This is a genomic window from Isoptericola sp. NPDC060185 (assembly GCF_042728595.1).
Taxonomy (GTDB): Bacteria; Actinomycetota; Actinomycetes; order Actinomycetales; family Cellulomonadaceae; genus Isoptericola.
The window spans coordinates 1-49,288 of sequence record NZ_JBHWYY010000030.1; the positions used below are offsets into that span (position 1 = coordinate 1).

Below are 49,288 nucleotides of genomic sequence, written 5' to 3' on the forward strand. Positions count from 1 at the left end.
TGCCGAGGTAGTGGCCTGGACCACTACCTCGGCAGGATCGGGACTACCTCGCGGAGTGCGGCCGGTCAGGCGGAGAAGCCGGTGCTCCGCGCGCCCGCGCGCGCCGCGCGGAGCTTGTCGCCCTTGGCCCGGGCGACGTCGCCGAGCTCGGCCTGGAACGCGACCATCCGCTCGCGCAGGGCGAGGGACTCGTCGTCGGTCCCGGCCGCGAGGATGCGCGCGGCCAGCAGGCCGGCGTTGCGGGCCCCGCCGATCGACACCGTCGCCACCGGGACGCCCGCGGGCATCTGCACGATGGACAGCAGCGAGTCCATGCCGTCCAGGTAGCGCAGCGGCACGGGGACGCCGATGACCGGCAGCGGCGTGACGGCGGCCAGCATGCCGGGCAGGTGGGCGGCGCCGCCCGCGCCCGCGATGATCGCGCGCAGCCCGCGCTCGGACGCGCTCCGCCCGTAGTCGATCATCTCCGTCGGCATGCGGTGCGCGGAGACGACGTCGACCTCGACCTCGACGCCCAGCTCGGCGAGCGCGTCGGCCGCAGCCTCCATCACCGGCCAGTCCGAGTCCGACCCCATGACGATCCCGACGACGGGCTGCGTGCTCATGCGTGCTCCTTGCTCGTGGTGTCCTGCGTCTGGTCCGTGTGCTGGTCCCGTGTGCCGGTCCCGTGTGCCGGTCCCGTGTGCCGGTCTAGTCCGCGGGGCGCTCGCCCCGCAGCAGCGCGGCCGCGCCGAGGGCGCGCCGGCGCACGTCGTCGAGGTCGGTGCCGCTGACGTTGACGTGGCCGAGCTTGCGGCCCGGGCGGATGCCCTTGCCGTACAGGTTGACGCGCGCCTCGGGGAAGCGCGCGAGCACCTCGGGCAGCGCGTCCGTGAGGGCGTCGAGGGTGGAGCCCAGCACGTTGGCCATGACGGTCCACGGCGCGCGGGCGGCGGTCTCGCCGAGCGGCAGGTCGAGCACGGCCCGCAGGTGCTGCTCGAACTGGCTCGTCACCGCCCCGTCGATGGTCCAGTGGCCGGAGTTGTGCGGGCGCATCGCGAGCTCGTTGACCCACACCGCGGTGCTGCCGTCGGCCTCCCGGGTCTCGAACAGCTCGACGGCGAGGACGCCGGTGACGTCCAGCCCCTCGGCGACCGCGACCGCGATCCGGCGGGCCTCCGCGTCGACGGCCGGGTCCAGGTCGGGCGCGGGGGCCACGACCTCCGCGCACACGCCGTCGCGCTGGACGGACTCGACGACCGGCCACGTGCGCACCTCGCCCGACGGCCGGCGCGCCACCAGCGCCGCCAGCTCGCGCACGAACGGCACCTTGCGCTCCACGAGCAGGGCGGGGCCGCCGTCGGCGACGGCCTGCAGCCAGTCCGCGACGTCGTCCGGCGACGACACGACGCGCACGCCCTTGCCGTCGTACCCGCCGCGGGAGGTCTTCACGACCGCCTCGTGGCCGTCCTCGTCGGCCAGGAAGGCGGCGAGCGCGTCGCGCGCCTCCGCGGGGTCGGTCGGCAGCGCCGCCCACCGCGGGCACGGCAGGCCGAGGTCGGTGAGCCGGCGCCGCATGACGATCTTGTCCTGCGCCTGCACCAGCGCGTCCGGGCCGGGCCGTACGGGCGTGCCGTGGTCGATGAGGTCCTGCAGCAGCGCGTTGGGCACGTGCTCGTGCTCGAAGGTGAGGACGGCGGCAGAGGCCCGCCCGTCTCGGGGGGCGATGAGGTCGCGGATCGCCCTGTCGTCGCTCGCCACGCCCACCGGGGTGTCCGTGACCACCTGGGCGGCGGACGACGCAGGGTCCTCCACGAGGACGCGCAGGCCCACGCCCAGCTCGGCGGCCGCGGGGGCCATCATCCGGGCGAGCTGCCCCCCTCCGACGACGGCGACGACAGGGGCGGAGGCAGAGGGTCCGGTCACGGGCATCGAGGATACCGGCCGCCCGCCCCTCGCCGAACAGGCGGTTGCTCCCGGAACGCGGCCGGGTCCGGGCTCATACCGGGAGCAACCGCCTGGTCGGCGCCCGCAGGAGGTGCTGGGTCAGTCGCCGTGGTGGTGGAGCCAGCCGCGCCGGCGGCCGCGCGACGAGATGGTCGTGCCGGGCGGGAGCACCAGGTGCGGGTCCAGGGTGCGCGGAACGCCGGCCAGGAACAGCGCGAAGACCGGGGGGCGCCGCTGGACCAGGTCGAGCCGGCCGCCGTCGGCCGCCGCGAGGTCGCGCGCCAGGGCGAGCCCGAGCCCGGTGCTGCCGCCTGTCGTCGTGCCGCGCTCGAAGATGCGGGTCGCGACGTCGTCCGCCACGCCCTCGCCCTCGTCGGCGACCTCGACGGCCACGGCCCCGGTCGTGCCCGACGGGCGGGAGCGCACCGTCGTCGTGCCGGCGCCGTACTTGAGCGAGTTCTCCAGCAGGGTCGCGATGATCTGCGCCAGCGCGCCCGGCGTGGCGAGCACCTGCATCGCCTCCGGCACCTCGACGACCAGCCGGCGCCCCGCCCGCTCGAACGTGGGCGCCCACTCCTCCTCCTGCTGGTGCACGACGTCGGCCAGGACCACGGCCTCGGTCGTGCCGCCCTGCGACCGGCGCGACGCCGCGAGCAGGTCGTCGACCACGGTCACCAGCCGCTCCACCTGCTCGAGCGAGATGCGGGCCTCCTCGACGATCTCGGGGTCGTCGGAGGCGAGCGTGATCTCCTCCAGGCGCATCGTCAGCGCCGTCAGCGGCGTGCGGAGCTGGTGCGAGGCGTCCTGCGTGAACTGCCGCTCGGCCGCGAGCCGGCCCGCGAGCCGGTCGGCGGAGCGCGCCAGCTCGGCCGCGACCAGGTCGATCTCCTCGACCCCCGACGGCTCCAGGCGCGGGCGCACCTGTCCCGAGCCGAGCTGCTCGGCGGACGCCGCGAGGTACACCAGCGGCGCGGAGAGCCGGTTCGCCTGCCAGACCGCCACCGCGATGCCCGCCGCGATCGCGACGATGCCGGCGATGATCACCAGGACCACGGTCTGCGCGGACTTCACGTACGCGCCGACGGCGGACACCGTCATCGACACGGACACGTTCTGGTCCGTGAGCTTGGCCTTGTCGATGGTGGGCGCGGAGACCGGGTCCCCCGCCGTCAGCTGCGTGCCGTCGGGCAGCGTCACGACGACGTAGGCCGGAAGGTCTCCCTCGCTGCCCTCGGCGGCCCGCTCCACCATCGCCTCGGTGACGATGTCGCCGCGCTCGAGCGTGTTGTCGATGCTTCGCGCGAGCGTGTCGACGCGGCTGGTGATGCGCTGCTCCTCGATCGCGAGGACGTACCGGGCACCGAAGATGCCCAGGGGCACGCCGAGCAGGAGCACGGCGACGGCGACCGCCGAGATGGTCGCCAGCAGGACGCGGCGACGCACGAGGTCAGCCCTGGCCCGTCGGCGTCAGCTCGCGCCGAGCTCGAAGCGGAAGCCGAGCCCTCGCACGGTGGAGACGTAGCGCGGCGCGTTCGCGTCGTCGCCGAGCTTGCGGCGCAGCCACGACACGTGCATGTCGAGCGTCTTGGTGGAGCCGACCGGGTCGGAGCCCCAGACGTCGCGCATCAGGGTGTCGCGCACCACGACCGAGCCGGCGTTCGCGACCAGCACCTTCAGCAGGTCGAACTCCTTGGTGGTCAGGTGCAGCTCGCGGTCGCCCTGGAAGGCCCGGTGCGCGGACACGTCGACACGCACGTCCTGCGCGCGCAGCTCCTCGTCCTCGCCGGTCTCGCCGTGCGTGCGACGCAGGAGCGCCCGGACGCGGGCGAGCAGCTCCGCGAGGCGGAACGGCTTCGTCACGTAGTCGTCCGCGCCCGCGTCGAGGCCGACCACCAGGTCCACCTCGTCGGCGCGGGCCGTGAGCACCAGCACCGGGACCGTCAGGCCGGAACCGCGGATCTCGCGCGCCACGTCCAGGCCGTCCATGTCGGGCAGGCCCAGGTCGAGGACGACGATGTCCGCGTTTCCGGCGTTGTCAACGGCTCCTTGACCAGTTCCTTGCACGATGACGTCGTAACCCTCACGCGTGAGAGCCCGCGCCAAAGGCTCGGCAATAGCCGGGTCGTCCTCGGCCAGCAGTACGTGGGTCATTCCCTCATGCTAGCGGCATCATCGCTGGTCCTGGGACGTGAGAGCCGCCACGGTTTCCCGAGTCGCGCGCCCGGCCGCCGTCCACCCCAGGGCCGAGGTCGGCCGGCCGCCCGTCCGCCCCCGGACGGACGCGACCCCGGCGCCGCCCACCTACCCTGGCGGTCATGAGCTGGATCGAGAGAATGGGGCGCTGGTTCGAGGCGCACCGCTTCGGCGTCGACCTCACGACGACCGTGCTGCTCGCCGCGCTCGTGCTCAGCTCGGCCACCGACCTGTACTCCGCGGAGCCCTATCTCTCGCGCAACGCGTCGATCGCCTGGAGCTTCGCCCTCCTCGCCCCGCTCCCCTGGCGGCGCACGCGGCCCGTGCCCTCGGCCGTGGCCGTCTACGCCGTCGCGCTCGCGCACATCCTCGCCGGGTACCCGATGATCATGCCCGGCGACCTGCTGATCCTCGTCGCCCTCTGGTCCGTCACCGTCTACGGGCCCACCTGGTCGCACGTCACCGCGATCTGCTCGACGGCGGTCGGCAGCCTGCTCGTGCTGCCCGTCGCCGTCGCGATGCTCGGGGGCACCGGCACGTCCGGCCTCGCCGAGATGGTGCCCGTCGGCATCTTCTGCTTCGTCACCGCGCTCGCCGTCTGGGCCTTCGCCCTCGTGCGCCGCTCCCGCCGCGTCACCATGGACGCCCTGCGGGACCGGGCCCACCGGCTCGAGGTCGAACGCGACCAGCAGGCGCGGATCAGCGCCGCCGCCGAGCGCGCCCGCATCGCCCGCGAGATGCACGACATCGTCGCGCACTCCCTGTCCATCGTCGTGGCGCAGGCCGACGGCGGCCGGTACGCCGCCGCGTCCGACCCCGAGGCCGCCGTCCGCGCGCTCGGCACCATCAGCGACACCGGGCGCACCGCCCTCACCGACATGCGGCGCCTGCTCGGCGTGCTGCGCTCGCAGGACGACGAGGAGGCGCCCTCGGACGACGCCACCGGCCCCCGCACGCCGCCGCCCGGCACGGCCTCCGCTCCTCCCCCGGCCCCCGCCACGGGGCCCGCCCGCGACGACCGCGGGTCCCGGCCCGCACCGCAGCCCGGCGTGGAGGAGATCGAGGACCTCGTGGCGCAGGCCCGCGACGGCGGGCTGCGCGTGTCCCACGTGCGGGTCGGCGAGCCGCGGCCGCTCACCGCCGGCATGGGGCTCACCCTGTACCGCGTGTGCCAGGAGTCGCTCACCAACGTCCGCAAGCACGCCGGGCCCGACCCTGCCGTCACCGTCGCGGTGCGCTGGACGCCGTCGACCGTCGAGCTCGAGGTGCTCGACGACGGCCGCGGCGCCGCCGCCACCGGCGACGACCCCGGGTTCGGGCTGCGCGGCATGCGCGAGCGGACCAACCTGTACGGCGGCACCCTCGAGACCGGCCCCCGCCGCGGCGGCGGGTTCCGCGTGCACCTCGAGCTGCCCCTGCCCGGCGCGCCCGTGCCCGTCGCGCGCCCCGCCCCGGTCTCGGCCCCTGCCCCGACAGGCCCGCCGTCGACGACCGCCCCGACGACCCCCCAGGAGGACGCATGACCCCGCCCGCCACCGACGCCCCGCTCCCGGCCGGCCCGGCCGGCCCCCCCGGGGGCGGGCAGGCCGGCGTCGTGCGCGTGGCACTCGTCGACGACCAGCAGCTCGTGCGCGCGGGCTTCCGCATGGTCATCGACTCGCAGCCCGACCTGGAGGTCTCGCTCGAGGCCGGCGACGGCGCCCAGGCGCTGCGGCTGCTGGCCGACCACCGCGTCGACGTCGTCCTCATGGACGTGCGCATGCCCCACCTGGACGGGCTCACCGCGACCGCCCGGCTCACCGCGTCGCCGGACGCGCCGCGCGTCATCGTGCTCACCACCTTCGACCTCGACGAGTACGTCCTCGAGGCCATCCGCGCCGGGGCGTCCGGTTTCCTCCTCAAGGACGCGCCCCCGGAGGAGATGCTCGCGGCCATCCGCACCGTGCACGCCGGGGACGCCGTCATCGCGCCGTCGTCCACCCGCCGGCTGCTGGAGCACCTCGTCACCGCGCTGCCCGCCGACCAGGCCGCGCCGCAGCACGACGCGCTCGCCGCCCTCACCGACCGCGAGCGCGAGGTCCTGGTGCTCATGGCCCGCGGCCGCTCCAACACGGAGATCGCCGCCGACCTGTTCGTCGCCGAGGCCACGGTGAAGACCCACGTCGGGCGCATCCTCGCCAAGCTCGACGCCCGCGACCGCGTGCAGGCCGTCGTCACGGCCTACGAGACCGGGCTGGTCCGCCCCGGCTCCTGACAGGTCACCAGCCGAGGTGACGTCGGACGACGGCGAGCACGCGCTCCGGCTCGTGGCGCGCGGCCATCGCCGGCAGGCGGACCCGCACGGTGGCGGCGTCGGCCCCGATCTCGGCGTCGCGCAGCGCCGCCCACGATGTCCGCGAGCGCCAGCCGCATCGTCCTGCGGTGCCGCACCTTGCCGACGGCCGGCGCACCGAGCACAGCTGCCCAGCGGCGGGCGGCACGGGTCAGCGGACCGCGATGTGTGACGAGCACCTGCTCGCTCAGCGCCCACCACCGCAGCGCGGTCAGGTGGCAGGCGACCTCGGGGGCCCCACACCGAGCGTGATGAGCTGCGCACGGGTGACGACGCCGTGCTGCCGTCGCACGACCTCCGTCAGTCCCGCGACCCTGGCGTACACCTCTCGCGATCCGGTCATGTCGGTGATCGTCAGGCGGCGCGATGCCGGGTCGTGCTACGCGTCGGCCCGCTGTGGACGCCATGGCATCTGCGCGGCCTGTGGGCAGGCTCGCCGTCCCGAGTTGTCAGGACCACGACCACAGAAACCTGCGCGTGGTCCTGACAAGTCCGCGGGGGCGCAGGTCAGGGGGCGTTCAGGGTGCCGGTCAGGGTCGGTGTCATACCTGGGGATGACCTGGACGCCCGGCAGGACCCACCCTCGGGCCGATGTTCACGGCGACCGCGCTCCGTAGCGTCGGTGGTGTCCTGGTCGGCGGGCTCCTCGAGCTCGCGGGCCACCACCCCCGACACTCCGGAGAGCTCCCGTGGACACCACCGTGTACGTCCCGATCCCCGACGAGGGCACCGCCGCCCGCCCGACCGTCACCCCTGCGGTGCGCGCCCGCGCCCTGACCAAGACGTACGGTCGCGGCGAGGCGCAGGTGCGCGCCCTGGACGGGGTCGACGTCGACTTCGCGGCCGGCCGCTTCACGGCGATCATGGGCCCGTCCGGCTAGGGCAAGTCGACCCTCATGCACCTGCTGGCCGGCCTCGACAGCGCGACCGGCGGCCAGGCGTTCATCGGCTCCACCGAGGTGACCGGCCTGAACGACAAGGCCCTGACGGCCCTGCGCCGCACCCGCGTCGGCTTCGTGTTCCAGCAGTTCAACCTGCTGCCCATGTTCACGGCGGAGCAGAACATCACGCTCCCGGTGGAGCTCGCCGGCGGCACCGTCGACAAGGCGTGGTTCGGCACCCTCGTCGAGACGCTCGGCCTCAGCAAGCGCCTCACGCACCGCCCCAGCGAGCTGTCCGGCGGCCAGCAGCAGCGCGTCGCCATCGCGCGCGCCCTCATCGCCCAGCCCGACGTCGTGTTCGCGGACGAGCCGACGGGCAACCTCGACTCCCGCTCCGGCGCGGAGGTGCTGAGCTTCCTGCGCCGCTCGGTGCGCGAGCTCGGCCGCACGATCATCATGGTCACCCACGACCCGGCGGCCGCCGCCTACGCGGACCGCGTGGTCCTCATCGCCGACGGGAAGATCGCCGGCGACATCTCCGACCCGACCCCCGAGTCCGCCCTCGCCGGCCTCGACGCGCTGCGGACGGTGGCCACGCGATGATCCGCCTCACCCTGTCGCAGATGCGACGCAGCGCCGGGCGCCTCGCCGCCGCCGGCCTCGCGATCGTCATCGGCACCGCGTTCGTCGCGATCACCCTGCTCGCCGGGAACGTCATCACCCGCACCACCTACGACTCGATCGCCGCGCAGTACACGGGCGCCGACCTCGTGGTCCGCGGCGTCGTCGCCGACGACGCCACCCTGGACGCGGTGCGCGACGCCGACGGCGTCGCCACGGCCGACCAGCAGCTCATGTCGTTCCAGCAGCTCGAGGGCGGCGGGCGCACCATCTACCAGGGCGTCCTGGCCGAGCCCACCGACTCCGGCGTGCTGCCCCTCGAGGTGGTCGACGGCGCGCTGCCCGAGGCATCGGGCGAGATCGCACTGCCGACCGACGTCGCGGAACGGCTCAAGGCCACCACCGGTGACCAGGTCACCCTGGTGCGCAACGTCCTCGACGACCCGCAGGAGGGCACCTGGAAGGAGGTCCGGGAGCGGCTCACCGTCAGCGGCACCCTGAGCGACCCCTACGGGGCGTACTCGATGATGGGCGGCGCCGCCGTGGCGCCGGCCGCCGACGTCACCGCCTGGGAGGCCGACCAGCACGCCCCCGGCGAGGCGTCGACCGACCCCGCCACCGTGCTCGTCACGCTCGACGACGGCACCGACGTCGAGCAGGCCCGCACCGCCATCACCGGCGCCGTGACCAACGCCGCCACGGCCGAGGGCGCGGACACCGCGAACCTCAAGGTCGTGACGCCCGAGGAGCACGCCGAGGCCGTCGCCAACGAGATGACCGGCGGCGACAACGTCATCTTCACCGCGTTCGTGCTGGTCTTCGCGGCCGTCGCGCTGCTGGTCGCCGCGCTCGTCATCGCCAACACCTTCCAGGTGCTGGTGGCCCAGCGCACCCGCACCCTCGCCCTGCTGCGCTGCGTGGGCGCCGACAAGGGCCAGCTGCGCCGGTCGGTGCTGTTCGAGGCCGCGTTCCTCGGCCTGCTCTCCTCGATCGTGGGCCTCGCCGCGGGCATCGGGCTGGCGCAGGCGGCGCTGACGATCGGCGGGAACATGGACCTGGGCGTCCCCCTGCCCTCCACCGTGAGCATCACCGCCGCCGTCATCCTCATCCCGCTCGTCGTGGGCACCGTCGTGACGCTCGTCGCCGCGCTCGCCCCGGCCCGCGCCGCGACCCGCGTCGCCCCGTTGGAGGCGCTCCGCCCCTCGGACGCGCCGTCGGCCGCCCGGGGCGCCGGGCGCGTGCGCCTCGTCCTGTCGATCATCGTCTCGGTCATCGGCTTCGCCCTGCTCGGCGGCGGCGTCGCGCTGAGCACGGCAGGCGGCGAGCCCAGCATGGGTCTCCTCGTCGGTGTCGCCGGTGGCGCGATGTCGTTCGTCGGCGTCCTGGTGGGCTCGGTGTTCTGGCTGCCCCGCGCGGTGGCCCTCGCCGGCCGCCTGGTGGGCATGTCCGGCCCGACGGCGCGCCTCGCGGCCGCGAACACGCTGCGCAACCCGCGCCGCACCGCCGCCACGTCCACCGCGCTGCTCATCGGCGTCACGCTCGTCGGCATGATGTCGACCGGCGCCGCGAGCGCCCGGGTGACCATGGACACCGAGCTGGACTCCCGCTACCCCGTGGACGTCACCGTCTCGACCGACCTGTCGAGCGACCCCACGGCCGTCGCCGCCGGCGACAGCACGGTGACGCCCGTCCCGCCGGCGCTCGCGGACACCGTCCGCGACGTCGCCGGCGTCTCCGGCGTCGTCGAGACGCCCGCCACGGCGGCCACCGTCACGGGCGACGGCGTGGACGAGGGCCTCGCCCTCACGGTCCGCGGCGTGACGCCGGAGGACGCGGCGTCGGCGATGCGCAGCACGGAGACGGTCGACCCGCTCGCGAAGGGCACGGCCGTCGTGCCGGAGGACGTCGCCGACGTCTGGGGCATCACCGACGGGCAGGAGCTCACGCTCACCGGCCCGGACGGGACGCTGGCGGTCAAGGCGGCGATCACCGAGCTCGCCGACTCCTCCCTCGTGGTGGTCCCCGACGACCTCGCCGCCCTCGACGCCGACGCCCCGGTGACCAGCCTCTGGGTGGCGCTCGAGGACCCGAGCGACGCGGCCTCCGTGGTCCCGACGATCCAGGACGCGGTGGCCGACACCGAGGCGCCCGCGGACGTCGTTGGCGCGGCGGTGGAGCGCGCCGGCTTCCAGCAGGTGATCGACACCGCTCTGGGCATCGTCATCGGCCTGCTCGCGGCGGCCGTCGTGATCGCACTGATCGGCGTGGCGAACACCCTGTCGCTGTCCGTCATCGAGCGGCGGCGGGAGTCCGCGACCCTGCGGGCGATCGGCCTCTCGAAGGGCCAGCTGCGCGGGATGCTCGCGGTCGAGGGCCTGCTGATCGCGCTGGTCGGCGCGGTGCTCGGCGTGCTGCTGGGGCTGGTCTACGGCTGGGCGGGCGCCGCGGCGGCGCTCGGCTGGGCCGGCACCCCCGCGATCGTGGTCCCGTGGCGCGACGTGCTGGTGATGCTCGTCGTGGCCGCCGTCGCCGGGCTCGTGGCGTCCGTCGCCCCCGCCCGCACCGCGGTGAAGACCTCGCCGGTGGAGGCCCTCGCGAGCGAGTAGCGCGAGTTGTCCACAGGCCGTCCGTGACGGCCGCCCGGGGCGGGCACCCTGGAGGTCATGTCGGCCTCCGCGGTGCCCGCCCTCGTCGTTCCCGTGCGCGACGACGGTCCCGGCGACGGGGTGCGGCTCACGGTGCAGCCCGGCGAGGACGTGCTGCTGCCCGCGGGCGCCCCGCTCGGCGAGTGCCGGGCCGAGCTCGCGGCCCTGCTGCGCCGTCCCGAGCTGCGGCACGCGCCTCTGGCCGCCGACGGCGTCCGCGTGGGCGACGGCGACCTCGTCGGCGAACGGCCGCTGCTGCCCGGGGCGCGCCTGGTGGTGCCCGGTCGGGAGCACGGTGGGGAGCGCGGTCGGGAGCACGGCATCTCGGTCCTCGACGGCCCCTGGCTCGTCGCGCGGGCCGACGGCGCCGCCGCGGGGGACGTCCGCGCGGTCGCGCCGGGCGTTCGCACCTTGCTGCCGGAGGGCGGCCTTCCGCCCGACGACGGCGCGGAGCGCGGGGGTCGGTCCGCCGTCGGGGGCGGGGTGGACGACGGGGACCACGGCGCCCCCGGACGGGCGGGTGCCGCGCGGGCGCGGCGGGTGGTCGTGGGCGTGGTCGTGCGCGTGGACCCGCGCCGGCCCGACCGCGTCACCGTCCGGTCGACGTGGCGTGGCGGACCCGCCGGTCGGGCGGGTGCCGCGCGGCTGGTCCCGGAGGCATCGGCCCGGTCCGCGCCCGCGGGGGCCCAGCCGTCCGGCCGCCGACCGCGGCACCGCCGGGTGGGTCTGATGCCGCGCCGCTGGCCCCCGGGCACCCGCCTCGAGGTGCCCGGGGGCGCGGGCCCGTCAGCGTGGACGCTGCACCGCTCGGGGAGCGTCTCGGCGTGGCTGGGCGCGGACGCCCCGGGCCCGAGCAGCGCCGCGGCCCCCTCCGGGCCCGGCGCGGGCGCGCTCGCCGCCGCCGCGCTCCCCGTGATCGGCTCCCTGGTGCTCGCGGCCGTGCTGCGCCAACCGGCCTACGCGCTGTTCTCGCTGCTCGGGCTGGGCACGCTGGTGCCCCAGCTCGTCGCGGCCCGCCGGCGGCGGCGCGCCGCGGACTCGTCGGCGGGTCCCCCGGGCGCGGCGGTGCGGGCAGGCGCCGAGCTGCGGGACGCCGGGGGCCGCTCCCCGGTGGGCAGCTCCCCCGGCCCCCTGCTCGCGCGGCTCGTCGCCGCGCACCAGGCGTCCGACGGCGCATGGCTGGAGGCCGTCGAGCGGGCTGCGCGGCGCACCGCCAGGTCCCGGCCACCGGGTCTCCCCGGCTCCGGGCGCGGCCTGTCGGACCCGGCCCGGGGTGCGGGCGGTGTCGTCGCGGACCGGGTCCCGGACGGCGCGCTCGCGCTCGTGGGTCCGCGGCACGACGTGCTCGCCGCCGCGCGGTCGGTGGTCGTGGAGCTCGCCGCGGCCGGGGCCCGCGTGGACGTGCACGGCGACGCCGCCGACTGGTCCTGGTGCCGGTGGTTGCCGCGAGCCGGGCCGCCGGTGCTGGTGGTCGACCCGCACGACGGCGCGCTCCCGAGCACGCACGCCGCGGCCCGCGACGACGTCCTCGCCCGCGGCGGGGCCGTCGTCCTGTGCCTGCCCGACGACGTCCCCGTCCCGGCCTGGTGCCGCACGGTCTGGCGGGTGCGGGGCGGGCGCGTGCGGCGGACGGCGCCGGACGGCTCGGCGACGACCGGCCCCTTGGTCGGCGTCGACGACGCCTGGGCGGAGCGGGCCGCGCGCCTTGTGGCGGGGCTCGCCGGCCTGCGCCGCTCGCTCGGCGCCCTCGAGACCGGTGACCCCGGCGGTGCTGGAGCCACCGGAGGCTCCGGCGACGACGACCCGACCGACCCGCGCCTCCCCGGCGCGGTGCCCCTCGTGTCGCTGCTCGACGACGCCACCGACCCCGGCGCCACCGACCCCGGCGCCACCGATCCCGGGGCCGCCTGGGACGCGCCCCGCGGGTGGGCGGTGCCGCTCGGTCGCGACGGCCGCGGGCGCCCGGTGACGTTCGACCTGGTGGCCGACGGGCCGCACCTGCTCGTCGCCGGCACCACGGGGTCGGGCAAGTCCGAGCTGCTGCAGTCCCTCGTGCTCGGGCTCGCGCTCCGCCGGTCCCCGCGCGACCTCGCGCTCGCCCTCGTCGACTTCAAGGGCGGTGCGTCGTTCGGCCGGTGCGGGCGGCTGCCGCACGTCGTCGGCCAGGTGACCGACCTCGACCCCGGCCTCGCCGGACGGGCGCTCGCCGGTCTGCGGGCCGAGCTCCACCGGCGCGAGCGGGTGCTCGCGCGCCACGGCGTCGCCGACCTCACGGCCCTGCCTCCTGGGCAGGCCGACGCACCGCCCCGGCTGATCGTCGTCGTGGACGAGTTCCGCGCCCTCGCCGACGACCTCCCCGACTTCCTGCCCGCGCTGCTGCGCATCGCCGCGCAGGGGCGGTCGCTGGGCGTGCACCTCGTGCTCGCCACGCAGCGCCCCGCCGGTGCGGTGAGCGCCGACCTGCGGGCCAACGTCTCCGCCCGGCTCGCCCTGCGAGTGGTGGACACCGCCGACTCGCTCGACGTCGTGGAGACGCCGGCCGCCGCCCGGATCCTCCCCGGCACCCCCGGGCGCGCGGTGCTGCGGTGCGGGGCCGAGCCGCCCGTCGCGCTGCAGTGCGCCCATGCCTCCGGGCGCCCCGCCGCGGCGAGGTCCGTCCGGCGCGCCCCGGCATGGGACACCGCCCCCGCGCCCGCCCGGCCCACCGCGCCGGACCCGGAGCCGCCCAGCCCCGTCGCGGGCCTCCTGGCGGGCGTCGTCGGGGGCGTCGTCGGGGGCGTCGTCGGGGACCTCGTCGGGGACCTCGTCGACGCCTGCGTGTCGGCTGCGGCGGCGCGTGGCCTGCGTCCCGGCCGGGCCCCCTGGCTGCCCCCGCTGCCGGAGCGGGTCGGGCCCGACGAGGCCGCCGCACTCGCCGCGGACGGCGCCGACGGGGCCGACGAGGCCGACGCCGCGGGCGGTGCCGACGGAGCTGACGGCGCCGACGATCCCGCCGACGCGCACGGTGTCGGCGACGCTTCTCCCGGCCTGCCCGTCGCCCTCGGCGACGACCCCGCGCGCCAGCACCGCGCCCTGCTGCGCTGGGACCCGGCCGCAGGGCACCTGGGCGTCGTGGGGCACGCCCGCTCCGGCCGGACCACCACGCTCCTGGCCCTCGCGGTCGCGGCCCTCGACCGGGGCTGGCACGTGCACGCGCTCGCGCCCGCCGGCGCGCTGCCGCGGTTCGCCGGGCTCGGGGGCCGGTCGGGGTTCGGCACCCTCGCCGGCCCCGGGTCCCCGCGGCGCGCGGGGCGGTTGCTACGGCTGCTCGCCGCGGCGCCTCCGACCGCACCCACGCTGGTGGTGGTGGACGGCGTCGAGGAGCTGCGCGCGGCGCTGGCGTCGCCCGACCCGTGGGACCCGCTGGTGCGGGCGCTCGCCGTCCCGGGCCTCGCGTTCGCCGTCACGTCCGACGGCGCGATGCTCGGCGGGCTCGGAGCCACGGTGGGGCCGCGCGTGGTGCTCCTCGGGCGCGAGCCGCACGCCGACGTGCTCCTCGGCGCCCCGTCGGACCTCGCCGGGCGGGGCGGGCCGCCCGGTCGCGCGGCCTGGGTGGGGCGCGAGCAGCTCCTGTGCCAGGTGCTCCTGCCCGCCGACGGCCCCGCCACCGACGCCAGCACCAGCACCAGCACCAACCCCGCCCGCGACCGCGCCACCGACCGCGCCACCGACCGACCTTCCCCGGTGCACCCGGGCGGGCGGCCCCACGTCGTGCGCGAGCTCCCCGCCGCCGTCGACGAGCGCGATCTCGCGCCCGCCGGTCGTCACCGCGAGCCGGTCGGGCGGGACCCTGGCGTGAGCGACGGGCTCGACGTCCCGATCGGCGTGGGCGGCGACGCCGCAGTCCCGGTCGCCCTGGACGTCGCGCGGGGTGCGCTGGTCACCGGTCCGCGCGGGAGCGGCCGCACCACGGTGCTGCGACTGGTCGCCCGGCGGCTCGCGGCCACGGGGCGGCTCGCGGGCGTGGTGTCGCGCGACGCGGCCCTGCGCGGCGACGCGGGGGCGGCCCCCGCCGTGGCCCCGTCGGCGGCCACCCTGGGCCCGCTCCTCGACGACCTGGGCCCAGGGGTCCTCGTCGTCGACGACCTGGACGCGCTCGCCCAGCAGCACCCGCTGGAGGCGGACCGGCTCGCGTCGTGGATGGAGACCGGCGAGCACGCGCTCGTCGCGGCGGCGACGACGGCCGCGGCCACCCTGGCGCACCGCGGCGCGCTGGCCGAGCTGCGGGCCCGGCGCACCGCCGTCGTCCTGCACCCGGGCGAGCGCGGGGCCGACGAGGTGCTCGGCGTGCCGCTGGCCGACGCCGTCGACCCGGGCCCCGCGCGGCCCGGCCGCGGGGCGCTCGTGGTGCCCGGCGGCGTGGTCGCGGTGCAGGTCGCGCGGCCGGGCGACCGTCTGGCCGCGCGGTCCGCGGCCGGACCCGCGGGGCGACGTCCGGGATCAGCGGGTGGTCGCCTCGACCACGCGGCGCGTCATCACGGCGACGAGCACGGCGGCGGCCACCAGCAGCAGCCCGACCCCCGCGAGCACGGCCCAGGCGACCCCTGCCGTGAACAGGCTGACGCCGACGAGACCCTGCATGATCTGCCACACCACGACGGGCGCGCGGCCGCTGCGCCGGCCGGCCCACAGCGCGCGGCACGACCCGACGAGCAGCCACCCGAGGCCCACGAAGAACAGCACGAGGAACACGCTCACGGCTACGCTGTCGGAGGCACCTCGCACCAGCTCGACGCCGATCATCACGGCGGCGGAGGCGAGCAGCAGCACCTCGATCCCGACCCCGGCAGCGACCACCCGCAGCCCCGGCGGGCGAGACCCCTCGGGAGCGCCGTCGGTACCGGGCGAGGGGGTGACAGGAGGGCGCATGACACGTCAGAATACGTGCGACCTGCGGTTTCACGACAGTGTGATCAAGCACTCACGCTTCATGCCCGAGAAACTTCTCCGTAACCCCTTGTGCGGCGCTTCACGAGGTGTGACGCTGGACAGCAGATCAACCCCCACCCATCGGACCCGGTTTCGCGCGCCCTCACGCGCCCGCTGAAGGACCGGGCCCCCCTGCACCGAGGAGATGACATGGACTGGCGCCACAAGGCCGCCTGCCTCGACGAGGACCCTGAGCTCTTCTTCCCCATCGGCAACACCGGCCCCGCCCTCCTGCAGATCGAGGAGGCGAAGGCCGTCTGCCGTCGCTGCGACGTCGTGGACACGTGCCTCAAGTGGGCCATCGAGTCCGGTCAGGACGCCGGCGTCTGGGGCGGCATGAGCGAGGACGAGCGCCGGGCGCTCAAGCGCCGCACCGCGCGCGCCCGCCGCGCCGGCTGACGCCAGCCGACCGACGCCAGCAGGACCAGCAGGACACGGCGCGCCGGCGCCGAGACGACGAGGGACGGACCGCACACCGTGCGGGTCCGTCCCTCGTCTTTCTGCGTGCGTCTTTCCTGCGTACGCCTTTCCGGCGTGCGTTGTCCTGTGCGGACGCCGGGACCCCGCGACGGAGCTACCGGGGCGCCTGTGCGTCCCGCAGCACCATCTCCAGCACCACCTGCGTCCCGCCGCCCTCGCGCACCTGCCAGTCGATGGTGCCCCGCAGCTCGTTGGTGACCAGCGTCTGCACGATCTGCGACCCGAGCCCGCTGCGCGACGCGCGGCCGAGGGTCGCGATGCCCTCCGGCATCCCCACTCCGTCGTCGGCCACCACGACGCGCATCGACGCACCGTCCCGCTGCACGTCGATCTCGACGTTGCCCGACTCCCGCCCCGGGAACCCGTGCTCGACGGCGTTGGTCACCAGCTCGGTGAGGACCAGCGCGAGCGGGGTCGCGTCCTGGGCGGGCACCATCCCGAACGAGCCCGTCTGGCGGGTGCGCACCTGCGTGCGCGTCGAGGCGACGTCGGCGGCGAGCCGTAGCGCGCGGCTCAGCATGTCGTCGAGCTCGACGTGCTCGTCGAGGGTCTGCGAGAGCGACTCGTGCACCATCGAGATGGTCGCCACCCGGCGCATCGCCTCCTCCAGGGCCGCGCGCGCCTCCGGCACGTCCATGCGGCGGGCCTGCAGGCGCAGCAACGCGGCGACCGTGGCGAGGTTGTTCTTCACGCGGTGGTGGATCTCGCGGATCGTCGCGTCCTTGGTCATGAGCTCGCGCTCACGACGGCGCAGCTCGGACACGTCGCGGCACAGCAGGACGGCGCCGATGCGCTGGCCGCGGTCGGTGAGCGGCAGGGCGCGCAGGGACAACGCCACGCCCTTGGCCTCGATGTCGGTGCGCCAGGGCGCGCGCCCCATCACGACCAGCGGCAGGGACTCGTCGACCGTGTCCTGGTGCTGCACGATGTCCGCGGTCACCTCGACCAGCGACTGCCCGACCAGCGGGCCGATGACGCCCAGCCGGTGGAAGCAGGACAGCGCGTTCGGGCTGGCGTACAGCACCTCGCCCTCGGAGTTCAGGCGGATCAGCCCGTCGCCGACGCGCGGGGCGCCGCGACGCGGGCCGGTGGCCGCGTTGGGCGCGGGGTACTCGCCGCGCGCGATCATCGCGAGGATGTCGTCCGCCGACTCCACGTAGTTGAGCTCGAGGCGGCTGGGCGTGCGCCCCGACCCGAGGTTCGTCTGCCGGGCGACGACGGCGATGGCCCGCCCGTCGTGCACCACCGGCACGGCCTCCTCCCGGACGGCGTACGCGCCGAACCAGCGCGGCTCGCGGGATCGCTGCGCCCGCCCCTCGGTCATCGCCGCCGCGAGCTGCGGCCGCTGCCCGTCCGGCGCGAGCGACCCGACGATGTCGTCGTAGTGCACGGTGGCGCCCGTCGACGGGCGGCACTGGGCGAGGGCGACGAACCCGCCGTCGGCGGTCGGCAGCCACAGCACCAGGTCGGCGAACGCGAGGTCTGACACGAGCTGCCAGTCGCCGACGAGCAGGTGCAACCACTCGACGTCCCCTTCGGAGAGGTCGGTGTTCTGGGCGATGAGGTCACTCATGGCGGACACGCCCACCAGGGTACGGGCGCCGCCGCGCTCCGCCGTCGTCGGTAGGGTGACCTCGTGCACCTGACCGTGGAGCTCACGTACGCGGCGCCCGTCGACGACGTCGTCGCGATGCTCGCCGACGAGGCGTTCGTGCGCTGGCGCGCGGGCCGGGGCCTCGGGGGCAGCGTCGAGCAGACCGACGTGACCGGGAGCCCGGCCGACGGCTTCACCATCGCCGTGCGCCGCACGCTGCCCACCGACCAGATCCCCGCGCAGGTCCGCCCCTTCGTCGGCGACCGCCTGGAGGTCCGGCAGGCGGAGGTCTGGGAGGCGCGCAGAGGCGACCTGCGCACGGGAACGATCGCCGTCGAGATCGCGGGCGCACCCGTGCGCGTGACGGGCACCGTCCGACTCGAGCCGCTCCCCGACGGCGGCACCCGCCAGGTCTACGACGGCGAGGTCCGGGCCACCGTGCCGCTCTTCGGGGCGGCCGTGGCCGAGGCCGCCGCGCGGGCGGTCCGCACGACCCTCGAGGCCGAGGGCTCGGCCGGCCGGGAGTGGCTCGCCGAGCGTGCCGCACCGGGTGAAGACCGGTAACGATCCGGACAAGGCCGCCGCTCTGAGCGGCGGCTGACCTGGGGCGACGCCAGCGCCGACGTCACGATGCGGTATCGGCGCCGACCCGAGGCTTGACTTCCGCACCTCGCGGCGGCCAGCATCTTCCCTGGCTGTGGGAGCGCTACCACCATGGAGGTGGGAGCGCTACCATCCTCCATCTCGCAAGCCCGAACCAGACAAGGGAGTCACCGTGCTGAACAGCACCCGACCCACCCGCCGAGCCCGCCGCGCCGTCGCGGCGACGGCCGGCGTCGCGACCCTCGCCCTCGCCCTGACCGCCTGCGGCAGCTCGGACGACGGCGGCGACAAGACCGCCTCCGGTGACGAGAAGATCACGCTCACCGTCGCCACCTTCAACGAGTTCGGGTACACGGACGAGCTCCTCGCCTCCTACACCGACAGCCACCCGAACGTGACCGTCGAGCAGGTCAAGGCCGCGACCTCCGAGGACGCGCACACGAACATGAGCACCAAGCTCGCCGCGGGCGGCGAGGGCCTGGCCGACGTCGAGGCCATCGAGGTCGACTGGCTGCCCGAGCTGGTGCAGTTCCCCGACCTGTTCACCGACCTGAACAGCGACGAGATCAAGGGCCGCTGGGCCGACTGGCGGACCGAGCAGGCGTCGACGCCGGACGGGAAGCTCATCGGCTACGCCACGGACACGGGCCCCGAGGCCATCTGCTACCGCTCCGACCTGTTCGAGAAGGCCGGCCTGCCGACCGACCGCGAGAAGGTCGCCGAGCTGCTCGGCGGCAAGGACGCCACGTGGGAGGACTACTTCGAGGCGGGCAAGAAGTTCGTGGAGAAGTCCGACTCCGCCTGGTTCGACAGCGCCGGCGCCACGTACCAGGGCATGGTCAACCAGCTCCCCGCCGCGTACGAGGACGCCTCGTCGGGCGAGCCGAAGGACCTGGCGACCAACACGGAGATCAAGGACCTGTACGACCAGGTCCTCGCGGCCGCCGACACGGACGGCCTCTCGGCCCACCTCAAGCAGTGGGAGGAGGACTGGCAGGCGGGCTTCCAGAAGGACGCCTTCGCCACCATGCTGTGCCCGCCGTGGATGACCGGCTCGATCAAGCAGTACGCCGGTGGCGTCGACGGCTGGGACGTCGCCGACGTCTTCCCCGGTGGCGGCGGCAACTGGGGCGGTTCGTTCCTCACCGTCCCGGCGTCGGGCAAGAACACCGAGGCGGCCAAGGAGCTCGCGGCCTGGCTGACCTCGCCCGAGACCCAGACCAAGGCGTTCGAGAACACGGGGAACTTCCCCTCGCAGATCGACGCGCAGAAGTCGGAGCAGGTCCAGTCGTTCACCAACGACTTCTTCAACGACGCGCCGGTCGGGAAGATCTTCACGGCCCGGGCCGACGCGATCACGAGCGCCCCGTTCAAGGGCAAGAACTACTTCTCCATCCACACCACCGTGCAGAACGCGATCGACCGCGTGGACCTCAACGGTGACGACGCGGAGAAGAGCTGGCAGGGCGCTCTCACCGAGTACAAGGCCCTGGGTCTCTGACCCCCGCTCCCCGAGCACACCGGGCCGGGTCGTGGCTTCGCCACGGCCCGGCCCGGCCCCCGACCGGCGACGCACAGGAAGTTCCCATGGCTGTCTTGTCCCCCACGAAGTCCCCGCACCGCGGCGGCGCCACCGACGCCCGCTCGGCCCGGCGGGTCGGGTTCTCCCAACGCCTCGGCCGTTGGGACCTGAAGCTCTCCCCCTACCTGTACGTCTCCCCGTTCTTCATCCTCTTCGCGATCACGGGCCTCTTCCCGCTCGCCTACACGGCGTTCGTGTCGCTGCACGACTGGAACCTGCTCGGCGGCCAGGGAGACTACGTCGGCCTCAAGAACTTCGCCGACGTCCTCGCCCAGCCGTTGTTCTGGAAGTCCCTGGTCAACACCTTCTCGATCTTCGTCCTGTCGAGCGTCCCGCAGGTGGTCCTCGCGATCACCATCGCCGCGCTCCTCGACCAGAACCTGCGCGCCGCCACCTTCTGGCGGATGGGCGTGCTGGTGCCGTACGTCGTGGCGCCGGTCGCGGTCTCCATGATCTTCGGCCGCCTGTTCGCCGACCAGTACGGCCTCATCAACGACATCCTCGGCGTCGTGGGGATCGACCCGGTCGCCTGGCACGGAGACCGCCTCGCCAGCCACGTCGCGATCGCGACGATGGTCAACTTCCGCTGGACCGGGTACAACGCCCTCATCTTCCTTGCGGCCATGCAGGCCGTGCCGCGCGAGCTCTACGAGGCCGCCGTCATCGACGGCGCCGGGCGTGCCCGCCAGTTCTTCTCCATCACGATCCCGCAGATCCGCGCGACCATCATCTTCGTCGTCATCACGTCGACGATCGGTGGGCTGCAGATCTTCGACGAGGTCCGCATGTTCGACAGCCAGGGCATCGGCGGGCCCAACAAGGACTGGATGACCACCGTCGTCTACCTGTACGACACGGCGTGGGGCAACCAGAAGAACCTCGGTCGAGGCGCCGCGGTCGCGTGGCTGCTGTTCCTCATCATCATCGTCCTCGGCATGATCAACTTCCTCATCACCCAGCGGATCGCGCGCTCCGACGCCCCGAAGGCCAAGATCAGCCGTCGGCAGACCAGGGCCGTGATCGCGGCCCGGCGCCGGTCGGCCGCCGCCGCGCAGCCCCACCCGACCACCACCGAGCCGGCGGCGACGCCCTGGCACCGCACGACCACGGGAGAGGACCGATGAGCTCCGTCGCCGTCACCGCCCAGACCGCCGGCCCCCGTGCCGCGGCCGCCGCCGCGAAGCGCCGCGACCGCAGGTCCGCGAAGGCCACCCGCACCGCCCAGCGTCGCCCCGGCAGGCTCACGTACGTCCTGCTGACGCTCGCACTCCTGATCTCGGTCTTCCCGCTGTACTACACGCTCCTGCTCGGGTCCTCCGACCCGGTCGCGATCGCCAAGAGCGCCGTGCCGCAGTGGCTGCCCGACGCCAGCCTGTTCACCCAGTTCCGCCACGTGATCGAGGCGACCCAGATCAACTTCTGGACCGCCTTGGTCAACTCGCTGATCATCTCGGTCGTGTGCTCGCTGTCCGTGGTGCTCTTCTCGACACTGGCCGGGTACTCGTTCGCCAAGCTGCGGTTCCGCGGCCGGGGCCCGCTGCTCGTCTTCGTCATCGCCACCATGGCGGTCCCCGTGCAGCTCGGCGTCATCCCGCTGTACATCCTCATGACCGACATCGGCTGGATCGGCAAGATCCAGGCGGTGATCCTGCCCAGCCTCGTGGCCGCGTTCGGCGTGTTCTGGATGACCCAGTACCTGTCCGAGTCCCTGCCGTACGAGCTCATCGAGGCCGCGCGCGTCGACGGCGCCTCCATGTTCCGCACGTTCTGGTCGATCGCCCTGCCGGCGGCCCGACCGGCCGCCTTCATGCTGGGCCTGTTCACGTTCGTGCAGATGTGGACGATGTACTTCTGGCCGTCGATCGTGCTCAACAACACGAACCCGACGCTGACGTTGGTCGTGCAGTCGCTGCAGGCCAACTTCTTCGTCGACCTCTCCCTGGTGATGGGCGGCATCTTCCTGGTGACCCTCCCCCTGCTCATCCTCTTCGTCGTCGTGGGCAAGCAGCTGGTCGCGGGCATCATGTCCGGCGCCGTCAAGGGCTGACGCCGCCCGTCCGAGTACCTGTCGTCCCGCCCACGCAGCCGCGCCGTCGTGCGGCTGCGTGGGCCCACCACCGATGGAAAGATCCGAATCCATGACCCTCCCCACCCCTGGCGCGCGCCTGGCGGCCCCCGGCACCGCCGTGCCGTTCACCCCCACCGCACCGCTGTCGACCTCCCCGCACGCCACCGGGGCGGTCACGTTCCCGGACGGCTTCCTCTGGGGCACCGCCACCGCCGCGTTCCAGATCGAGGGCGCGTCGACGGAGGGCGGCCGCGAGGACTCCGTCTGGGACGCCTTCTGCCGCATCCCCGGCGCCGTGAAGAACGGCGACGACGGATCCGTCGCCGACGACCACTACCACCGCTACCGCGAGGACGTCGCGCTCATGCGGCGCCTCAACCTCGACACGTACCGGTTCTCGACGTCGTGGGCGCGGGTCGTGCCGGACGGCAAGACCGTCAACCGCGAGGGCCTGGACTTCTACTCGCGCCTCGTCGACGAGCTGCTCGGCGCCGACCTGCTCCCCTGGCTGACCCTGTACCACTGGGACCTGCCGCAGGCCCTCGAGGAGCTCGGCGGCTGGCCGAACCGCGACACCGCGTCCCGCTTCGTCGACTACGCCGTGACCATGCACGAGGCCCTCGGCGACCGGGTGAAGGTCTGGACCACGCTCAACGAGCCGTGGTGCTCCGCCTTCCTCGGCTACACGTCCGGCGCGCACGCGCCCGGCAAGAAGTCCCCGGAGCTCGGCCTCGCCGCGGCCCACCACCTCATGCTCGCCCACGGCGGCGCCACCCAGGCGCTGCGCGAGCGGGACCCGGAGGCCGTGCTCGGGCTCACGCTCAACTTCACCGTCTCCGACCCCGTCGACCCGTCGGACCCGGCGGACGTGGACGCCGCCCGCCGCGACGACGGCATGTTCAACCGCTTCTTCCTCGACCCGATCCTGCGCGGCGCCTACCCGCAGGACCTGCTCGACGACGTCGCGCACCTCGGGTTCGCCGACGTCGTGCGCGCGGGCGACCTCGACGTGATCTCCACCCCGATCGACGTGCTCGGCGTCAACTACTACAACGGCGGCGCCGTCTCGGCCACGCCCCAGGTGCCCGCGGGCGAGACCCCGGAGGGCACCGCCGGCCCCGACGGCGCGCGCGAGACCACCGAGGGCGCCCCCGTGTGGGAGACCCGGTCGCCGAACCCCGTCCCGGACGGCATCCACCACCACAGCCGCGGCCTGCCCGTCACCGACATGGGCTGGGAGGTGCAGCCCGAGGGCCTCACGCGCCTGCTCACACGCCTGCAGCAGGACTACACCGGGCCGCGCGGCACGTCGATGTTCGTCACGGAGAACGGCGCCGCGTACCCCGACGTCGTGCAGGCCGACGGCAGCGTGGACGACCCCGAGCGCCTCGCGTTCATCGACGCGCACCTGCGCGCCGTCCGCGACGCGATCGACGCCGGCGCCGATGTGCGCGGCTACTTCGCCTGGTCGCTGATGGACAACTTCGAGTGGGCGCTCGGCTACTCCAAGCGCTTCGGGCTGGTCCACGTGGACTACGAGACGCAGCAGCGCACGGTGAAGTCGTCGGGCCGCTGGTACGCCGAGGTCGCCCGCACCGGCGTCGTGCCCGCACCCGCCGTGACCGGCACGGACGCGGAGTAGTCTCCGCACGTGGTCATCGAGCATCCCAGCCCCACGCTGGACGACGTCGCCCGGACCGCGGGCGTCTCGCGGTCCACGGCGTCGCGCGCCATCAACGGCGGGGACCGGGTGTCGCCGGAGGCCCAGTCCGCCGTCGACGACGCGGTCGCCCGGCTCGGGTACGCCCCGAACCGGGCGGCCCGCTCGCTGGTCACCCGCCGCACCGACTCCATCGCGCTGGTCGTGCCCGAGCCCGACGCCCGCATCCTCACCGACCCGTTCCTCGCGGGCGTGCTGCGCGGCGTCAGCGAGGGGCTGACGGGCACGGAGCTGCAGCTGGTGCTGCTGCTCGCCCGCCCCGGCGAGCCGCCGGGCCACATCGCGCGCTACCTGCGATCCGGGCACGTGGACGGCGTGATCGTGGCGTCGCACCACAAGGAGGACCAGCTCGAGCCGGAGCTCGCGCGATCGCGGCTGCCCGCCGTCTTCGTGGGCCGCCCCTTCGACACGGACTCGTTGCACTTCGTCGACGTCGACAACGCCTCCGGCGGGCGCACGGCCACGCAGCGGCTCGTGGACCGCGGCTGCCGGCACATCGCCACCATCACCGGCCCGCTCGACATGACCGCGGCCGTCGACCGGCACGACGCCTGGCGGCACACGCTCGAGGACGCCGGTCTGCCGGCGGACGCCGTCGAGAACGGCGACTTCACCGTCTCGGGCGGCGCCGCCGCGATGCAGCGCCTCCTGGCCGCGCACCCGGACGTCGACGGCGTCTTCGCCGCCTCGGACCTCATGGCCACCGGCGCGCTGCAGGTGCTGCGCGAGTCCGGCCGGTCCGTGCCCGACGACGTCGCCCTGGTCGGGTTCGACGCCCTCGGCGCCGAGCGGACCACGCCGCGGCTCACCACGGTGCTGCAGCCCGTCGTCGAGATGGTCACGGCCGCGACGTCGACGCTGCTCGACATGCTCGGCGGGGAGGGCGCTCCCCCGCAGCCGCAGATCTTCGTCCCCCGGCTGATCGAGGGCGAGTCGGCATAGCGGTCGCTACGGTGGCGGCATGAGCGAGGCGGCCACCGTCCAGACGTTCACCACGACCCTGCTCGCCACGGGCGGCAACAACGTGGGCCTGCCCGTGCCCGACGACGTCGTCGCCGCCTTCGACCGGGGCCGGCGCGTACCCGTCGTCGTGACGGTCGACGACGACTACACCTACCGCACCACCGTCTCGGTGATGGACGGCCGCTTCCTCGTCTCGTTCAACGCCGAGACCCGCCGCGCCACGGGCCGCGGCGCCGGCGACGAGGTGGCCGTGCGGCTCGAGGTCGACGACGCACCCCGCACCGTGGACGTGCCGCCCGCCCTGGCCGCGGCCCTCGCCGACCGGCCCGGCGCGGCCGCCGCCTGGGCGGCGCTGTCCCCGAGCAAGCAGAAGGCCCATGCGCTCAGCGTCGAGGGCGCCAGGACCGACGAGACCCGCGACCGCCGCGTCGCCAAGGTCCTGGACGCCCTGACCGCCTGACCTCAGCCCTGCGGCGCCACCGGGTCCGGGGGCGCGGTGGCCACCCGGGTCACCAGGGTCGAGGTCAGGGTGTGGGCGGCGCCCCCGCGCTCCTCGCGGACGGATGCCGTCGACGCGTCGCTGGACTCCACCGTGAACCCCCGGAACGCCCGGTCCAGGAGGTCCTGCGCCTCGGCCGCGGTGAGCGCGGTCTCGACGCGGGCGGGCCGGCTGGTCCCGTCGGCGTCGACCTCGACGCGGTCCGCGACGATCCCGACGGCGACCACGCCGCCCGGGCGCATCGCGCCGCGGACCCGCGCCAGGGCGCGGCCCACGGCCGCCCGGCCCGGCAGGTGCTCGAGCGCGGAGAACGCCAGGACGAGGTCGGCCGGCGCCTCGAGCTCGTAGGCGTCCAGGTCGGCCGCCCGCAGGTGCAGCCCGCCGCGGAGCTCCGGGGGCACGGCCGCCGCGAGCCGCTCCAGGGCCGAGGGGAGCAGGTCGACGGCGTAGACCTCCGACCCGGGCGGGAGCGCGCGGAGCATCGGCACGGTGTGCCGCCCGATCCCCGCGCCGAGGTCGTACGCCACGACCGGCCCCCGGCCCTGCACGCGCCCGAGGGCGTCGCGCAGGAGCCGGTGCGGCCTGGCCAGCCAGGACCCCGGCTGCCCGAGCGCCGTCGAGGCGTAGAGCTCCTCGTGGTAGCGCACGGTCTCCCGGCGCGCGGCGTCGAACGCGCCGGGCTCGGGAGGCGGGGCGGGCGGCGTCACGTCGACCTCAGTCGCGGCGGGGCGTGTCGTCGTCGACGCCGACGGCCGTCTGCAGGGCCTCCCGGTAGTCGGCGGCGAGCTGGGACGGGTTCTTGCCGAGCTGCGAGCTGCGGTAGCTGTAGCCGAAGTAGATCGCGAACCCGAGGACGAGCCACACGAGGAACCGCAGCCACGTCTCGACGTCGAGCTGGAACATCAGCCACAGGCACAGCACGCCCGAGACGATCGGGAGCACGGGCGACCACGGCACGCGGAAGTGGTCGGCGTGGGCCTCCCCGCCGCCGGCCTTGAGCTGGCGCCGGCGCAGGATCGGGATGCCGAAGCTCACCAGCACGAACGCCGACAGGGTGCCGATGTTCACCATGTTGCCGAGCACGTCGACCGAGAAGAAGCAGGTGACGATCACCAGCAGGACGGCGGTGCCGACCTGGATCATGACCGGGGTGCCGCGCTTCTCGGACGTCTTCGACATGCCGCGGGGCAGCAGGCCGTCGCGGCTCATCGCGAAGACGATGCGGGTGAGGCCGAGCATCAGCACCATGACCACGGTGGTGAGGCCCACGAGGATGCCGACCGTGATGACCTGGGTGGCCCACGCCGGGGCGTTCGGCTGCAGCTGGAACGCGGTGATGATGGTCGCGGACGCGCCGCCGTCGGGCGTGGCGTCGCGCAGCTGCTGCGGGGTGGCCATGCCGGACAGCGCGAGCGAGACCGCGATGTACAGCACGGTGCAGATGACCAGGCCGCCGAGGATGCCGCGCGGCACGTTGCGCCGCGGGTTCTTGGTCTCCTCGGCCGCGGTGGCGACGACGTCGAACCCGATGAACGCGAAGAACACGGTGCCCGCGCCGGCGAGGATGCCCATCACGCCGCCGACGGAGAGCTCGGCCCCGGCCAGCCAGGAGAAGAGCGTCTGCGTCATCGCGGTGCCGTGCGTGGTGGACTCGCCGAACGACTCCGGGGTCGGCACGAACGGGCTGAGGTTGGAGGCGCTGAAGAACGCGAACCCGACCACGATGATGAGCAGCACGATGGCGACCTTGACGGCCGTGAGGATGCCGGTGACACGCGTCGAGAGCTTGGTGCCGACGGCCAGCAGCGTCGCGAGCACGGCGATGAGGATCGCGGTGCCCCAGTCGAAGGACACGCCCCCGAGGTGGATCGTGTTGTGGATCCCGGACGCGACGCCGTGCTCGTCCACCCCGCCGAGGCCGAAGACCTGGAGGAAGTTGTCGAAGTACAGGCCCCACGCCTTCGCGACGACCGACGCGGCGAAGAACATCTCGAGGATGAGGTCCCAGCCGATGATCCAGGCGAGCAGCTCGCCCATCGAGGCGTAGGAGAACGTGTAGGCCGAGCCCGCCACCGGCATGTACGACGCGAACTCCGCGTAGCACAGCGCGGCCAGCGCGCACACGACGCCGGCGATGACGAACGAGACGACGACGGACGGGCCGGTCTGCGTGGCCGACACCTGCGCGGCCTTCGAGAAGATTCCGGCGCCGATCACCACCGAGATGCCGAGGACCACGAGGTCCCAGGCTCCGAGGGTGCGCTTCAGCTGGCGCTGGGGCTCGTCGGACGCTGCGATCGTCGCTTCGATCGAGCGCCTCCGCATGAGCTGCATCGTTGGGGGCTCCTTACTGGTCCGTACCAGCCACCGGGTCTCGGCGGCTGGGAGACCCTACCCGACGCTACGCCCAGGTGAAGGGGGTGTTCAGCCCGAGTGATCCCGGCGCAGGTCCGACACCGGCCGGTCGACGTCGCGCGCGGTGATCCAGGCGTCCACGCGCTCCCACTGCTCGAACAGCCACAGCTCGCGCCCCTCGGCGTCGGCCGGCAGGTCGGCGACCGGGGTGAGCTGCCCGCCGAGGACGATCTCCTTGTCCATGGGCAGCTCGCGCCAGATGTCGCGGACGGTGACGAGCCGCTCGAGGCCGCTGTGCGCGACGACGAGCACCACGGCGTCCTCACGCACGGTGTCGAGGGCGGACAGGAACCCGCCGGCGTGCGGCACCATGACGTGCGGCATCCGCTCCGCCCGGTCGGCGAGGGCGTCCTTGCCGCGGGCGCGCAGCGACGCGATCCGCTGCTCGCGCCGCTTCGGCGTCACGTTGCCGCCCTCGGGGAACAGCACGAGCGCGCCGTCGGGCCCCAGGTGCGCGGAGATCCGCGCGATCGTCTCGGCCGCGCCGGGCTGCCCCGCCCGGCGCCGCGACAGCGGCGTGACGAACGCGGCGGGCAGGCGGCCCAGGAGGACGTCGATCGCCGGGTCCCACTGCAGCGTGTCCTTGAGGACGATGGCGGGCGTGCGGCGGCCGCGCCCCAGGAGGGTGTCGACCAGGATGAACGAGTCCCCCGGGCCGGCGTGCCGGCTCAGCACGAGCACCGGGACGTCGGGGACGCTCGCCCCGGTCGGCGCCTCGACGACGATCCGCAGCCGCAGCGTCCAGCGCACCTGCCAGAACAGCACCGCCAGCGCCCAGCGGGCGACGGCCACGTGGGCCCGCTGCATCCAGGGCCGACGCATCGCGAGCCCGAACCCGGAGGCGATCCAGAGACCGAGCAGCACCACCAGTGCGGCGGCGTCCCACAGCACGTAGAACGACAGCATCCACAGCAGGCGCACCACCCGCAGCCGCCCCGGCAGCACCCACGTCAGCGCGGCGCCGACCACCAGCGCGAGCATGATCGACGTCGGCACCAGCAGCACCGCCAGCAGCACGACCAGCGGCGCGAGCACCAGCCGCCGGACCACCTTCGGCGGGGGCGCGATCACGGCTCCCCCGCGTCATCTGGGTCGGCAGCGTCGGCCACGCCGGACAGGCCGGAGACACCGGCGAGGTAGTCCCTCGCGGCGGCGTAGGACTGTGCGACGCGGCGGTGCGTGGCGTCGAGCTTGCGGAACGCGCCCAGCTTGTCGTCGCCGGGGAGCGCCCCGCCGGTGGGCAGCACGTGCACGGTCGCGACGGCGCGCGCCTCCTCCAGCTCGCGGAAGTACCGGTGCCGGCGGGCGATCTCGAAGCTCACGCGCGCGACGTCCGACGGCTTGGTCGGGGCGGTCAGCGGCTCCTCGACGCGGCCGACCTGCAGCACGTAGACGGTCGTCGCCCCGCGCCGCACCGCCTCGCCGAGGGGGATCGAGTTCACCATGCCGCCGTCGACGAAGTGCTCGCCGTCGATCTCCGTGGGCGGCAGCGCGCCGGGCACCGACGCCGACGCGAGCACCGCCTCCACCAGCGGCCCGGAGTCGAACCACCGCTCCGACGCCCGCTCGATGCTCGCCGCGACGACGACGAGCGGCACCCGCAGGTCCTCGAACGTCGTGCGGTCACCCAGGGTGCTCGCGATGAGGCGGCGCAGCGCCGCCGGGTCGTACAGGTGCGTGCGGGACTTCGCGAGGCGGCCGAGCTGCCGGTACCAGGCCTCGCCGTAGACGTCGTTCGCCGTCGGCGACGCCCACGCCGCGCCGAGGAGGTCGACGACGGCGAGGCTCGGCTCCGCGGCCACGGCCGCGCCGTTGATCGCGCCGATCGACGTGCCGACCACCAGGTCGGGGGTCACCCCCGCCTCGAACAGCGCCTGCAGCATCCCCACCTGGACGGCGCCGCGCACGCCTCCGCCGCCGAGCACGAACGCCACCGTCATGGGCGCGATCGTGCCACGGGGACGACGACGGGGCGCGCCGACATCGGGGCGCGGGGTCCGCGGGGGGCGGGGACGTTCTTGTCGCCAGGCGCGCCATCCGCCTCGCTCGTGCCTCGCTCGGCTCCCGCCAGGCCCGACCAGCCTGGCGACAAGAACGTCCCCGCCCCCCGCTCAGGGGTTGGCCCGGTCAGGCGTGCACGTGGCCGTACCGGTGACGGGTGCGGCTGACGGCCTGTTCGCGCACGACGGCGAGCAGCTCGCGGCGGCCGCTGGCGACCACCGGGGCGTCGAGGACCGTCACGGTGCCGAGACGCTTCGCGGCCGCCTCGCGCAGGCCCGGAGCACGGCCGACGACGCGGACGCGGCCGGTGACGCGGCCCGCCGCGACCGCGGCGGCGAAGTCCTCGTGGGACATCGGCGCCTCGTGCGGCACGCCCCACCCGCTGTCGCTGTCGGGGACGACGACGGCCGGCACGCCCGCGCGCTGCGCCGCCGCGAGCACGCGGCGCACCTCGATGGGGAGGGCGCCGTCGCCGACGCGGACGGTGAGCCGCTCGATCGGGCGGTAGCGGAAGGTGTTCTCCTCCACGCGCAGCCCGGATCGGTCGTGCCCGACGCCGATCTCGGCGGCCCAGGCGGCGTCGTCCGACGCCCGCGCGGCGGCGAGCCAGCCCTCGGGGTCGGCGGTGCGCGACGGCACGTCCGCCGCGTCCGCCCAGGAGCCGAGCTCGGCCACGTAGTTCGGGCCGCCCGCCTTGGCGCCCGGGCCGACCGCCGACGCCTTCCAGCCGCCGAACGACTGGCGCTGCACGATGGCGCCGGTGATGTGGCGGTTGACGTAGACGTTGCCGGCCTCGACGCAGTCGAGCCAGGTGGCGATCTCGTCGTCGTCGAGGGAGTGGATGCCGGCGGTGAGGCCGAAGTCCACCTGGTTCTGCAGGCGGATCGCCTCGTCCAGGTCCTGGGCGGTCATGATGCCCAGCACGGGTCCGAACACCTCGGTGAGGTGGAAGAACGACCCCGGAGCGACGCCGTCGCGCAGGCCCGGCGACCAGAGGCGGTCCGCCTCGAGCCCGGCGGCCGCGGCCGCGTCGTCGAGGCGGCGGGGGCGCACCAGCCAGGACTCGCCCGGCTCGAGCGTCGTGAGGGCGCGCAGCAGCTTGCCCTGCGCGGGCTCGGTGAGCGGCCCCATGACGGTGGACAGCTCGGTGGCCGAGCCGACCGCGAGCGACTGCACGGCGTCGACGAGCTGGCGGCGGAACCGCTTGCCGGTCTCGGCCGTCGGATCGCCGACGGAGCCGACGAGGATGACGAGCGACGCGGCCGAGCACTTCTGGCCCGCGTGCCCGAAGGCGCTCTTGACGAGGTCCGCGACGGCGAGGTCGAGGTCGGCCGACGGCGTGACGACCAGCGCGTTCTTGCCGGAGGTCTCCGCGAGCACCGGGCGCTCCGGGTTCCACGACGCGAACATCTCGGCGGTCTCGATGGAGCCGGTGAGGATGACGCGCGCCACGTCGGGGTGCGTCACGAGGTGCTGGCCGAGGTCGCCGTCGGGCACGCGCAGGAACTGCACGACGTCCTGGGCGAGCTGCGGGTCGAGCCCGATCTCCGGGGCGGCCTCGTCGAACGCGGCGTGGACGGCCTCGATCACCAGCTCGTAGCACCGGGGCGTGGTGGGGGCGGGCTTGGCGAGCGCCGCCGAGCCGGCCGCGAGCGCCGCCAGCACCCCGCCCGCGGGGATGGCGACGGGGAAGTTCCACGGCGGGGTCACGAGGGTGATGCCGTCGGGCGTGAACGTGGCGCCGGGCACCTGCTCGAGCGCCTCGGCGGACGCGGCGTAGTAGTTCGCGAAGTCGATGGCCTCGCTGACCTCGGGGTCCGCCTCGGCCACGGTCTTGCCGGGCTCGTGCACCATCGCGGTGACGAGGTCGGTGCGGCGCGCCTCGAGCTGGCGGGCGGCGGCGCGCAGCACGCGCGCCCGGTCGGCGGGGGTGACGCCGCTCCAGGCGCGCTGTGCGACCACGGCGCGCGCGACGGCCTCGTCGATCGCCTCGGCCGTGGCGACCTCGGGCGCCTGCACGGGCACGTAGCCCGAGTCCGGGCCGACGATGCTGCCGGCCCACGCGCGGTGCGCGGCGACGGCGGGGTCGGTGTCGACGGCGTTGCGGAACGGCTCCGACGTCGGGCACCCGGTCGCGGTGAGCGCGGAGGCACCGCCGGCGAACCGGTCGCGACGACGGGGCGCGACGTCCACGGCCTCGTAGTGCACGCCGTGCGTCACGGACGCGCGGAAGGCGAGCTCCTGGCGCTCCATCGGGGTGGACGCGACGCCGGCGGACCCGGCGGCCGGCGCGAAGGCGGCGTGCAGGAAGTTCTGCTCGGCGGCGTTCTCCTCGAGGCGGCGCACCAGGTAGGAGATCGCGACGTCGAAGTCCTCGTCGCGCACGACCGGGGTGTAGAGGACGACGTGCCCGCCGTCCTTGGCCACCTCGTCGCGCACGAGGCGCGCCTCGATGGGCGCCATGCCCTGGAGCATCTCGATGTCGAGGCCCTCGGTGACGCCGCGGCCGCGGGCCAGCAGCACGGCGAGCGCGACGTGGAAGAGGTTGTGCGACGCGACGCCGAGGCGGACGGCGGCGGTGCGGTCGGCGCGCAGGTGGTGGTCGAGGATGCGCACGTAGTTGGCGTCCACGTCCGGCTTGGTCGGGTAGGGGGCCTGCGCCCAGTCGTGCAGCTCGGCCTCGACCTGCTCCATCGCGAGGTTGGCGCCCTTGACGAGGCGCACCTTGATGCGGGCGCCGCCGGCGGCCACGCGCCGCTGCGCGAACTCGGTGAGCCCGTCGAGCGCGCCCATCGCGTCGGGCAGGTAGGCCTGGAGCACGATGCCGGCCTCGAGGTCCTTGAACTCCTCGCGGTCGAGCACCTGGGTGAAGACCGCGGTGGTCAGCGCGAGGTCCTTGTACTCCTCCATGTCGAGGTTGAGGAAGACGCCGTGGTCGCGCGCGGCGCGGTACAGGGGCAGCAGGTGCTCGACGACGCGCTCGCGCGAGCCGTCCAGGTCCCAGGTGACGAGCTGGGCCGCGACGGACGACACCTTGACGGAGACGTAGTCGACGTCGGGCCGGCGCACCAGGTCGATGGTGCGCTGCAGGCGGGCGGCGGCCTCGTCGTCGCCGAGCACGGCCTCGCCCAGGAGGTTGACGTTGAGGGTGTAGCCCTCGGCCCGGGTGCGGGCGAGGTGGGCGGTGAGGCCCTTGCCGGCGTCGGCGACGAGGTGGCCGACGAGCTGGCGCAGCCGGACGCGCGCGGCGGGCACGACGACGGACGGCAGCACGGGGGCGACGGCGGCGCCGACCTTGAACAGGGTGCGGTCGACGGGTCCGAGGAAGGTGGCGGAGCCGGCGTCCCGGCCGAGGCGAGCGAGCGCGGTGGCGGCGACGCCGATGTCCTGCGGGCGCGCGACGTCGTCGACGAACCCGACGGCGAGCTCGAGCCCCGCCGGGTCGGAGACGAGGGAGCCCAGCCGCTCGGCGGTGGCGCGGGTCTTGCGGTCCCCACGGGTGGTGGAGCCGGGGGTGCCGGACGAGCCGGACGCGACGGCGATCCAGTGGTGGGCGAGGGCGACGGCGTCCTCGACCAGGGCTTCGGCGCCGACGTCGGTGGGGGCGCTGTGCACGGCGGGAGGGGTGGCGCCGCCGCGCGCCGGAACGGAGGTACTCATGCCCCCAGGGTGCGCCCTGCGGGCGGGGCCCGTCTTGTACGATCGGGCACGCGATGGGGGCAGATTCCGACAACACGAACCGCCCGGCGGGCGACGCCCCCGGCGACCCCTCCGCGGCACGGTCCTCGACACGGTCGGGCACCCCGGCGGACGTGCCCGGCACCGCCGCCCTCATGGCCGCCCTGTCCCCCGTGATGGTGGACCTGATGGACGAGCTGTCGGACGTGATGTTCTGCGCCAAGGACGCCGACGGGCGCTACCTCGCCGTCAACCAGGTCTTCGTGCGCCGCACCAACGAGCGCTCGCGCCGGCAGGTGCTGGGCCGCCGGGCCGTCGACCTGTTCGTGCCCGAGCTGGCCGAGCGCTACGAGGCCCAGGACGCGGAGGTGCTGCGCACCGGCCGGCCCCTGCGCAACGAGCTCGAGCTGATCCGTCGCGTGGGCGGCACCCCGGGCTGGTTCCTCACCGCGAAGCTGCCCGTGCGGGACGCCGCCGGCCGCGTCGTCGGGCTGGTCTCCGTGTCCCAGGACCTGCGCTCGGGCGACGCCGACGACGCGACCATGGACGCGATGGCGCGCCTGGTCGGCGCCGTCGAGCGACACCTCGACACCTCCCCCGGCGAGCCGCTGTCGGTGGCCGACCTGGCGGCCATGGCGGGCAGCACCCCGGCCGTGCTGGACCGGCGGGTGCGCAAGGTCTTCGGGCTCTCGCCCCGCCAGCTCGTGCTGCGCACGCGGGTGGACCGCGCCGCCCACCTGCTCACCTCGACGACGACGCCGCTGGCCGAGGTGGCCGCCGCGTCCGGCTTCTACGACCAGCCGTCGTTCACGCGCACGTTCGCGCGCCTCACGGGCGAGACGCCGTCGTCGTTCCGGCGCCGCGCCCGCGCGGCGGGCTGAGGCTCACCCGCCGAGGACCGGCGCGAGCGCCTCGACGAGCTGCTGCACGCCGAGCACCACGAACATCAGCGTCACCAGCCCGAGGACCACGTTGGTGAGCGGCTTGTTGCGCCACCGCTCCGGCACCCGCGAGGAGTTCATGAGGATGAGCAGCGTGATCGCGAGGAACGGCATGAACAGCGAGCCCAGCGCCCCGTACGCCACGACGAGCGCGATGGGCTTGTCGAGCAGGAGCAGCAGCATCGGCGGGAACGTGAGCCACAGGATGTACGCCTTGTAGTAGCTGCCGCCGGCCTTGCGCCGCGGGTCGTCCTCCGGCAGGCCGCGCACCGTGGCGACGAAGTCGGCGAACATCAGGGACACGCCGTTCCACACGCCCAGCACGGACGAGAACGACGACGCCCAGAACCCGACGAGGAACAGGGGCGCCATGAAGGAGCCGTACCGCTCGGCGAGCACGTCGGCCAGGTCCACCAGGCCGCCCTCGCCGTCGGCGATCGTGATGCCGGAGGAGTACAGCAGTTCGGCGCCCACGATGAGCATCGAGATGACGAAGACGCCGGAGATCACGTAGGCCATCGCGTTGTCGATCCGCATGACCTTCATCCAGCGCGGCGAGTGCCAGCCCTTCTCCTTGAGCCAGTACCCGTACGCCGCCAGGGTGATGGTGCCGCCGACGCCGCCGGCGAGGCTGAGCGTGTAGAGGATCGAGCCGGAGGGGATGCGCGGCACGAGGCCGCCGACGATCTCGCCGAGGTTCGGCAGGGTGAGCACCGCGGAGCCCACGATCGTCACGAACATGACGCCCACGAGCACGGCGATGACGTACTCGAACACCTTGTACTTCCCGAGCCACACGATGGCCGCGCCGATCAGGCCCATCCCGATCGCGAACCAGATGAGGTCGACCTGCGGGAACAGCGCCACGAGCGGCAGCGCGGAGCTCGACATCGCGGCCGCGCCGTAGCTGAAGCCCCACACGACGACGTAGACGCCGAAGTAGATGCTCGCCCACGTCCCGAGCGACTTCCACCCGTCGAAGATCGTGCGGTTCGTGGCGAGCGACCAGCGGCCGGCGCCCTCGACGAGCACGATCTTGATGACGACGCCGAGCACCGCCGCCCACAGCAGGGTGTAGCCGAACTTGCTGCCCGCGACCAGCGTGGCCACGAGGTCGCCGGCGCCGATGCCGGTGGCGGCGACCACGAGGCCGGGCCCCACCAGGCGCCAGCGCGGCCGTTCTTCCGTGAGCTCGTTCTCGAGGGCGGGCGATGCGACGTCCTTGTCAGCCATGGTGCCGCAGGCTACCGACCGGAACGGATGGGGCAACGCCGACATGCCGGGCGCCACCCATGGCCGGCATGGCCGGTGTGCACGATTCCCACAACGCAGGGGGCCCGGCACGCCCCCGACCCCCCTGCGTGTGTGCGACCTGCACAAACGAGCACCCCCCAGTGTTGGCACACCCCGGTCATGACCCGGGCCCGGGGCACGCCCTAGCGTCGTCGGCATGACCGCAGCCGTACTCCCCCTCGCCCCCGCCCGCCCGCGCCGCGTCCTCGCGGACCTGCTGCCCGGGGCCCTCGCCCGCGACGTGGTGCTCGTCGTCGCCGTGGCCGCCCTCACCGCCCTGGCCGCCCAGGTCGTGATCCCCGTGCCCGGCCTGCCCGTGCCGCTCACCGGCCAGACCTTCGCCGTCCTGCTGGGCGCCGCCGCCCTCGGACCCCTCCGCGGCGCCGCCGCCCAGGGCGTCTACCTCGCCGCGGGCGTCGCGGGCCTGCCCGTCTTCGCGGGCGCCACGTCGGGCTGGGAGTCGGTCGCCGGCGCGACCGGCGGCTACCTGGTCGGGTTCGTGCTCGCCGGCCTCGTCGTCGGGTCCCTCGCCCGCCGCGGCGCCGACCGCCGCGTGCTGACCACCGCCGGCGCGTACGCGCTCGGCACCCTCACCGTCTACGCCGTCGGCGTGCCGTGGCTCGCCGTCAGCACAGGGATGCCCGTGGGCGCCGCGCTGCTCACCGGCGCCGTCGTCTTCCTGCCGGGCGACGCGCTCAAGGCGGCGCTCGCCGCGGCCCTCCTGCCCGCCGCGTGGCGCCTCGCGCGCTGACCTCCCGCCGTCGTCGAGCCCGCCCGGGACCTGCGCCCCGGGCGGGCTGGACGGCGCCCCGGTCGCGGTCGCGTCAACCGGGAGCCCGCCGAGACCATGGCCGGGTCAACGCTCGGGAACGGCTCCGCAACCCCGCGAGTTTCGCCCGCGGAGGCCCCCGCGGAAGGGGCTACGGTGGGCGCCGAGGCCCACCATCCCGGGCCGCGCCACCCCTGCCGGCCCCCGACCCGGGGCCACCGGCACCGTGTCCTGGAGGACCCGTGACGACGACGACGTCGATGACCTCGACACCCCTGCACACCACCCCCACGGCCGCCCCGGCGGCCCCCACGACCGGCACCGAGGCCGCCCCCCGCGGGGGCTCGCCGCTGGTCACCGCGCACAGCCAGCTCGCCAGCGCCGTGGCCGTCCTCGGTTACGACGAGGGCCAGCACCAGATGCTCGCCACCCCGCGCCGCGAGATCCACGTGGCCGTGCCGCTGCGGCGCGACGACGGCGAGACCGTCCTGTTCCACGGCTTCCGCGTGCAGCACAACATCACCCGCGGCCCCGGCAAGGGCGGCCTGCGCTACGCGCCCGGCGTCGACATCGACGAGGTCCGCGCGCTCGCCATGTGGATGACGTGGAAGTGCGCCATCGTCGACCTGCCGTACGGCGGCGCCAAGGGCGGCGTCGCCATCGACCCGCGGGCCTACTCGACGGCCGAGCTGGAGCGGGTCACCCGCCGGTACACGTCCGAGATCATGCCGATGATCGGCCCGGACACCGACATCATGGCGCCCGACATGGGCACCGACGAGCACACCATGGCCTGGGTCATGGACACCTACTCCGTGAACCGCGGGTACACGATCCCCGCCGTCGTCACCGGCAAGCCCCTGGACCTGGGCGGCTCCCGCGGGCGCGGCACCGCCACCAGCGCCGGCATCGTGCACGTCACCGCTGCCGCGCTCGGCGAGGCGGGCGTGCCCCTGAGCGACGTGACCGTCGCCGTGCAGGGCTTCGGCAAGGTCGGCTCGCACGCCGCCGCGATCTTCGCCTCGCGCGGGGCGACCGTCGTCGCCGTCAGCGACCAGTACGGCGGCATCCGCAACGACGCGGGGCTCGCGATGGACCGCCTGTTCTCGCACGTCGCCGCCACCGGCTCCGTGGTCGGGTTCGACGGCGGCGACCCGCTGTCCAACGACGAGCTGCTCGCGCTCGACGTCGACGTGCTCGTGCCCGCCGCGGTGGAGGGCGTGCTCGACGGCGAGACCGCCGCGACCGTCCGCGCCCGCTGGGTCGTGGAGGGCGCGAACGGCCCCACCACCACGGACGGCGACCGTGCCCTGGCGGCGAAGGGCGTCACGGTGGTGCCGGACGTGCTCGCCAACGCCGGCGGCGTCGTCGTCTCCTACTTCGAGTGGGTGCAGGCCAACCAGACGTACTGGTGGTCGGAGCAGGAGATCGCCGACAAGCTCGAGCACCGCATGACGTCCGCCTTCGGCGACGTGTCCGCGCTCGCGAGGCGCGAGGGGCTGTCGCTGCGCGACGCCGCGCTCGTCATCGGCGTGCAGCGCACCGCCGAGGCCCACCGGATCCGAGGGCTGTACCCCTGAGCACCGACCGCACCGACGTGCCGCCCGCCGCCCGCGACCTGGACGCCCTGGTCGTGCGGCTGCGGGCGGCCGGCTGCGTGTTCGCCGAGGACGAGGCGGCGCTCCTGGTGGAGGCCACGGCCGACGACGAGGCGGGGCTCGAGGAGCTGGTCGCGCGGCGCGTGGCCGGCGAGCCGCTGGAGCACGTGCTCGGGTGGGTGCGGTTTGCGGGCCGTCGCTGGTCCGTGGGTCCCGGCGTGTTCGTGCCCCGCCGGCGGACGGAGCTGATGGTCGCCGCCGCGCTCGCGCTCCCCGCGCCGTCGACGGTGCTCGACCTGTGCTGCGGGTGCGGCGCCGTGGGCGGCGCGGTGCTGCTCGGCCTGCGGACCGCGGGGGCCGGGCCGGTGCTGCACGCGAGCGACGTCGAGCCCGCCGCCGTCGGGCACGCCCGGCGCAACCTGGAGCCCCTCGGCGCGGCGGTGCACGAGGGCGACCTGCTCGCCGCCGTGCCCACGATCCTGCGCGGGCGGGTCGACCTGCTGCTGTGCAACGCGCCCTACGTGCCGACCCGCGCGATCGCGACCATGCCGCCCGAGGCCCGCGACCACGAGCCCGCCGTCGCGCTCGACGGCGGGGACGACGGCCTCGACGTCCTGCGCCGCGTCGTGGCCGCCGCCCCGGGGTGGCTCGCGCCGGGCGGGTCGTTGCTGTTCGAGGTCGGCACGGACCAGGTCGACGGCGCGACGGCCCTGGTCGCCGCGCACGGTCTGCGCCCCGCCGTCACCACCGACGAGGACCCGGACGCCGACGACGCCACCGGCGGCACCGTCGTCGTCGCCACCCTGAGCGCGAGGTAGTCCGATCTGCGCCGAGGCGGGACCACCTCGCGCTCAGGCGCGGGGCTGCTTGTCCGCCCAGTCGGCGAGGGTGACGCGGGGGCCGGTGAAGAACGGCACCTCCTCGCGCACGTGGCGGCGGGCCTCGGTGGCGCGCAGGTCGCGCATGAGGTCGACGATGCGGTGCAGCTCGTCGGCCTCGAAGGCCAGCAGCCACTCGTAGTCGCTCAGGGCGAACGTGCTCATCGTGTTGGCGCGCACGTCCTTGTAGCCGGCCGCGGCCATGCCGTGGTCGCGCAGCATCGTGCGGCGGTCGGCGTCGGGCAGCAGGTACCAGTCGTAGGAGCGCACGAACGGGTACACGGTGAGGTAGTCGCGGGGACGCTCGCCGGCGAGGAACGCGGGCACGTGGCCCTTGTTGAACTCCGCCGCGCGGTGCAGCGCCACGACCGACCACTCCGGCGCGAGCGCCGACCCGAGCCGGGATGCGCGCAACCGCTGGTAGGCGCCCTGCACGGACTCCACCGAGGGGCCGTGCACCCACACCATGAGGTCGGCGTCGGCGCGCAGGCCGGCGACGTCGTACACGCCGCGCACGACGACGTCGCCCTCGGCGCGGGCCGGGTCGCGGGCGTCGTCGGGCTGGCCGTCCCACAGGGCGGCCTCGGCCTCGGCGGCGATCTCCGCGCGCTCGGCGTCGCCGGCCGGCAGTGGCTCGGCGGTGGAGAAGACCGCGATCATCGCGTACCGGATCGACTCGTTGATCGCGGCGGCGTCGACGGCCTCGCCGGTGTCGCCATGCACGTGGGCGGTCTCGGGTGTGCTGCTGGGCTGGGTCATCGGTGCATGTCCTCGCTGCAGAGTGCCGGGATGCCGCTGGGCTCCTCGTGGCGCCGCAGGCAGCAGTCGTCCGGCGTGACGGACGGGAACGCGGGCAGGGAGCCCACGGTCGCCTGCTCGACGTCCTCGCCGCGGGCCAGGGCCGCGCGCTCGAGGATCAGGTCGACCAGGCCGGACACGAACACGCCCCGCGTGCCGACCGTGCCGGCGCGCACCGCGGTCAGGCCGAGCTCGGCGGCGGTGGCCATGGCCTCGGTGTCGAGGTCGTACGCCACCTCCATGTGGTCGGAGACGAAGCCGATCGGCGACAGGACGACGTCCGTGAGGCCCTCGCCGGCGCGCTCGGTGAGCAGGTCGTTGACGTCGGGCTCCAGCCAGGGCTGCGACGGCGGGCCGGAGCGGGAGCAGTACGCCAGCTCCCACTCGACGGCGTGGCCGCGCACCTCGGAGACGACGGCCGCGACCACCGCCGCGACGTCGCGGTGCTGGGCGGAGTACGTGGCGTGTCCCACCCCGGACGCCGCCTCCATCGTGTCGGGGATGGAGTGCGTGACGAAGACGAGCTTCGCGGCGGCGGGGTCGCCGCCCTTGGCCTCGAGCGCCTCGTAGGCCTCGAGCACGGCCTCGGCGTTGCCCGCGACGAAGCCGGGGTGGTTGAAGTAGGAGCGGATCTTGTCGAACTGGACACCCGTGGAGCCGTCGGGGCCGAGCTGGCCGCGCTTCTCGAGCGTCACGGCGAGGTCCTCGCGGTACTGGCGGCAGCCGGAGTACGACGAGTACGCGGACGTCACGAGGGCGACGGCGCGCTTCGCCCCGATCCGCTCCAGCTCGTCGATCGCGTCGGTGGTGTACGGCTCCCAGTTGCGGTTGCCCCACACGACCGGGAGGTCGATCCCGCGCTCCGCGAGCTCGGCCTCGAGCGCCGCCTTCAGCGCGAGGTTCTGCTCGTTGATGGGGCTCTTGCCCCCGAAGCCGTAGTAGTGCTCGCCGACCTCCTCGAGCCGGGAGTCGGGGATCCCCTTGCCGGCGGTCACGTTGCGGAGGAACGGGACCACGTCCTCCGGCTTGTTGGGACCGCCGAAGGAGTACAGGAGCAGGGCGTCGTAAGGGCCGGCATCGGCCGACTGGGGGGTCAGCGACATGACTGCCATCCTCGCACCGAGGCGTGGCCCGACCCACCGCGCGGCCCCCCGGGGCGACGTGACGTTGAAGGCACGCCTTGTCATCTCCGCCGGGTCAGGACGCGGACGCGCGGTCCGGGATCCCTCCCTGGGCCGCGCGCAGCCGGTCCAGCAGGCCACGCAGCTGCTCGAGCTCGGCCGGGTCGAGCGCCTGCCCCACGTACTCCGCGATGGTGCGCACGTGCGCCAGACCCGTCTCGCGCTGGCGCCGGGTACCGTCGGCGGTGAGCCGGACCAGCGTGCCGCGGGCGTCGTCGCGAGGCACCGAGCGCTCGACCAGGCCGCGCGCCTCGAGTCGCTCGACCATCCGGGACAGGGACGACTGGGCGATGAGCATCCCCTCGTTGAGGTCGCGCAGCCGCAGCTCGCCGCCCGGCGCGCGCGACAGCGTGAACAGCACGTCGTACTCGCGCATCGACAGGTCGCGCCAGATGTCGTCCGCCTGGAACCGCCGCATCAGGGTGACCTGTGCGCGGAACAGGGACTCCCACGCCTCGGCGGCGAGGCGGACGTCGGGCGCGGGGCGGGTCTCGGGCGGGGTCACCGTGGCAGTGTGCCGCAGGCCTCCGACGGGCGCCCGGCGACGTCCCCGTCCGGCCGGCTCAGCGGCCGAGGCGCCGCTCCCGGCGCGAGAAGTCCCGCAGGGCGCGCAGGAAGTCGACGCGGCGGAAGTCGGGCCAGTACGCCTCGCAGAAGTACAGCTCGGAGTGCGCGCTCTGCCACATGAGGAAGCCGCCCACGCGCAGCTCGCCCGACGTGCGGATCACGAGCTCCGGGTCCGGCTGGCCCTTGGTGTAGAGGTGGGCGGCGATGTCGTCGACGTCGATCCGCTCCGCGAGCTCGGCGAGCGTCGCCCCGTGCGCCGCCTCCTGCGTGAGGTAGGACCGGACGGCGTCGGCGATCTCGTGCCGGCCGCCGTACCCGATCGCGACGTTCACCTGCAGCCCCTGGACGTCCGCGGTGCCGTCCGCGGCGGCCCGCACCGCGTCGGCGAGCTCCGTCGGCAGCAGGTCGAGCCGGCCCATGACGCGCAGCCGCCAGCGCCGCGACTCCGCGAGGTCCTGGACGGCGTCGCGGATGATGTCGAGCAGGTCGGTGAGCTCGCCGGCGGGGCGGGCCAGGTTGTCGGTGGACAGCATCCAGAGCGTGACGACCTCGACGCCCAGCTCCTCGGCCCAGCCCAGGAACTCCGTGATCTTGTCCGCGCCGCGCCGGTGCCCCGTCGCCGCCGTCTCGCCGAACGACCGCGCCCACCGGCGGTTCCCGTCGAGGATGACGCCCACGTGCCGGGGCGTCTGCGCCGTCGGCAGCGAGGCGGCCAGGCGCCGCTCGTACAGGCCGTAGAGCAGGTGGGGCATGCGCACGCGAGACCTCGGGGGATCGGGCCGCGCCGCGCCGGCGCACGAGACGCGCGGGCATCCGGCGGGCGGGCGGGACGAGCGGGACGGACGAAGAGCGGGACAACGGTACCGCTCCGCCGGACCCGCAGGTCGCGCGCCCGCGCGGCGGTCGGCGACGGCCCGCAACCCCCACCCACGATCTTCACAGCGCGCGGTCGACCCGCCCCGCCCGCGTCGCCTACGCTGGCGTAACCTACGGATGCGTAGGTTAGTCGTGGACGAGGAGAACACCGTGGCAGCTGCCGCCCAGCCGAACGGCCACCGCGCCGACCGCGTGCCCGACCCCGCCGACGTGGCCCGCGGCGCGAAGGGCGCCGTCGGCGACGCCGTCCAGACGGTCACGGAGGCCGCCGCGACGGGAGCGGCGAAGCTCAAGCCCTTCCTGCGCGGCTGGATCCACGCGGTGACCACCCCGCTGGCCCTGGCGGCCTCGATCGTGCTGGTCGTGCTGGCCGACACCACCGCCGACAAGGTCGCCTGCGCCGTCTTCGGCGTCACCGCGGTGATGTTGTTCGGCACCAGCGCCGTCTACCACCGCGGCACGTGGTCCCCGCGCACCGCGGCCGTGCTGCGTCGGCTCGACCACGCGAACATCTTCCTCATCATCGCGGGCACGTACACGCCCCTGGCCGTGATGCTGCTCCCGCGCAGCACCGCGACCGTGCTGCTCGCCGTCGTCTGGGGCGGCGCGATCCTCGGCCTGGTGGCGCGGGTGTTGTGGATGAGCGCCCCCCGCTGGGTCTACGTGCCCGTGTACGTGGCGCTCGGCTGCGTCGCCGTGGGGTACATCCCGCAGTTCGCGGCGGCGGGCGGCGCCGCCGTCGCGTGGCTCGTCGCCTCCGGCGGCGTCGCCTACATCGTCGGCGCCGTCGTCTACGGCACCAAGTTCCCCGACCCGTCGCCGCGCTGGTTCGGCTTCCACGAGATCTTCCACGCGCTCACCGTCGTCGGCTTCACGTGCCACACCGTCGCCATCTACCTGGCGGCGCTCTGACCCCGCCGGGCGCCCGCCGCAGGGCCCCGCGTCAGGTGCGGGGCACCACCACGTAGCGGCGGTTCGCCAGCGACGGGTTCTGCCGGCGCACCTGCGCCAGCGGCTCCGGGTCGAGGTCCACGGTGCGCACCTGCGGCGTCTCGTCGAGCTCGAGCCCGACGACGCCGTCCGGCCCCGCCAGCAGCGACCGGCCCACCAGGCCCGGCCCCGCCATCCCGACGCCGATCACCACGGCCGTGTTCTCGATCGCCCGCGCCCGCAGCAGGGTGCGCCAGTGGTCCGCCTTGAGCGGTCCGTCGACCCACGCCGCCGGCACCACGATGACGTCCGCGCCCGCGTCCACGAGGCGGCGCGCCGACTCCGGGAACCGCAGGTCGTAGCAGGTCACGACGCCGAACGTCAGGTCGCCCAGCCGAATCACGAGCGGCGGCACGCCCGCCGGCCCCGGCTCGAGCCGGTCGGACTCGCGGGTACCGAAGGCGTCGTACAGGTGCACCTTGCGGTACGCGCCGACCAGGGCCCCGGTGGCGTCGACCGCGACGACGGTGTTGAAGGCCCGCGTCGGAGCCTCGGGGGCCGACCCCACCGCGGGCGTCGTCCCCGTGATCGCGGGCACGGAGCCCGTCACGGCGGGGAACGCGCCCGTCACCGCCGGGAACGCGCCGCTGACGGCGGGGAACGCCCCGGTCACCGCCGGGTGCTGCCCGGTGCGCGCCTCGGGCGCGCCGTACGCGGGCAGGGTGGTGCCCGCCACCACCGCGATGCGGTACCGGGCCGCGTGCTGGCGCAGCGCCGCCACGAACGGGCCGTCGAGCGGCTCGGCGTGCTCGACGCCGACGCCGTGCGGGTCGTAGCCCGAGGCGTACTCGGGCAGCACCAGCAGGTCCGCACCCACGCGGCCGGCGGCGAGGAACGCCTCCGCCACCGCCTCCCGGTTGGCGTCGTGGTCCGCGGTGATCGCGAGCTGCGCGACCGTGACGCGTACCGACGCGCTCATCGGCCGCCCTGGCCGTCCGCCTCGCCCTCGGGGCCCGCGTCGGGCGATCCGTCGTCGGGCGAGCCGTCGCCGGGCGAGCCGTCGCCGGGCGCCGCGACCGTCCCGCCGGAGGTGCCGCCGGGCTCGTCCGCCCGGCGGAAGCCGACGCGCTTGGGCTCCTCGATCGGCAGGCCTCGCTCCTCGGCGTTGTGCTGCGCGCGGCGCAGGTGCCGGGTCAGCGACAGGAACAGCAGCACGCACGCCAGCGCGACCGCGAAGGTCGCGACGAAGCCGGCGAGGCCGGGCGTCACCTGCAGCTCGTCCGGGCCCTGCGTGGGGCTCGGCGACGGGCTCGGCGCGGTGGTCACCAGCACCAGGAGGGCGCTCACCGGGCCTCCCCCCGCAGGCCGGCGAACAGGTCGTCCTCGGGCTGCGTCGTCGGCACGCGCGAGTCCGCGAGCTCGTACTCCTCGGTGGGCCAGACGTCGGCCTCGAGGTCGCGCGGCACCGCGAAGAAGAACCCGTCCGGGTCGATCTGCGAGGCGTGCGCCACGAGGGCGGCGTCGCGCTGCGCGAAGTAGTCGGCCACCGGGATGCTCGCTGTCGCGGTGCGCTCCGGGATCTCCCGCGCGGCGCGCGACTCGATCCAGTCGCCGAACGGCGACTCCAGGCCGGCGCCCTGCATGGCCTCGTGCACGGCGCGCATCCGCTCCATCGAGAAGCCGTGGTTGTAGTAGAGCTTGCTCGGCTCCCAGGGCTCCGCGCCGCCGTCGACGACGTAGCGCGAGGGGTCGCCCGCCGCGTGGTACGCCTCGAACGCGACCTCGTGGCACTTGATGTGGTCCGGGTGCGGGTAGCCGCCCGACGGGTCGTAGGTGGTCATGACGTGCGGGCGGAACTCGCGCACCAGCTCGACCAGCGGCGCCGCCGCCTCCTCGAGCGGGACGAGGCCGAACGAGCCCTCCGGCAGGGGCGGCAGCGGGTCGCCCTCGGGCAGGCCGGAGTCGACGAAGCCGAGCCACGTCTGGCGGACGCCGAGCGCCTCGGCCGCGGCCGCCATCTCGAGGCGGCGGACGGCGCGGCGGCCCTCGATCGTCTCGAACTCGTGGCCGGCGGGCACCTCGAAGCTGGGGTTGAGCACGTCGCCCCGCTCGCCCCCCGTGCAGGTGACGACCAGGACCTCCACCCCCTCGGCGGCGTACCGCGCGGTGGTGGCGGCGCCCTTGCTCGACTCGTCGTCCGGGTGCGCGTGCACCGCCATCAGACGCAGGGGCGCGGGCCGCCCGGTGGGCGGCACGGAGGTGGCGGAGGACAAGGTCCCTCCCGGGGTGACGGGTCGGCTTCGGGGTTCAGGGACAATGGTGCACCATGAGCGAGCCCGTCAGCCCCACGCCCCCCGCCGACCGGTACGGCACGCGCCCGGAGCGCCGCGGCCTGGGGACCGGGGCCAAGGTGGCGATCGCCGCCGCGCTCGCCGCCGGGGTCGGGCTCGCGGCCTGGTTCTCGATCGAGCAGAACCGGCGCGACCCGGTCGACGTGGACGTCGTGAGCTTCACCGTGCCGAGCCCCGAGCAGGTGGACGTCACGTTCCAGGTGCACATGCCGCCGGGCACGACGGCGACCTGCGAGGTGGAGGCGCTGGCCCCGAGCTACGCCCAGGTGGGCACGATGCAGGTGCCCGTCGGCCCCAGCGAGACGCAGACCACGACCTACACGGTGACGGTGCGCACCTCGGAGGAGGCGACCAGCGCCGTCGTGGAGTCGTGCGACGTCGCCGACCGCTCCTGACGCGCCGCGACCGGGATCACGCTGTTCGCCCTGGGCGCAGACCTGGGTTCTGGGGCTCGCGCGGGCTATCCTGAGGGATTCACACGCACAGTCCTGCCCAGCCGACGCGCGTGCCGACGCTCGTCGGTCGCCCGCGCACGGCCGAAACAGGCCAACGAGCACCACGAAAGGAGAGCCCTCGTGACCGAGAGCACCGTCACCTGGCTCACCCAGGAGGCTCACGACCGGCTGCAGGCCGAGCTGGAGCACCTCTCCGGCCCCGCCCGCACCGAGATCGCCGAGCGCATCGCCGCCGCCCGCGACGAGGGCGACCTCAAGGAGAACGGCGGATACCACGCGGCCCGTGAGGAGCAGGCGAAGAACGAGGCCCGCATCCGCGAGCTGACCGAGAAGCTGCGCCACGTCCAGATCGGCACCCCGGCGGACGACGGTGTCGTCGAGGCCGGCATGGTCGTGACGGCGGTCGTGGCAGGGGACGAGATGACGTTCCTGCTGGGCTCCCGCGAGATCGCCGGCACGACCGACCTCGACGTGTACTCGCCGACGTCGCCGCTCGGTGCCGCGATCGACGGCCACAAGATCGGCGAGAAGGTGGCCTACACCGCGCCGAACGGCCGGGAGATCCCCGTCGAGATCCTCAAGGCCACGCCCTTCGCGGGCTGACCTCCCCGGGCTCGCCCGGACCAGACGCATGCCGTGGGCGTGCCCGTGCTGACGGGCACGCCCACGGTCGTCTCCGGGCCCAGCGGCGGCGCCCCGGCAGGATGTCTCACCATCCGAGACGGATGACCCTCCGTAGAACAGTCGATGATCCGTCGATGGCCATCCGGACCTTTCGCTGCGCTCCCAACGATCGACGACCCTCGACGCGGCGACCCTCCGTCGAGGAACGGTCATGGCGGAGGTGAACTTTCCCCCGCGATACGTCTATGGTCGACAGCGGTATGGACACGACGGACACCGCAACGACCAACCACCCGACCGACGACAGCTCGACCGACGCCGCCCCTGACCGCGCGGCGTCGTCCCCGCCCACGGCCCCGCTGGAGGGGCTGACGGTGCGACCGCCGACGACGGCGGACGGCGCCGCGATGTGGCGGCTGGCCCACGACTCGGGCTCGCTCGACCTCAACTCCTCCTACGCCTACCTGCTCCTCGCGGACCACTTCGCCGCGACGTGCCGCCTCGCCCTCCTCGGCGACGCCGCCGGCGAGGAGCCGGTCGGCTTCCTCTCCGCCTACCGGCTGCCCGCCGACCCCGCCACGCTCTTCGTGTGGCAGGTCGCCGTCGACCCGCGGGCCCGCGGCCGGCGCGTGGCAGGACGGCTGCTCGACGCCGTCGTCGACGAGGTGACGCGCGACGGCGGGCCCGCCGTCGCGCGGATCCACACCACCGTGACGACGGACAACGCGTCGTCGCGGCGCGTCTTCGCACGCTGGGCCGCCGAGCGCGGCGCGACGCTGCGCGAGACCACCGGCTACGCGGCCGCCGACTTCCCCGACGGGCACGAGGGCGAGCCGCTCCTCGTGATCGAGGGCTTCAGCCCCACCCGCTGACCCCGGTCGCCGGCCCCCATGGCCGGCGACCAGACCCCGGGCTGCGCCGGTTCGGCGCGCAGGTGACGACGCAGCCCCTCCACGACCCGATTCGCACCGGCGCGCACCACCTCAAGGAGTGTCCTTCGTGACAACCCCGACCGTCCCCACCACCGAGGCGTCCGCCGCCGACGACCCGACGGGCTTCACCGCCCTCGAGTCGGAGGTCCGCAGCTACTCGCGCTCCTGGCCCGTCGTGTTCGACCGGGCCGTCGGAGCGACGGTGTACGCCGAGGACGGCACCGAGTACCTCGACTTCTTCGCCGGAGCGGGCACCCTCAACTACGGGCACAACGACCCGCGGCTGAAGCAGGTGCTGGTCGACTACCTCACCGACGACCGCATGGTGCACACGCTCGACATGTTCACGGCGGCGCGCCGGGAGTTCCTCGAGACGTTCAGCGAGACGATCCTGCGGCCGCGCGGCCTGGACCACAAGGTCGTGTTCCCCGGTCCCGGGGGCGCGAACGCGGTCGAGGCGGCGCTGAAGCTGGCCCGCAAGGTGACCGGGCGCGAGTCGGTCATCAACTTCACGAACGCGTTCCACGGCATGACGCTCGGCGCCCTGTCCGTGACGGGCAACTCGATGAAGCGCGGCGGCGCGGGCATCCCCCTGGTGCACGCCACGCCGATGCCCTACGACGACTACTTCGACGGCGACGTGCCGGACTTCATGTACCTCGAGCGGCTGCTCGAGGACAGCGGCTCGGGTCTCAACACGCCCGCCGCCGTCATCGTCGAGACGGTGCAGGGCGAGGGCGGCATCAATGCCGCGCGGGCCGAGTGGCTGCGCGGCCTGGCCGACCTGTGCCAGCGCCACGACATCCTGCTGATCCTCGACGACATCCAGATGGGCTGCGGCCGCACCGGCAAGTTCTTCTCCTTCGAGGAGGCCGGCATCGTGCCCGACATCGTCTGCCTGTCGAAGTCGATCTCCGGCTACGGCCTGCCCATGGCCCTCACCCTGGTGCGCCCGGAGCTGGACATCTGGGAGCCGGGCGAGCACAACGGCACGTTCCGCGGGTTCGCGCCCGCGTTCGCGACGGCCGCCGAGGCCATCCGCCTCTACTGGTCCGACGACGAGCTGGAGCGCTCCACGACCGACAAGGGCGCGCTCGTCGAGGCGCACTTCAACTCCCTCGTCGCCCGGTACGGCGACGACGTCCTCGTCGCCAAGGGCCGCGGCCTGGCCCGCGGCCTGCAGACCCCCGACGGCGAGACCGCGAGCCGCATCTGCGACGAGGCGTTCTCGCGCGGGCTGCTCATGGAGACCTCCGGCCCCGACGGCGAGGTCGTCAAGCTGCTGCCGCCGCTGACGATCACCTACGACGAGCTGCAGCGCGGCCTGCGCATCATCAGCGACTCCGTCGCCGCCGTCCTGCCCGCACCGACGGTCTGATCGGCCGGCCCCACCCGAACCACCGCACCCGAACCACCGGAGGTATTACCCATGCTCGTGCGCACGCTCGACGAGATCACCGACACCGACGCCGACGTCAAGAGCGAGAACTGGCGCTCGAAGCGGATCGTCCTGGCGAAGGAGGGGGTAGGCTTCTCCGTGCACGAGACCACCCTGTACGCCGGCACCGAGAGCTTCTTCTGGTACGCCAACCACATCGAGGCCGTCTTCATCACGTCCGGCGAGGGCGAGATCGAGGACCTCGGCACCGGCGAGGTCCACCAGCTGAAGCCGGGCTCGCTGTACCTGCTGAACGACCACGACAAGCACAAGGTGCGCCCGCGCACCGACATCACGTGCGTGTGCGTGTTCAACCCGCCGGTCACGGGCCGCGAGGTGCACGACGAGAACGGCGTCTACCCGCTCGTCACCGAGCCGGAGACCGCCGCCGTCTGACCCTGCCCCCGCCGCCGTCTGACCCGGCACCCCCGCCCGGATCGTTGTGAGCGGGCGTTTGGCCCTGTTTCGTCGTCGAAACAGGGCCAAAC

Annotated in this window: 42 protein-coding genes and 1 pseudogene; 23 read left to right on the forward strand and 20 right to left on the reverse strand. The window is 74.6% G+C overall.

Features of this window, described 5'->3' with window-relative positions; translation table 11 throughout:
* Window positions 1–65: 65 nt before the first annotated feature.
* The 4 genes from purE to ACFWDO_RS11670 all read right to left on the reverse strand — a co-directional run bounded on the left by purE (window position 66) and on the right by ACFWDO_RS11670 (window position 4,077).
* Window positions 66–605, reverse strand: a complete 540-nt coding sequence (gene purE / locus ACFWDO_RS11655) for a 5-(carboxyamino)imidazole ribonucleotide mutase (RefSeq protein ID WP_380323354.1) — start codon at window positions 603–605, stop codon at window positions 66–68.
* An 85-nt stretch (window positions 606–690) separates the two neighbouring features.
* Window positions 691–1,911 carry a 5-(carboxyamino)imidazole ribonucleotide synthase gene (locus tag ACFWDO_RS11660; RefSeq protein ID WP_380323357.1) on the reverse strand — a complete coding sequence of 407 codons (1,221 nt, stop codon included), beginning with the start codon at window positions 1,909–1,911 and terminating at the stop codon, window positions 691–693.
* Between the two features lie 114 nt (window positions 1,912–2,025).
* A complete protein-coding gene (locus ACFWDO_RS11665; RefSeq protein ID WP_380323360.1) occupies window positions 2,026–3,369 on the reverse strand; it encodes an ATP-binding protein in 1,344 nt (447 codons plus the stop codon).
* Window positions 3,370–3,393: 24 nt separating this feature from the next.
* Window positions 3,394–4,077, reverse strand: a complete 684-nt coding sequence (locus tag ACFWDO_RS11670; protein WP_079569979.1) for a response regulator transcription factor — start codon at window positions 4,075–4,077, stop codon at window positions 3,394–3,396.
* A gap of 164 nt (window positions 4,078–4,241) precedes the next feature.
* Here ACFWDO_RS11670 and ACFWDO_RS11675 point away from each other — a divergent pair, with 164 nt between their 5' ends.
* Window positions 4,242–5,642 carry a sensor histidine kinase gene (locus ACFWDO_RS11675; RefSeq protein WP_380323363.1) on the forward strand — a complete coding sequence of 467 codons (1,401 nt, stop codon included), beginning with the start codon at window positions 4,242–4,244 and terminating at the stop codon, window positions 5,640–5,642.
* Window positions 5,639–6,373: a response regulator gene (locus ACFWDO_RS11680; protein ID WP_380323366.1), complete on the forward strand. Its 735-nt coding sequence runs from the start codon at window positions 5,639–5,641 to the stop codon at window positions 6,371–6,373. The genes ACFWDO_RS11675 and ACFWDO_RS11680 overlap by 4 nt, the downstream gene beginning before the upstream one ends.
* A 4-nt stretch (window positions 6,374–6,377) precedes the next feature.
* Here ACFWDO_RS11680 and ACFWDO_RS11685 read toward each other — a convergent pair whose 3' ends face one another.
* Window positions 6,378–6,599 (reverse strand): hypothetical protein, encoded by a 222-nt coding sequence (locus ACFWDO_RS11685; RefSeq protein WP_380323369.1) that lies wholly within the window; start codon window positions 6,597–6,599, stop codon window positions 6,378–6,380.
* A gap of 63 nt (window positions 6,600–6,662) precedes the next feature.
* Window positions 6,663–6,794 carry a hypothetical protein gene (locus ACFWDO_RS11690; protein ID WP_380346956.1) on the reverse strand — a complete coding sequence of 44 codons (132 nt, stop codon included), beginning with the start codon at window positions 6,792–6,794 and terminating at the stop codon, window positions 6,663–6,665.
* Window positions 6,795–7,140: 346 nt separating this feature from the next.
* Between ACFWDO_RS11690 and ACFWDO_RS11695 the strand changes: the two are divergent.
* The 4 genes and pseudogenes from ACFWDO_RS11695 (at window position 7,141) to ACFWDO_RS11710 (ending at window position 15,965) form a co-directional block, all read left to right on the forward strand.
* Window positions 7,141–7,935 (forward strand): annotated as a pseudogene (locus tag ACFWDO_RS11695) (ABC transporter ATP-binding protein).
* Entirely contained in the window at window positions 7,932–10,559 is a 2,628-nt protein-coding gene (locus tag ACFWDO_RS11700; protein WP_380323372.1) for an ABC transporter permease, read from the forward strand. Before ACFWDO_RS11695 ends, ACFWDO_RS11700 begins: the two are co-directional and overlap by 4 nt.
* Window positions 10,560–10,616: 57 nt before the next feature.
* On the forward strand, window positions 10,617–15,590 hold the full coding sequence (locus tag ACFWDO_RS11705; RefSeq protein ID WP_380323375.1) for an FtsK/SpoIIIE domain-containing protein: 4,974 nt from the start codon (window positions 10,617–10,619) through the stop codon (window positions 15,588–15,590).
* Between the two features lie 126 nt (window positions 15,591–15,716).
* On the forward strand, window positions 15,717–15,965 hold the full coding sequence (locus ACFWDO_RS11710) for a WhiB family transcriptional regulator (protein WP_166849954.1): 249 nt from the start codon (window positions 15,717–15,719) through the stop codon (window positions 15,963–15,965).
* Window positions 15,966–16,140: 175 nt separating this feature from the next.
* On the opposite strand, the gene ACFWDO_RS11715 is transcribed toward ACFWDO_RS11710, so the two are convergent.
* On the reverse strand, window positions 16,141–17,619 hold the full coding sequence (locus tag ACFWDO_RS11715) for a sensor histidine kinase (protein WP_380326889.1): 1,479 nt from the start codon (window positions 17,617–17,619) through the stop codon (window positions 16,141–16,143).
* A 63-nt stretch (window positions 17,620–17,682) separates the two neighbouring features.
* On the opposite strand from ACFWDO_RS11715, the gene ACFWDO_RS11720 reads away from it, so the two are divergent.
* The 7 genes from ACFWDO_RS11720 to ACFWDO_RS11750 all read left to right on the forward strand — a co-directional run bounded on the left by ACFWDO_RS11720 (window position 17,683) and on the right by ACFWDO_RS11750 (window position 25,036).
* A complete protein-coding gene (locus tag ACFWDO_RS11720; RefSeq protein ID WP_380326886.1) occupies window positions 17,683–18,204 on the forward strand; it encodes a DUF2505 domain-containing protein in 522 nt (173 codons plus the stop codon).
* A gap of 211 nt (window positions 18,205–18,415) precedes the next feature.
* The gene (locus tag ACFWDO_RS11725; protein ID WP_380326883.1) at window positions 18,416–19,744 is read left to right on the forward strand and encodes an extracellular solute-binding protein; all 1,329 of its coding nucleotides are present in this window, start codon (window positions 18,416–18,418) and stop codon (window positions 19,742–19,744) included.
* An 86-nt stretch (window positions 19,745–19,830) separates the two neighbouring features.
* Window positions 19,831–20,949, forward strand: a complete 1,119-nt coding sequence (locus ACFWDO_RS11730) for a carbohydrate ABC transporter permease (protein WP_380346958.1) — start codon at window positions 19,831–19,833, stop codon at window positions 20,947–20,949.
* On the forward strand, window positions 20,946–21,872 hold the full coding sequence (locus tag ACFWDO_RS11735; protein WP_380325069.1) for a carbohydrate ABC transporter permease: 927 nt from the start codon (window positions 20,946–20,948) through the stop codon (window positions 21,870–21,872). The genes ACFWDO_RS11730 and ACFWDO_RS11735 overlap by 4 nt, the downstream gene beginning before the upstream one ends.
* Before the next feature lie 91 nt (window positions 21,873–21,963).
* Complete coding sequence (locus ACFWDO_RS11740) at window positions 21,964–23,535, forward strand: glycoside hydrolase family 1 protein (RefSeq protein ID WP_380325072.1); 1,572 nt, start codon at window positions 21,964–21,966, stop codon at window positions 23,533–23,535.
* Window positions 23,536–23,550: 15 nt separating this feature from the next.
* Window positions 23,551–24,555, forward strand: coding sequence for a LacI family DNA-binding transcriptional regulator (locus ACFWDO_RS11745; RefSeq protein WP_380325094.1), 1,005 nt, complete (start codon window positions 23,551–23,553; stop codon window positions 24,553–24,555).
* Window positions 24,556–24,574: 19 nt separating this feature from the next.
* Window positions 24,575–25,036, forward strand: a complete 462-nt coding sequence (locus ACFWDO_RS11750) for a YdeI/OmpD-associated family protein (RefSeq protein ID WP_380325075.1) — start codon at window positions 24,575–24,577, stop codon at window positions 25,034–25,036.
* 2 nt (window positions 25,037–25,038) lie between these two features.
* Here the strand turns inward: ACFWDO_RS11750 and ACFWDO_RS11755 are convergent, their stop codons facing one another.
* The 5 genes from ACFWDO_RS11755 to ACFWDO_RS11775 form a co-directional block, all read right to left on the reverse strand.
* Window positions 25,039–25,782: a class I SAM-dependent methyltransferase gene (locus tag ACFWDO_RS11755; RefSeq protein WP_380325078.1), complete on the reverse strand. Its 744-nt coding sequence runs from the start codon at window positions 25,780–25,782 to the stop codon at window positions 25,039–25,041.
* Window positions 25,783–25,789: 7 nt separating this feature from the next.
* Window positions 25,790–27,409, reverse strand: coding sequence for an APC family permease (locus tag ACFWDO_RS11760; protein ID WP_380325081.1), 1,620 nt, complete (start codon window positions 27,407–27,409; stop codon window positions 25,790–25,792).
* A gap of 90 nt (window positions 27,410–27,499) precedes the next feature.
* Complete coding sequence (locus ACFWDO_RS11765) at window positions 27,500–28,561, reverse strand: 1-acyl-sn-glycerol-3-phosphate acyltransferase (protein ID WP_380325084.1); 1,062 nt, start codon at window positions 28,559–28,561, stop codon at window positions 27,500–27,502.
* The gene (locus ACFWDO_RS11770; RefSeq protein ID WP_380325087.1) at window positions 28,558–29,430 is read right to left on the reverse strand and encodes a patatin-like phospholipase family protein; all 873 of its coding nucleotides are present in this window, start codon (window positions 29,428–29,430) and stop codon (window positions 28,558–28,560) included. The genes ACFWDO_RS11765 and ACFWDO_RS11770 overlap by 4 nt, the downstream gene beginning before the upstream one ends.
* Window positions 29,431–29,617: 187 nt before the next feature.
* Complete coding sequence (locus ACFWDO_RS11775) at window positions 29,618–33,151, reverse strand: proline dehydrogenase family protein (RefSeq protein WP_380322914.1); 3,534 nt, start codon at window positions 33,149–33,151, stop codon at window positions 29,618–29,620.
* A gap of 53 nt (window positions 33,152–33,204) precedes the next feature.
* Here ACFWDO_RS11775 and ACFWDO_RS11780 point away from each other — a divergent pair, with 53 nt between their 5' ends.
* Complete coding sequence (locus ACFWDO_RS11780) at window positions 33,205–34,050, forward strand: helix-turn-helix domain-containing protein (protein WP_380322911.1); 846 nt, start codon at window positions 33,205–33,207, stop codon at window positions 34,048–34,050.
* A 3-nt stretch (window positions 34,051–34,053) separates the two neighbouring features.
* On the opposite strand, the gene ACFWDO_RS11785 is transcribed toward ACFWDO_RS11780, so the two are convergent.
* Complete coding sequence (locus tag ACFWDO_RS11785; protein WP_380322908.1) at window positions 34,054–35,343, reverse strand: Nramp family divalent metal transporter; 1,290 nt, start codon at window positions 35,341–35,343, stop codon at window positions 34,054–34,056.
* A 217-nt stretch (window positions 35,344–35,560) separates the two neighbouring features.
* Between ACFWDO_RS11785 and ACFWDO_RS11790 the strand changes: the two genes are divergently transcribed.
* The 3 genes from ACFWDO_RS11790 (at window position 35,561) to ACFWDO_RS11800 (ending at window position 38,588) form a co-directional block, all read left to right on the forward strand.
* On the forward strand, window positions 35,561–36,154 hold the full coding sequence (locus ACFWDO_RS11790; protein ID WP_380322905.1) for a biotin transporter BioY: 594 nt from the start codon (window positions 35,561–35,563) through the stop codon (window positions 36,152–36,154).
* 260 nt (window positions 36,155–36,414) lie between these two features.
* The gene (locus ACFWDO_RS11795) at window positions 36,415–37,752 is read left to right on the forward strand and encodes a Glu/Leu/Phe/Val dehydrogenase (RefSeq protein ID WP_380322902.1); all 1,338 of its coding nucleotides are present in this window, start codon (window positions 36,415–36,417) and stop codon (window positions 37,750–37,752) included.
* 17 nt (window positions 37,753–37,769) lie between these two features.
* Window positions 37,770–38,588, forward strand: a complete 819-nt coding sequence (locus tag ACFWDO_RS11800) for a putative protein N(5)-glutamine methyltransferase (protein ID WP_380322899.1) — start codon at window positions 37,770–37,772, stop codon at window positions 38,586–38,588.
* 33 nt (window positions 38,589–38,621) lie between these two features.
* Here the strand turns inward: ACFWDO_RS11800 and hemQ are convergent, their stop codons facing one another.
* From hemQ to ACFWDO_RS11820, 4 genes are all read right to left on the reverse strand, one after another.
* Window positions 38,622–39,407 (reverse strand): hydrogen peroxide-dependent heme synthase, encoded by a 786-nt coding sequence (hemQ, locus tag ACFWDO_RS11805; RefSeq protein WP_380322896.1) that lies wholly within the window; start codon window positions 39,405–39,407, stop codon window positions 38,622–38,624.
* Entirely contained in the window at window positions 39,404–40,549 is a 1,146-nt protein-coding gene (locus ACFWDO_RS11810) for a ferrochelatase (protein WP_380322893.1), read from the reverse strand. Before ACFWDO_RS11810 ends, hemQ begins: the two co-directional genes overlap by 4 nt.
* A gap of 94 nt (window positions 40,550–40,643) precedes the next feature.
* Window positions 40,644–41,132, reverse strand: a complete 489-nt coding sequence (locus tag ACFWDO_RS11815) for a MarR family winged helix-turn-helix transcriptional regulator (RefSeq protein ID WP_380322890.1) — start codon at window positions 41,130–41,132, stop codon at window positions 40,644–40,646.
* 58 nt (window positions 41,133–41,190) lie between these two features.
* A complete protein-coding gene (locus ACFWDO_RS11820) occupies window positions 41,191–41,952 on the reverse strand; it encodes an isoprenyl transferase (RefSeq protein ID WP_380322887.1) in 762 nt (253 codons plus the stop codon).
* 268 nt (window positions 41,953–42,220) lie between these two features.
* Between ACFWDO_RS11820 and ACFWDO_RS11825 the strand changes: the two genes are divergently transcribed.
* Window positions 42,221–42,982 carry a hemolysin III family protein gene (locus ACFWDO_RS11825; protein WP_380322884.1) on the forward strand — a complete coding sequence of 254 codons (762 nt, stop codon included), beginning with the start codon at window positions 42,221–42,223 and terminating at the stop codon, window positions 42,980–42,982.
* A 31-nt stretch (window positions 42,983–43,013) separates the two neighbouring features.
* Here the strand turns inward: ACFWDO_RS11825 and ACFWDO_RS11830 are convergent, their stop codons facing one another.
* From ACFWDO_RS11830 to mca, 3 genes are read right to left on the reverse strand one after another with little or no spacing between them, the layout of a single operon-like run.
* Window positions 43,014–43,979 (reverse strand): nitrilase-related carbon-nitrogen hydrolase, encoded by a 966-nt coding sequence (locus ACFWDO_RS11830; protein ID WP_380322881.1) that lies wholly within the window; start codon window positions 43,977–43,979, stop codon window positions 43,014–43,016.
* Window positions 43,976–44,347 carry a hypothetical protein gene (locus ACFWDO_RS11835; protein WP_380322878.1) on the reverse strand — a complete coding sequence of 124 codons (372 nt, stop codon included), beginning with the start codon at window positions 44,345–44,347 and terminating at the stop codon, window positions 43,976–43,978. Before ACFWDO_RS11835 ends, ACFWDO_RS11830 begins: the two co-directional genes overlap by 4 nt.
* A complete protein-coding gene (mca, locus tag ACFWDO_RS11840) occupies window positions 44,344–45,219 on the reverse strand; it encodes a mycothiol conjugate amidase Mca (RefSeq protein ID WP_380322917.1) in 876 nt (291 codons plus the stop codon). The genes ACFWDO_RS11835 and mca overlap by 4 nt, the downstream gene beginning before the upstream one ends.
* 107 nt (window positions 45,220–45,326) lie before the next feature.
* Here mca and ACFWDO_RS11845 point away from each other — a divergent pair, with 107 nt between their 5' ends.
* The 5 genes from ACFWDO_RS11845 to ACFWDO_RS11865 all read left to right on the forward strand — a co-directional run bounded on the left by ACFWDO_RS11845 (window position 45,327) and on the right by ACFWDO_RS11865 (window position 49,196).
* Window positions 45,327–45,746, forward strand: a complete 420-nt coding sequence (locus ACFWDO_RS11845; protein ID WP_380322875.1) for a DUF4307 domain-containing protein — start codon at window positions 45,327–45,329, stop codon at window positions 45,744–45,746.
* Between the two features lie 180 nt (window positions 45,747–45,926).
* On the forward strand, window positions 45,927–46,409 hold the full coding sequence (greA, locus tag ACFWDO_RS11850) for a transcription elongation factor GreA (RefSeq protein WP_380322872.1): 483 nt from the start codon (window positions 45,927–45,929) through the stop codon (window positions 46,407–46,409).
* A 281-nt stretch (window positions 46,410–46,690) separates the two neighbouring features.
* Entirely contained in the window at window positions 46,691–47,302 is a 612-nt protein-coding gene (ectA, locus tag ACFWDO_RS11855) for a diaminobutyrate acetyltransferase (protein WP_380346960.1), read from the forward strand.
* Between the two features lie 127 nt (window positions 47,303–47,429).
* On the forward strand, window positions 47,430–48,740 hold the full coding sequence (gene ectB, locus ACFWDO_RS11860) for a diaminobutyrate--2-oxoglutarate transaminase (RefSeq protein ID WP_380327098.1): 1,311 nt from the start codon (window positions 47,430–47,432) through the stop codon (window positions 48,738–48,740).
* A gap of 51 nt (window positions 48,741–48,791) precedes the next feature.
* On the forward strand, window positions 48,792–49,196 hold the full coding sequence (locus ACFWDO_RS11865; protein WP_380327095.1) for an ectoine synthase: 405 nt from the start codon (window positions 48,792–48,794) through the stop codon (window positions 49,194–49,196).
* Window positions 49,197–49,288 lie beyond the last annotated feature (92 nt).

Coding starts and splice junctions, on each gene's coding strand:
- ACFWDO_RS11705 (WP_380323375.1), top strand. CDS start 10,617: ATGTCGGCCTCCGCGGTGCCCGCCCTCGTCGTTCCCGTGCGCGACGAC.
- ACFWDO_RS11710 (WP_166849954.1), top strand. CDS start 15,717: ATGGACTGGCGCCACAAGGCCGCCTGCCTCGACGAGGACCCTGAGCTC.
- hemQ (WP_380322896.1), bottom strand. CDS start 39,407: ATGACCCAGCCCAGCAGCACACCCGAGACCGCCCACGTGCATGGCGAC.
- ACFWDO_RS11785 (WP_380322908.1), bottom strand. CDS start 35,343: ATGGCTGACAAGGACGTCGCATCGCCCGCCCTCGAGAACGAGCTCACG.
- ACFWDO_RS11690 (WP_380346956.1), bottom strand. CDS start 6,794: ATGACCGGATCGCGAGAGGTGTACGCCAGGGTCGCGGGACTGACGGAG.
- mca (WP_380322917.1), bottom strand. CDS start 45,219: ATGGCGGTGCACGCGCACCCGGACGACGAGTCGAGCAAGGGCGCCGCC.
- ACFWDO_RS11790 (WP_380322905.1), top strand. CDS start 35,561: ATGACCGCAGCCGTACTCCCCCTCGCCCCCGCCCGCCCGCGCCGCGTC.
- ACFWDO_RS11670 (WP_079569979.1), bottom strand. CDS start 4,077: ATGACCCACGTACTGCTGGCCGAGGACGACCCGGCTATTGCCGAGCCT.
- ACFWDO_RS11700 (WP_380323372.1), top strand. CDS start 7,932: ATGATCCGCCTCACCCTGTCGCAGATGCGACGCAGCGCCGGGCGCCTC.
- ACFWDO_RS11775 (WP_380322914.1), bottom strand. CDS start 33,151: ATGAGTACCTCCGTTCCGGCGCGCGGCGGCGCCACCCCTCCCGCCGTG.
- ACFWDO_RS11735 (WP_380325069.1), top strand. CDS start 20,946: ATGAGCTCCGTCGCCGTCACCGCCCAGACCGCCGGCCCCCGTGCCGCG.
- ACFWDO_RS11865 (WP_380327095.1), top strand. CDS start 48,792: ATGCTCGTGCGCACGCTCGACGAGATCACCGACACCGACGCCGACGTC.
- ACFWDO_RS11810 (WP_380322893.1), bottom strand. CDS start 40,549: ATGTCGCTGACCCCCCAGTCGGCCGATGCCGGCCCTTACGACGCCCTG.
- ACFWDO_RS11750 (WP_380325075.1), top strand. CDS start 24,575: ATGAGCGAGGCGGCCACCGTCCAGACGTTCACCACGACCCTGCTCGCC.
- ACFWDO_RS11780 (WP_380322911.1), top strand. CDS start 33,205: ATGGGGGCAGATTCCGACAACACGAACCGCCCGGCGGGCGACGCCCCC.
- ACFWDO_RS11675 (WP_380323363.1), top strand. CDS start 4,242: ATGAGCTGGATCGAGAGAATGGGGCGCTGGTTCGAGGCGCACCGCTTC.
- ectA (WP_380346960.1), top strand. CDS start 46,691: ATGGACACGACGGACACCGCAACGACCAACCACCCGACCGACGACAGC.
- ACFWDO_RS11760 (WP_380325081.1), bottom strand. CDS start 27,409: ATGCAGCTCATGCGGAGGCGCTCGATCGAAGCGACGATCGCAGCGTCC.
- ACFWDO_RS11715 (WP_380326889.1), bottom strand. CDS start 17,619: ATGAGTGACCTCATCGCCCAGAACACCGACCTCTCCGAAGGGGACGTC.
- ACFWDO_RS11740 (WP_380325072.1), top strand. CDS start 21,964: ATGACCCTCCCCACCCCTGGCGCGCGCCTGGCGGCCCCCGGCACCGCC.
- purE (WP_380323354.1), bottom strand. CDS start 605: ATGAGCACGCAGCCCGTCGTCGGGATCGTCATGGGGTCGGACTCGGAC.
- ACFWDO_RS11845 (WP_380322875.1), top strand. CDS start 45,327: ATGAGCGAGCCCGTCAGCCCCACGCCCCCCGCCGACCGGTACGGCACG.
- ACFWDO_RS11660 (WP_380323357.1), bottom strand. CDS start 1,911: ATGCCCGTGACCGGACCCTCTGCCTCCGCCCCTGTCGTCGCCGTCGTC.
- ACFWDO_RS11730 (WP_380346958.1), top strand. CDS start 19,831: ATGGCTGTCTTGTCCCCCACGAAGTCCCCGCACCGCGGCGGCGCCACC.
- ACFWDO_RS11680 (WP_380323366.1), top strand. CDS start 5,639: ATGACCCCGCCCGCCACCGACGCCCCGCTCCCGGCCGGCCCGGCCGGC.
- ACFWDO_RS11830 (WP_380322881.1), bottom strand. CDS start 43,979: ATGAGCGCGTCGGTACGCGTCACGGTCGCGCAGCTCGCGATCACCGCG.
- ACFWDO_RS11770 (WP_380325087.1), bottom strand. CDS start 29,430: ATGACGGTGGCGTTCGTGCTCGGCGGCGGAGGCGTGCGCGGCGCCGTC.